This window comes from Nostoc sp. (assembly GCF_036917275.1).
Lineage (GTDB): Bacteria > Cyanobacteriota > Cyanobacteriia > Cyanobacteriales > Nostocaceae > Nostoc.
In genome coordinates this window covers 230,687-277,410 of record NZ_JBALDF010000006.1, presented here as the reverse complement: position 1 = coordinate 277,410, position 46,724 = coordinate 230,687, and the positions used below count along the sequence as shown (strand labels likewise).

Here is a 46,724-nt window from a genome sequence, read left to right as displayed (position 1 = left end):
ACGTGCCGATTCATTGAGGAGCCGTGTAATGGGAAACTATTAAGCACGGTTTTGAAGACCAACGGGGTTGGTGACAACCTCGTTGAGTTTACTAGGGAAGTGCCACTAAGGGCAAGCTCAGTGACCACTAATGCAGTGATAGATGCAGTCAGTCTGTGTTAAAATTAAATTGTGAGTAGAAATAAGTATTTACGTTTTGCAGTATCCTGGTACGGAGAAATCCCGGCTCCCATGAAACAACGGTTAGCAATAAGAGCTAATGGCAGTATGACTTGAAAGAGCAAATAATGGTGAGTCCAGTCCTGTTCGCGTAGCATCTCCCTTAGAAGAAGGGTTTTCCGTTAGGCAGGTTGTGTGTCTTACCACGTGTTGGCAAGCGGAATAAACTCTGAAAGCTTTAAGAAAAACAATAAATTAAGCGCAATTGCAATACCTCTAGTACTGCTAGTTTTTTTGAGCATCTAGGGTATACTTGACTATCCCTTCCATGCTTGGCTTGGAGAAATGAGCGTATCTTTAGACCTGAGGGTGTCAATGCTAGTCTACTTCTCTAGTCTTATAAAGAAGCTACAATCTAAAAGAAGAAATTGTTAAAAAAATTTACGTTGGTAGCTGGAAATCTTTCTGTGTCACAGCCTAATACTATCCAAGCTTTTAAATTTGATTCGATTGATGCCGCTTTAGCAGACCTAAAATCTGGTCGTGTCATTGTAGTGGTAGATGATGAAAATAGAGAAAATGAAGGCGACTTAATTTGTGCTGCCCAATTTGCCACACCCGACACGATTAATTTCATGGCGGTGGAAGCTAGAGGACTGATTTGTTTGGCAATGACAGGCGATCGCTTAGACGAACTAGACTTACCCTTGATGGTAAGCAACATTACAGATACTAACCAAACTGCCTTCACTGTTAGTATTGATGCCGGGCCAGAATTGGGTGTGACTACAGGCATCTCAGCGGAAGACCGCGCCCGCACTATCCAGGTTACTCTCAACCCAGTCACAAAACCTACTGATTTACGTCGTCCTGGACATATTTTTCCGATTCGGGCTAAGGCTGGAGGCGTACTAAAACGTGCTGGACATACGGAAGCTGCTGTGGACTTAGCTAGACTTGCAGGGCTATACCCAGCCGGGGTAATTTGTGAAATTCAAAACTCCGATGGTTCAATGGCGCGGTTGCAACAATTAGTTGAATACGCTAAACGTCACAATTTAAAAATTATTAGTATTGCGGATTTAATCAGTTATCGCCTACAGCACGATCGCCTCGTGTATCGTGAGGTGATAACCAAGCTGCCTAGTCAATTTGGCCAGTTTGAAATTTACGCCTACCGCCACACTCTGGATAATACAGAACACGTTGCAATTGTCAAGGGAGATCCCGCTAACTTCAAAGATGAGCCAGTGATGGTGCGGATGCACTCAGAATGCTTAACTGGCGACGCTTTGGGTTCTTTGCGCTGCGACTGTCGGATGCAGTTAGAAGCTGCACTGAAAATGATTGAGGCTGCTGGTCAAGGTGTCGTTGTATACCTGCGGCAAGAAGGACGGGGAATAGGCTTGATTAACAAGCTGAAAGCCTACTCTTTGCAGGATATGGGACTGGATACAGTAGAGGCTAATGAGCGTTTAGGATTTCCTGCTGACTTGCGAGACTACGGGATGGGGGCACAAATGCTTATGGACTTAGGCATCAAAAAGATACGCCTAATTACCAATAATCCCCGTAAAATTGCTGGAGTTAAGGGCTATGGGTTGGAAGTAGTCGATCGCTTGCCATTATTAATTGAGGCAACCGACTACAATTCTTATTACCTGGCCACAAAGGCGAAAAAGCTGGGTCACATGCTGTTACAGACTTATCTGGTAACAGTAGCAATTCATTGGCAAGATGACCCGGAAGCTGTGACAGAACGTTATGAACGCTTAGAGAAACTGCGACATTTAGCGAGAACTAATGATTTATTGTTGCAGGAAGAAGCGCGTCCGTTAGCGATCGCTATATTTGACGAGCCATCCTTAACAGTACACTTGGGTTTGGATCAAGCAAAAGTTGCTAGTTGCGATTGGTATGAGCAAAGTGGTCATCCTTATATCCAGGCTATCTTCCAAATTCTGGACAACCTAGCAACTTTGCCTTACATCCAGAAACTAGAATTTCTGATTTCCTCTGGTTGCGATCCTTTGAGTAATTTACAAGTTCAACTGGATCGAGAGACATTCCCGGATGGTACACTGCCTTCATCGATTAGCGATCGCCTGGAGACGCAGCAAATTTATAGCTTTAGCAAATAGCTTCGATAATTTTCTTTCAATATACAAGGGGGTGTGATTGCCGAAAGTACGGCACCACTTTTTATTTACTTACTCTATAGATTGGTCTTACCTGACGATAAGTATTAAGTAAGTCCAGAAATTTATTCCCATCAAAATTTATTGGGTCAACTTTTTTACCAGAACGGTCTACCAGATGGTGGGTAGTAATGCGATCGTCTGGAACTTGACTTTGAGCAATTAACCAAGCAAGAGAATCATATTGAGTTTTCGTATAGCCGCTATGAGTTTGTTGGCTGCTACTGTCATAACTATCTGGTGGTGTTTCTAAAGAAACGTGATAAGCAAAATTATTTACAGAAGCTGGCAAATTCGGATTAGTCTGCACAGTTTCCACTCCCCCTGGACTCTCAAATACTGAGTTAGCTGCACCAAAAGCTCGCTTTTCTGGCGGTACTAGATAAATCACGGTTCCGTCTAGCTTGATTAAGGCGTGATAACTTGCTTGCACACTTTCATCGGTATGGGCTACTTGAAAGAAATTAATGGCGCTGGAAGCAGAATAACCAGTTTCATGGAGGACGATAATCGGTTGGTTGTTAAGAGTTACACCGTTAACATCTTGGGCGTACCGTTCTCCATAGTTGCTTGGGTCAACCGAAGCGACTTGATAATTAGGTCTGTACTGTGCAAAAGTTTGAGTGGTTACGTACCTTGCTAGAGACTTGCTAATCTTGACTGGGGATTTGATTACACGTTGAAATTTCTTTTCTGGCTCTTTCGCTGATTGGAATTGTGCCTGGGGATATTGACTCCAGGCTGTAACCTGGGGATTGGATGTATGGTATGTTATCCGATTATTGTGTAATTGTGTCGCTCGTCCAATTAGCAGCACTGCAATTAGAGTGGCGAACATCAGCCAGATTAGTAGCACCCTAGTCGCCCAGTCTGTAAACCTCATTTTTTTTAATAGCCGTAAAACGGTAGATATTAATTTATAGCTAAACTGATGTATCTTTTGTAGGGGCGCACTTCTGTACGCCCCTAACGCCTATGGTATCTAAATAAGAATCGCTATAGATACTTTAATTCTAGTTAAATATACGTTTATAATCCCTGCAATAGTGCTGTTATGAGCAAACGATTAGCAGCTTAGAAAGATATTATTGTTTACCTTCTATCCTGGCTCGAAGATAGGTCAAAATTGCCTGCGTTCCCTGCTGAACAATTTCAGGCGGCGGTGAGCTTAATTGTGGATTGTTATCGAGGTATAGCTCAGTCAAATTGGAAAGTTGGCAGATTTCTGGCGGCAGGCTGCTCAGTTGGTTGTGATCGAGGTATAGCTCAGTCAAGTTGGAGAGCTGACTGATTTCTGGTGGCAGGCTACTGAGTTGATTGTTAGAGAGGTCTAGCTCAACCAAGTTGGAGAGTTGGCAGATTTCTGGCGGCAGGCTACTGAGTTGATTGTGATTCAGCGATAGCTCAGTCAAGTTAGAGAGTTGACAGATTTCTGGCGGCAGGCTAATGAATTGATTGTGATTCAGGGATAGCCATGTCAAGGTGGAAAATTGGCTGAATTCTGCTGGCAGACTGCTGAGTTGATTATTAGAGAGGTGTAGCGTTATCAAGTTGGAGAATTGGCTGAATTCTGGTGGTAAGCTACTGAGTTGATTGTTATAGAGGGATAGCCATGTCAAGTTAGAGAATTGGCTGAATTCTGGTGGTAAGCTACTGAGTTGATTGTGATTCAGGCATAGCGATCTCAAGTTAGAGAGTTGGCTGATTTCTGGCGGCAAGCTACTGAGTTGATTGTAATTGAGGTATAGCTCAGTCAAGTTGGAGAGTTCGCTAATTTCTGTTGGCAGGCTACTGAGTTGATTCTTAAAGAGGGATAGCCATCTCAAGTTAGAGAGTTGGCTGATTTCTGGCGGCAGTCTGCTTAGTTGATTGTTAGAGAGGTATAACTCAGTTAAGTTGAAGAGTTGGCAGATTTCTGGCGGCAGACTACTGAGTTGATTCTGATCGAGGCGTAACGATATCAAGTTGGAGAGTTGGCTAATTTCTGGCGGCAGCCTACTGAGTTGATTGTTAAAGAGGGATAGCCATTTCAAGTTAGAGAGTTGGCTGATTTCTGGCGGCAGGTTGCTGAGTTGATTATTAGAGAGGCATAACGATATCAAGTTGGAGAGTTGGCTGATTTCTGGCGGCAGTCTGCTTAGTTGATTGTGATCGAGGTGTAGGGTTATCAAGTTGGAGAGTTGGCTGATTTCTGGTGGCAGGCTGCTTAGTTGATTATTAGAGAGGGATAAATGCCTTGCCTTTTCCCTGGCAGCTTTTTCTATAATTTGCAACAGTTCTTCGTTTGTCACCTGCAAACCTCACCAACTCTGTAACGATATTTACCAGATTAATGTATCGCAGGTTATGGGGAGTGGGGCTAGATTAATCTGTTCTATCTACGTAGAAAGGGCTGTAATGTTTAAATTAGTAGGGTGCATAGGCGTAGCCCGTCGTAGACATGTCATCCCTTGCAATAACATTCACTCATCCACGAGTATCAAAGACTCATTCACGAGTATAAAAGACTCGCTCACGAATATAAAAGACTCGCTCACGAGTATCAAAGACTCATCGGCAAGTATAAAAGACTCGTCCACGAGTATCAAAGACTCATCGGCGAGTATCAAAGACTCGCTCACGAGTATCAAAGACTCGCTCACGAGTATCAAAGACTCGCTCACGAGTATCAAAGACTCGCTCACGAGTATCAAAGACTCGCTCACGAGTATAAAAGACTCGCTCACGAGTATAAAAGACTCGTCGGCGAGTATCAAAGACTCGCTCACGAGTATCAAAGATTCGCTCACGAGTATCAAAGACTCATTAACCGAGTTCAAAGGGTGCGTTACGCTTTCGCGCTAACACACCCGAAGACTGCAATCGCTTTATAATTGCAATGTCTACGACGGGCGTAGCTGCGGCACCACCAACCCTACAGGCGATCGCTTTATGGCATACATTGAATATAGTTAGCAGTCGGCAATTCCATAAATATTCGTCAAGAACCGAAGTATTTGCTGATGAACTTATAGCGCGGTGATGTTGGGTTTCGTTCCTCAACCCAGCCTACGATTCTCCTGAACTTTGGCACTAACATTAATAGCGATCGCTTTATAATTGCGATGTCTACGACGAGCTACACCTACGCAGTTATGACAATCCATAACTACTTATCCCAATTCTCTTGATGTAGAGACGGTTTCGTTAGTTTGGGAAGATGGTTTATTGAAGAAACTCCAGATTCTTTGAATAGCTATTATTAAAAAACCAATCACAATCACTCCTGCTAGCACTGGTAAAGCTAGCGCCAGCACAGACAGTCCGATGGCAATAACCAACTCAATGGTTGACACAAATGGATTGGTTAATCCACCTGAAACGCCAGTAGAACTTATCCGCAACGTATTCATTAATCCCTTAGTTAATCCTGCGGTTCCACCACCTGCAATTAAAGCTAACGTCCATTGCGCCAGTGGATTCATCTCTGGAGCAACAGATGCTGTTACGATTGTCCCAGTGATAAATGCCGCAGGTGTGGCAACAATATCCAGCAGATGATCTAACCAAGGAATGTAATAACCGGTAATTTCCAGCGAACAAGCGACTGCAAAGACAATTACAGCTTGAGGTGTTTCCAGCCAATCAAAGTTAGTTGGCAAATCAAAATGTCCAAAAACTGAAGCCACACTCAACGCTAGCAGGGGTACAAATACTCGAAAGCCAGCCGCCGCGCTCAAACTAATCCCTAGTAATAATTCAATAAATGTATTTAGATTGAACAAAGAATTTAAATCCATAATAGGACTCAAGTTATACTCCTAATGTTTTTTCCATCTTTAAGCTGAACGGAGTGACAACTCTCAGCTGTGATCCTAAGATAATAAACTTGGCGAAAATATTTCATCTGACTATATGTAGAATCAGTCAAACCCCACTTGTGTCAATACTGCGTAGGTTTTGCCTAAAAAATAACTTTAATGTAGGTTGCGTTGAAGAACGAAACCCAACCTAAAAATCTGGACTTTGTTTGTGAGACAGCGACCTCTAGAGCCATATCATGTCCGCATAATTTAGTTATGCTAACCACAGTCATTACACCTACCCCCAACCCCTTACGGTGTACACACAAGTCGAATTACCCCCCTTAATCCCCGCGATATATTGGGGGGAAACAAGAAATCCAGTTCCCTCCCCTTTATAAGGGGAGGGTTAGGGTGGGGTAAAACCTTGGGTTTTTCAGCTATTTCAGACTTGTGTGTAAACCGTAGGCTAGCGGGAAGGGAAGACAAAGCGCAACTTTGGCGAGGTGGGGTTACGAGTTTAATAAGCAATCAAGCGACATGATATAAGGACGCTTTTACATAATTCTGCCGTCGCCAACCTTGATAAATCAGGTCAAAATGAGCGAATGGTGAGTTTCAGCAAAACTGAATTTATTAAATAGTGCCCAAAATATCACAATTTGAGAAAATAATAAAGTAAGTGGAGTATCACAAGACTCACTTGATTTGCTCATTTATTCTCGGAAAATATGACTCATTCTTTCCTTGAACGCCTGCGTAGTCCAGATAGCCCAGTCCTCGTCTTCGACGGGGCGATGGGAACCAACCTGCAAACCCAAAACCTGACTGCTGAAGACTTCGGCGGCCCACAGTATGAAGGTTGTAACGAATACTTAGTCCACACTAAACCCGAAGCAGTCGCTAAGGTTCACCGTGACTTTCTCGCTGCTGGTGCTGATGTCATTGAAACCGATACTTTTGGCAGTACGTCCCTGGTGCTGGCAGAATATGACTTAGCAGACCAAGCTTACTACCTCAGCAAGACAGCCGCAGAATTAGCGAAGCGTGTGGCTGCGGAATTTTCCACGCCCGAAAAACCCCGGTTTGTGGCTGGTTCCATCGGCCCCACAACGAAACTCCCTACCTTGGGACATATTGACTTTGACACCATGAAAGCGACTTTTGCTGAACAAGCAGAGGCGCTGTGGGATGGTGGTGTCGATTTATTTTTGGTGGAAACTTGCCAAGATGTGCTGCAAATTAAGGCGGCGCTGAATGGAATTGAAGAAGTGTTTGCTAAGAAGGGCGATCGCAGACCGTTGATGGTATCTGTGACAATGGAAAGCATGGGTACAATGTTGGTTGGTTCAGAAATCAGTGCGGTGCTGACAATTCTGGAACATTACCCAATTGACATTCTCGGTCTAAACTGTGCCACTGGCCCAGACTTGATGAAACCACATATCAAGTATCTAGCAGAACATTCACCTTTCATCGTTTCCTGTATTCCCAACGCGGGTTTACCTGAGAACGTCGGCGGTCAAGCGCACTACCGCCTGACACCGTTAGAATTACGGATGTCGCTGATGCATTTTGTTGAAGATTTGGGTGTCCAAGTGATTGGGGGTTGCTGTGGGACGCGTCCAGAACACATTCAACAATTGGCAGAACTCGCTAAAGACCTAAAGCCAAAAGTTAGACACCCAAGTTTAGAACCAGCAGCAGCATCAATTTACACCACTCAACCCTACGACCAAGATAATTCCTTCTTGATTGTTGGCGAACGTCTCAACGCTAGTGGTTCCAAAAAGTGCCGCGATTTGCTAAACGCCGAAGATTGGGATGGACTCGTTTCAATGGCGAGGGCGCAAGTAAAAGAAGGCGCACACATCCTCGATATCAACGTCGATTATGTGGGACGCGACGGCGTGCGGGATATGCACGAATTAGTTTCGCGCATCGTCAATAATGTGACATTGCCTTTAATGCTTGACTCCACCGAATGGGAAAAGATGGAAGCGGGTTTAAAGGTTGCCGGTGGTAAGTGTTTGCTCAACTCCACCAACTACGAAGACGGAGAACCGCGCTTTTTGAAAGTGTTGGAGTTAGCGAAGAAGTACGGTGCTGGTGTAGTCATTGGGACTATCGATGAAGATGGGATGGCGCGGACAGCAGACAAAAAGTTTGCGATCGCACAGCGTGCATACCGTCAAGCTGTAGAATATGGTATCGCTCCTACCGAAATCTTCTTTGATACCCTAGCGTTACCAATTTCCACCGGGATTGAAGAAGACCGAGAAAACGGTAAAGCCACAATTGAATCTATCCGGCGGATTCGTGAAGGATTGCCTGGATGTCATGTAATTTTGGGTGTTTCCAATATTTCCTTTGGTTTGAATCCAGCGTCGCGGATGGTGCTGAACTCGGTGTTTTTACACGAAGCGACGACGGCGGGAATGGATGCAGCGATTGTTAGTGCCAACAAGATTTTACCGTTGTCCAAGATTGAAGAACGCCATCAAGAAATTTGTCGGCAGTTGATTTATGACGAACGGAAATTTGAGGGTAATGTTTGCGTATACGATCCCTTGGGAGAGCTTACCACAGTGTTTGCTGGGGTGACAACTAAGCGCGATCGCTCCTTAGATGAAAGTCTCCCCATCCCAGAACGTCTCAAGCGTCACATCATTGACGGCGAACGCATTGGTTTAGAAGAACATCTCACAAAAGCCTTAGAAGAATATCCCCCCTTAGAAATTATCAACACCTTCCTGCTAGATGGCATGAAAGTTGTCGGGGAATTGTTCGGTTCAGGACAAATGCAGTTACCCTTCGTCTTGCAATCTGCGGAAACCATGAAGGCGGCGGTAGCTTATCTAGAACCGTTCATGGAAAAGTCAGAATCAGGCAACAATGGCAAGGGAAGCTTTATTATTGCCACTGTCAAAGGTGATGTCCACGATATTGGTAAAAACTTGGTAGATATTATCTTGTCCAACAATGGCTACAAGGTAATTAACCTGGGAATTAAGCAGCCAGTGGAAAACATCATCAACGCTTACGAACAGCACAAAGCTGATTGTATTGCCATGAGTGGTTTGCTAGTAAAATCCACCGCCTTCATGAAAGAGAATTTGGAAATATTCAACGAAAAAGGAATTACCGTCCCCGTGATTTTAGGCGGTGCAGCGCTGACTCCCAAATTTGTGCATGAAGATTGCCAAAAAACCTACAAAGGTAAGGTTGTTTATGGCAAAGATGCCTTTTCTGACTTGCACTTCATGGATAAATTAATGCCAGCTAAAGCTACTGGTAACTGGGAAGATTTGCAGGGATTTTTGAACGAAGTTGAAATTGCTGAAGTTTCGACAAATGGTCACAAAGAATCAGTAACTACGACTGCTAAAGAAATAGCATCTGCTGAACCAAAAGAAGTGGATACGCGGCATTCAGAAGCAGTAGCGATAGATATTGAACGCCCGACACCACCTTTTTGGGGAACGCAGTTATTGCAGCCTAATGATATTCCCATTGAGGAAATATTCTGGCATTTAGATTTACAAGCTTTGATTGCTGGACAGTGGCAATTCCGCAAACCAAAGGAGCAATCTAAGGAAGAATATCAGGCTTTCTTAGCTGAGAAAGTGCACCCAGTTTTGGAAAATTGGAAACAGCGGATTATTGAAGAGAATCTGTTACATCCCCAGGTGATTTACGGGTATTTACCTTGTCAAGCTGAGGGGAATTCTCTACATATATATGACTCACAAAACCAATCACAACAAGTTGCAACTTTCGAGTTTCCCAGACAAAGGTCGTTAAGGCGGCTGTGTATAGCAGATTTCTTTGCACCGAAGGAGTCGGGAATTATTGATGTGTTCCCAATGCAGGCGGTAACTGTGGGGGATATTGCAACAGAGTTCGCCCAAAAGCTGTTTGCTGCTAATCAATACACAGATTACTTGTATTTCCACGGAATGGCGGTGCAGATGGCGGAGGCTGTAGCTGAGTGGACACACGCTAGAATTCGCCGGGAGTTAGGCTTTACTGCTGAAGAACCCGACAATATTCGTGATATATTAGCACAACGCTATCGTGGTTCACGATATAGCTTTGGGTATCCAGCTTGCCCCAATATTCAAGACCAGTACAAGCAGCTGGAGTTATTGGGGACTGACAGGATTAACTTGTATATGGATGAAAGTGAACAACTTTATCCAGAACAGTCTACCACTGCGATTATTGCTTACCACCCAATAGCAAAATACTTTAGCGCTTAATCTATATCCCTTCTCTTTAACAAAGAGAGGGGTTAAAGTCAGGATAGGGTGAAGTTACAACAGTATTGCACCGAAGTGAGAACCGCTATATCTGATTATTTTGCACCCAACTGATATCTTTCCTTTAACAGGTGGGTATTATAAGCTTATTCTGTTAACAACATCTTTATAAACTTGCCTTTAGATAAAATACATTTCCGCAATTTTACTGTAAAGTTATGCTCTTATTCTTTATCAGACTTGAATTAAATAATTCTGAAAAAATTCAGTGTTTCACGGATAAAATCAACCATTCATCAATGATATAACTTGAAGTAAATTATCTTTTCTTGTAGCCACTTTCTTTGGAAGTTAGCAATACCAGATCTAGTAGTTACATTAAATATAATCTCACATTTTGCCTGTAAAGTATTTTTACAGGCACAGATTAAGATGTCTAAAAAATAGTAAATCCGCTATAGATCACTTGACAGGAAAGCAGCTATGTCTCGAAAACGTCAGCTATTCAAGGCAATTCAAAAAAGTTTTAGACAAATTAGCAAGCAATTTTTATCTGCAATTAACAAGCAAATCATTTGGCTAGTGCGGAATATTTCTGGCACTCAAAGAAGACGCAGTTCGGTGAATGCTGGCTTTATTTTACCAACAGTGGCGATGGTAATTTTGGTCGTCGTGCTGTTAACAACTGCAATTTTATTTCGGTCTTTTGAGCGCTCTAAAAACGCTAGTAATGTCCGCGTGAATGAGGCTGTGCTTAACGCTGCTACCCCAGCGATTGATCGTGCTAGAGCAAAATTAGACAAGCTATTTGATGACCGCCGACTGCCACGAGCTACACCTTCAGATATAGTTTTAGAAAGTACCTTAAAAAATAATTTGAATGAATATACTTTTGGAGACGAAACTCAACTAAATATCAATTATACAGGTCAAACAGCACTACCAACTGCATGGATGTTCCCTGTTGATACAAATAACAATGGGAAATTTGACACCTATACTCTTTATGGAATTTACTTCAGAACTCCGCCCATAAGTAGTGGCACATACAGCCGTGCTAGAAATCCTCTAGAGGCCAGAACTCCGCCCATGACCTCTGGTAGTGTAAGCACTGGTTGTCAAGATACTTTAGGAACAAGTGCTAGTTTAGTTGGGAATACGGGCTGGGTTAATATTGCTAGTAAGCTGAAAAAAAGCTTTTTTGTCTACACTGCTAATGTTCCGATTACTAACCCACCAACGACTGGAAGTGATGCAGGTAAATACGAAGCTTTCCAAGGAAATAAAGGTTTTTCAGGTTTAGAATATCAACAAGACCGTATACAACTACCGTTAGTTAACAACGCGGTGGTTTATGACGATGATATAGAACTTACCCCTGGTCCTGCATTTAACCTAAATGGACGGATTTTAACTAATAGTAACTTCCTGACCGGTAGTAATTCTCAAATTGTCACACTTTATCAGGTTAGTAGTAAAAATTCCTGTTTTTACGATGATGACAATGCCAAAATTGTTGTAGGTGGCAATTTATCAGGAGGTGCTTTCACGGCTGATGTTGATTATAACAACACTACTGGAGTGCATTTATTCCAAGGGCAAGGAGTTGATCCTAATCAAAGCTTTGGTGTTAAAGAGAATAAATCAATTACTGAGACACCGAAGAATATTGCCTACAATAGCCTAGCTTATGTACAACGCATCAATCTTTTGGTGCAAGCACAGATGGCTAACACTGCATCTAGTGACCCACAGGAAGTCCAAGATGGTATTGCACAGCAATTAAAAGTATTAAATCTAACTACTTCCACTGCCACGACAGCGCAACAAACTACTATCCGTAATAACCAACTACAACTTTACTTTAAAAAACGTACCCGCCGTGTACCCTATGCTGAAGTTGCTTTTGGTGTAAATGGAATAGGAACTTATACGACTACTACAGTATTACAAGGAAGTGGTAATTCACTACGTCCACCAAATACTTGGGTTTTTCCCTTTGATCCTAGTGATGGTAAAACTAAAACTAATTATGCCAATTTAACACTTAACATTAGTAGTTCTAACCTGCTACCTAAAGCCACAGAAACAACTACGCAACAAAAACTAGGTAAAGAACAATACGTTGGCGATCGCGTTTTGCTTGGTAATAACCTACCTGCATTGTGGTGGAACGGAACGACATTTATTGGTTCAGATAGCACAGATACCCAAGATATTACAGGTATTAACTGGGATAATGGAACCGGAACTCGCAATCGCCGTAGTCGTGTACAGCAACTGGCTGATTTAGGAACTGTTGACCGAGATGGAGACTGGGAATCAGCAGCTGCTACAGTACCAAGTACTCCCCAAGATTCTGTAGGCGGCTTACGGGTAGTGACTGGTGCAGGGATTTATTTGCCTAGTAATTTAATTGTTAGTAGTCCAAGCTTTACCGCAGCTTCAAACCGAATCTGGTCAGATATGATGCCAGTTCCTTCGGGAACAGCTACCGTTGGAACAAGTGTTGATGTTAGAGGTATAATAGGCGGTTTTGACTACTCAAAAATCCAAGTATCAACTCAACCATATTTACGGATGCGGGCTACAGCAGTGTATCACTACCAAGCGAGTGGCTACAATGCGGCAACCCCTGCACCCATTGCTTGTATAAGTAGTTACTATGACCCAACTAATAGCACTACAGCTAAGAACCTCACAACTCTTCCATATAACAACAATACGGGTGGCAACTCCCACAATGGTATTGTCTACGCAGCTCCAACAAAGGCTGTTTCTGACTATTCAGCTTTACTAAACTACCAAGCTAGTTTAAGGTATCCCAATGGGCGGTTGGTAAATGAAGTGCTAAAAACCGCTCTGCCAAAAGCAGCTTCCTCTCGGACACTTTCAGAGCAGTCTGCTATTCATGCTGCCATTTGTGCCATCCAAATATTAGACGGTACTATAGGCACTCCAGATAATAGCATCATCCCTCACGGCGCAATTTACGAAACTGCCTTTTTAGATGCAAGGCAGATTAAGGCAATTCATAAAGATGTAGATGCAACAACTGGTAGTAATACCCCAGGTGTACAAACATTCACCAACGCCGATGGTGTAAATGGAGATGGAACTGGAACTGTAGCAAACCCGACTACAGACTATGAACTCGCCAAAGAAAGCCGCCAACCTCTGGAAATTCGCGCCACTGTATTAGACTATAATGCGCTGCGGCTGAAGACGTATGGTAGTGCAACACCACAGGAATACTTAATTCCCAATAGCGGTATTATTTACGCTACACGGGATGATGCCCTTTTAGATTTGAGTGCTAGTTCTGGCAATGGTACAGACGTACAAAAATCAAATAGCCCGGTAGACTTTAAACTTGATCCAACTCGCCGTCCCAATGCCATTATGTTGATAAACGGCGACCTTACTGGCAACCCTAACGGAAGCATCTGGCGTGTTCTGGGTTTCAGAGATGCAGAAAAAGGCTTGATTTTAGCCTCTAACTTGCCTGTATCTATTAAAGGTGACTTTAATAAACATACCGGAGAAGAGTTTAATACAGCTCTAGCTACTGATTTGGGCAATTTTTACTCTCGCGTTGCATCAGACCGTAATCCAAACTTTGCTTGTCGTACTGGTGACGCTAGACTACCAAACTGTACGACTGGGGACGCATGGCGACCTGCTAGTGTGTTGTCAGATGCAATCACACTTCTTTCTAATAACTTTCAGTTGGGCTACCGCAATGATGGAGACTATGACCTGAATAATAACCTGGGGGACGCTAATTCTATTTCCGGATTTCAGAACAATGGGTTTGCTACGAACAATACTAATGTCATCAATGCTGCCTGGTATGGGCCTGACGGCTTGCCCAAAGACCTTGATACTACAGCTAGTGGTACTCAAGGTAGTTCTTACTTAAATAACTTTGTTACACCCATCCAGCGAAGGAAAAATGCCCCACAGTATTTAATGGAGGTCTGCCCGAAACTACCTGTTTCAGCTTGCAATCCGGGTACTGATTGGTACGTAACAGTACCCGCTGATGGTGGTCTAAGAGCCTCTGATGCTACTGGAAATTTTCTTATTGCTACCCATAAAGCAGGTACAACAGCAATATTACCGACTGATTCTAAATATCTGGCCTATCCTCGACGTGTTGCCTTTCTCCGTGATTCATCTTCTGGAGTACTCACAGTTGATGGTAGTAATAAACCAACCATTATAGGTATCAAGGACGGCGCAATAACTCAATTTCCTCTGAGTAGTTTTGATTCTACCAATAGGCCAGATTCCAAAGATAATGCTCTATGGTTCCGAACAGCCAATCCTAATACTAATACTGATACTCCTAATGACGATACTAAACCGCCAAAGGTTACTCTAGGCTCAGGTACAAGCGATCAACCAATTTTATCGCCAGTTTTACAAATTCAAGTGGCTTTCGGTACTGATGAAACTACATCACCAACATCAACTAGCAGAATAGGTCCTAGCAATACACAAGGTAGTAACTGGCTACAACAAGCACAAAGTACCACCTTTAACTTAGTCGCAGCAGGGGGAGACACCCCAGCTCGTCCTACAGAAGATAATGGTGGCTTACACAACTTTGTCCGCTTCTTGGAAAATTGGAACCCAACTAGCGACTTAAACGCAGCTTATGCAGCTATATTTAACGGCTCTTTTATCCAAAGAACTCGTAGTGTCTATGCTACTGCACCATACGTAGCATTCTTAAATACCTCACCCACTATTACCAGCAGTCCTCCTACTGTATATCCGATCGCTAATTCTAGTGGTCAAGTACCTTTTTACCTGGCTCCTAAACGGCAGTGGGGTTATGATGTCGGCTTGCTATCGCAATCACCAGACGCATTTTCGCAAAAATTAGCGATAACGCCAGATGACAAACCCAATGAGTACTTCCGGGAAGTTGGTCGAGATGATGCATGGGTGCAAACGTTGTTATGTGCAAAAAAACCCCCATACGACAACACTACCGCTAGTAATGCCATCGATGCCGATCAGCGTCCTACTAGTTGTAGTTAATCTTTAATTCCTAGAAACGGTGAGCAACTATGATTAAGCGCAAACAACAGCAAGTAAGTCAATCATCTGGTGAGTCTGGTTTCACGATTATTGAGTCACTGATAGCACTACTTGTAGTTGCTATTTTGCTAACAGCGATCGCACCTGTAATAGTTCTGGCAACAGCAACGCGAGTTCAGTCTCGACGGGTGGAACTTTCAACCCAAGCGGCAAAAACATTCATTGATGGTATCAGAACTGGGGCTATTACAGCGCCAAGTACAGTTATTACACTTGCTGCTCCTACATCAGCCGCGCCCAGACGCGTTTCAGATGTAGCTGCTGTAGCTGCTGTAGCTGCTACAGGAACTACACCAGCTACACCAGCTATACCAGCCGTAACAGGTAGACCACAAGACTATTTAATTAACACTACAAATATGGCTGCTCCCACATCAGCAACTGGTCTGTATTGTTTTAACAAAAATGGTCAGCTAAATCCGCCCGATTGTACTAGCGATTTATTTTATATTCAGGCTGGTCGAATTGTCCAAAGTACTGGGGTAAACGATGGCTATCGTTTGGGAATTAGGGTTTATCGAGCAGATGCTGACTTTCCCTTAACAGCCAGCACTATTGATACTAAAAACACACAAACACCTTTCACTGGTGGATTAGGTAGCCGCAAAGCACCATTAATTGAAATGACAACCGACATCGGCAACAGTACCACTACATTTCAGGCTTTATGTCAACGACTGGGTACTGCAACAAATCAAACTTGCCAATAAAAAACTGGGCAAGTTCATATTATGCGAGCGATCGCTGTGCATCTATTAGCAAAGAGAATACCGCAGTATGATAAGGGCATTAAAATTTCTGCTCACTAAACAGCTGAACCGCTCCAAGGGTATTCAGCAAGTTGATGGTTTTACCCTAATTGAATTGTTGGTAGGCATGATCATGGCGTTCCTGATCATCACGCCGTTGCTAGGATTTATGATCAATATTCTGGACACCGACCGAAAGGAACAAGCCAAGGCAAGTTCTGAGCAAGAAATTCAAGCTGCACTAGATTACATTGCCCGTGATTTACAACAGGCAATCTATATTTATGATGCTACTGGAATTGGTTGTCTAACCGGTACTGCTGATACTAATACTCCTAATACTTGCCCAAACGCAAGTACAACTGGGAATCAACTACCTAGCCCAACTGCAACAGATAGAGTTCCTGTGCTTGTCTTTTGGAAACGAGAATTAGTTAGTAAAGCAATTACAATTACAGGCACTCAAAAAGATGATACTTTTGTGTACTCATTAGTTGCCTACTATTTAATTAAAGACACTAGTACTACTTGGTCTAACGCTGCTCGTATCGCCCGATGGCAAATTAAGGATGGTGTAGCAGATCCCGGTGGACAAGCTTGTACTGGATATACTGGAAAGTATGTCACTGACAGTGGTGATAAATATTGTCCTAACCCAGGTTTTGCTCTATTTAAACTTGATGGAGCAGGTACGATAACACAAAAGATGAATGCTTGGACAAAAGCTACAGCAAGTTACACTGCCGATACCACAGTACTTGTTGACTTTATTGATCAAACCAAAACTGACGACGCTTCAAATCCTGCGCCAACGGCAGTCTGCTCTCTCACCAGCGTACCAGCCTCTTTCAGCGTACCAGCCTCTTTCAATACTCGTGATACAGCTAAAATGACTAGCTTTTATGCCTGTGTTGATAGAGTTAATACAACAGCACAAGTATTTTTACGAGGCAATGCACTCGCACGCTTACAAAACGATAACCTTAATTATAAAGATAGCAGCAAAACTTATTTTCCAAATGCAAGTATACGAGTACAAGGACGCGGATACTTATTTACTAAATAGATGCTGAAGTTCAAAGAATTACTTAATGGCAGCCATTATGGAAAAGTTAAGTTTGAAGTTATTTAACCCAAACAGTAGAAATGAAACCAGTAAACACCAATATCTAATTAGCAGGCTGCGCTATGCTTCTGGATACAGCCAACAAGATGCTGGCTTTAGCTTGCTGGAATTACTCGTAGTAATTCTAATGATCGGAATTTTAGCAGCGATCGCAGCTCCTAGTTGGGTTGCCTTTGTAAATCGGCAACAGGTAAACAAACTTAACGACGCAGTTTTAGCTGCACTGCAAGAAGCACAGCGCCAAGCTAAAAACAAAAAACTTAGCTACAGTGTCAGCTTTCAGAAAAATAGCACAACCCAAAATGTAGAGGTTGCTATTTATCGTACCGATCCTGCAATCACAACATTGCCATGGAAACCTTTAGGGGCAGATGTAGGCGTTAGCTCTGATAAATTACTGCTAGGTGCAAATCTCAGTAGTGAAAACGCTGCCAATTCTACTACTAATTCTCCTGTATCCTACCCTCCTCCAAGTACGCCAACAAAAATTACCTTTGACTATATGGGGGCTTTACCAACTTTACCAACTCCAAACTTTGGAACAGTGGCAGCAGGTACAGAGCCACCTGGGTTAAAAATAGTGGTAGCTGTACCAAGCTCTGCAAATTCTACATTGGCTAGTAGCGTCAAGCGATGCGTCATTGTGAAAACTCTCTTAGGCTCAATACTCACAGCAAAAGACGATAAATGTAGTTAAGTAGTTTGGGTAGCAATATGTATTCAAAAATACGCAATAATACTGTACAGAAAACTGCACATTGATAGCAAAATTGAAACATCATGTGTAGTTTTAATATTTGATAGATTTATTTAAGAGCCACTGATAAATTAGCTATTGGCTAAATATATAAAAAGCTTCCCAATCAAAATATCAAAATGCAACTTTTATTAAATGACTGAGAACCTTGACTTTACTGTAGCTATCCCAACTTACAACGGTGAAAGTCGTCTGCCTGAACTACTAGAACGACTACAAAACCAACTTCACACCGAAAATTTATCTTGGGAAATTATAGTTGTAGACAACAACAGCACTGATAACACAGCCAAAGTTGTCCAAAGCTATCAACAAAATTGGCAGTGTCCTTATCCTTTAAAGTATTGCTTTGAAGCGCGACAAGGAGCAGCTTATGCTCGAAAAAGGGCCGTTGCAGAAGCTAAGGGTAGATTCATAGGTTTTCTAGATGATGACAACTACCCAGTATCCAATTGGGTATCCGCAGCTTATGCTTTTGGTGAAAAGTATCCCAAGGCAGGAGCTTATGGCAGTCAAATTCACCCTGACTGGGAAGTAGAACCACCAGAAAACTTTCAGCGAATTGCTCCATTCTTGGCAATTACAGAGCGAGGTAATTTACCACTATTATATGAAGCAGCCAAAAAATTACTACCCCCCTCTGCCGGACTTGTTGTCCGTAGACAAGCTTGGGCTAAAAGTGTACCAGAGAAGTCTATTTTAACTGGAAGAGTTAAAGGCAATATGCTTACCAGTGAAGACTTAGAAATTTTGTCTCACATCCAAAAATCAGGATGGGAAATTTGGTATAATCCAGAAATGGAAATTTTTCACAAAATTCCAACTTTTCGGTTACAAAAAGATTATTTAATTCCGTTTTTTAGAGGTATTGGACTTAGCCGTTATGTAACGAGAATGGTTAATATAAAACAGGTGTATAGACCAGTTGCTCTTTTAGCTTATATGATAAATGATCTGCGTAAAATCGCTTTACACTTACTAAAATATCGAACTAAACTAAAACATGATTTAGTAGTTGCTTGTGAAATGGAACTTTTTTTAAGTAGTTTGATGAGTCCTTTTTATCTTTGGAAAAATGGATATTTAAAAAAATAAATTATCAAAAAGTATTATGATTAAATTAGCATTTGAAAGTTTAGATATTAGCGTAGCTATTCCTACATATAATGGAGCAATCCGTTTACCTAAAATTTTGGATAAGTTATTAACCCAGACAGGAGTAGAAAAACTTAACTGGGAAATTATTATTGTGGATAACAATAGTTCTGATAATACATCTGAAATAATCCAGAATTACCAAAAAATATATGATGGAAACTGTCATTTAAGATATTTTTTAGAAACCGAACAGGGAGCCGCTTTTGCACGACTGCGGGCAGTACGTGAAGCTAGAGGGCAGCTAATTGCATTTTTAGATGATGATAACTTACCTGCACCTGATTGGTTATCAGAAGCATATACCTTTGGATTACAGCATCCTCAAGCAGGTGCTTGGAGCGGACAGATTCATGGAGATTTTGAAGTGAAACCGCCAGAAAATTTTGAAAGAATTCAAGCTTTTTTAGCGATTAGAGAATATGGCTCAAATCCACATTTATTTGATGCTAATAATTTAAGACTTCCTCCTGGGGCGGCGCTTGTTGTTCGGAAAAAAGTATGGTGTAAAAATGTACCAGAACGGCCTAATTTAAGCGGTAAGTTGCCTGGTATTTTGGTGCAGGGAGATGACTATGAACCATTGCTTTACATACATTATGCAGGTTGGCAAATTTGGTATAACCCTACCATGCATACTTATCATCAAATACCGCATTGGCGACTTGAGAAAGATTACCTCTTAACTCTGGCACGCGGCTGTGGCTTGTGTATTTTCCAGTTACAGTTGATAAATACTAAAAATTGGCAAAAACCAATAGTGTTTGTGAAAACTATTTTAGGAAATTTACGCCGAGCATTACAGCACCTCATTCAGTATAGAGGGCAATTTGAAAATAATCTAATTGCACTTTTTGAGGTGGAGTTTTACTTGGCTAGTATGATGAGTCCTCTTTACTACTTAAAATGTAATTTAGGCAGAGCATTAAAAAATAAATTAGCTCTATAAAATGATGAGAACCAGCAAAAATTTACCAAAAATTTCTGTAATCATCCCCGCTTACAATAGTGAAAAGACTATTAAGCACACAATTCAGTCTGCTTTAAATCAAACTTTTACTAACTTTGAGTTAATTATAATAAATGATGGTTCACAAGACTCAACTTTAGAAGTTGTTACACAAATTCAAGACTCACGAATAAAAGTGTTTTCCTATTCCAATGCTGGCGGAAACGTTAGTCGTAACCGAGGGCTACACCGTGCAGTGGGAGAATTTGTTAGTTTTTTAGATGCAGATGATCTTTGGACACCTGATAAACTTCAGTCTCAGTTAAAAGCTCTGCAAGAAAATGTTACTACGAAAGTTGCTTACAGTTGGACTGATTATATTGATGCAAATGGTGAATTTATACTTTCAGGTAAGCGCATTAATGTTAAGGGAAATGTATATGAAAATTTGTTAATAAATAACTTTTTAGAGAATGGTTCCAATCCCTTAATTTGTAGAAAAGCTTTAATTACATTAGGTGGCTTTGACGAATCTCTAAGTGCGGCTCAGGATTGGGATATGTGGCTGCGATTAGCCTCTAAATTTGATTTTATATGTGTACCATCTGTACAAATCTTATATCGCATAAGTTATAATTCAGTTTCTTCCAATCTTGTCAGGCAGGAAAAAGCCTGCTTACAAGTGCTTGAGAGAGCGTACAAGGTAAGACCATTTCTAAGAGACGCTACGCGAACGACACTTAAGCATAGTTGGAATATAAGCCTAGCAAATTTATATAAATACTTGACCTGCAAAGCCCTACAAGAGCCGTTTAATCAACAAAAAGCTTTAGCAGCTGCTAGATTTCTATGGAAGTATTTTCTTAATGACCCTTCAAGACTTCAGAATATAAATTTCACCTTAAAATTATTCTTAAAAATTATCATAATTTTCATCTTACCTACCTTACTCTACAGTATTACTAATCGGCGCGAAGTAAGAAGCCAAGAAACTGAAACATTGCTCAACATCTGGGTAAGCTAAAAACCGACCAGAAAACAAAAATGGATACCCAGATGCATTTAGGATCTCTAGTTAACGCAAAAAATCTCTCGAATAAGCACTATAACAGTGGTTTTACCTTACCAGAGATGTTAGTAGTTATTGTATTAATTGGTATACTAGCTACGCTGGAAATACCCAACTGGCTAACTTTTGTGGACACTCAAAGCCTCAACACTGCCCAAAACAAAGTTCACCTTGCTATGCACCAAGCCCAAAGGCAAGCTACCAAGGAAAAATTGAATTGGCAAGCCAGCTTTCGTGAACAAAACAGTATCGTTCAATGGGCGGTTCATCCTGCTACAGTAAACCCATCTGCTGCTAACTGGAATAACCTAGATTCCAATGTACACTTAGATGATGAGGAAACAACCCTACCACAGTCAAATGGCATCAAGCAAATCCAATTTGATTACAAAGGTAATGTCAGTAAGCCACCGCTAGGACAGATAACACTATCCAGTAAGCATGGTGGTAAAGTTAAGCGTTGTGTGATTGTTTCTACGATTTTAGGAGCAAAGCGAATGGGCAAAGATCATGCTACAACTAAAGACAACAAGTATTGCTATTAAGATATTTTTAGTTTATTCAAATAAATATTGTGTGTTGAACTTTCCAGCAAACCCAAAACAGCACTTGATTATTTTCACCCGCTATCCAGAACCAGGTAAGACAAAAATATGATTGATACCTGCTTTGGCATATATTTAGTGCTGCCAATCTTCAACGCCAGATGACTGAATATACAATATTTCAGGTTATAAGAATTGCAAAAAGCCATTGCCATATCTGTAAAAGTGTGGTTTGCAGGTGGCGATTCGCAACTCATGCAAGACTGACTGCGGTTAGATTTGGTTTAACAGTCTCAAGGTGAAGGGGATCGACAGTTTGCGAATGGCGCCATCGCTTAGAAATGCTTTTCTATCTAAAGCAGAAAAAGTAATTATCATCGGCACAGATTCTCCTGGAGTCAATGCCCAGATTCTAATAACAGCGCTTGATAAGTTACACGCCTTTGACCTCGTATTTAGTCCTGCGTTCAATGGTAGATATTACTTAATTTGTTTGTGCCAACCCATCTCGGAGTTATTCGTTAACATCAAGTGGGGAACTGCTCAAGCATTACAGAAAACTGCCGACATTGCCCAGAAACTCAATTTATCACATGTGAACTTGTCGCTTTTAGCTGATGTTGAGGGATCTGAGGATCTGCCGATTTGGGAACAAGCCCTTGCACGAGAGATGAGGGTGATGAGGAAGATAAGGTAATAAATGAGTCGGACTTTAGAACTGAATAGTACTTACTTAAGTAAAAGTTGCCGCCTAGATCCCCGGCTTCTTAAAGAAGTAGGGGATCTAAATTTAGCTCCAGTGAGATTCTACTCCCCAGTGCCGCATTAATTTAGTATCTTAAAACACCAGGGATTTCCTGAAGACACAGTACATAACAAATGTTACTCTGGCCTAGTTGAAAACCAAGAGGCAGATAGCCTTGACCAGTATTAAATCTGCTTTATATTTCTACACAATAGTCACAGTCATGGGCACAATATTTAAGTAGCTTGAAATATGAAAATCACTCGTATTCACCACAAGTTTGAAAAATTATGGTTAACCGTTTTGCTTCCGTGAGCACTGCTCTCACAGTTAAGGTAGTTGGAATAATCTGCATTTTGTCCTTTTTCGTTGACTTTTTGATTCTATTGTTACCTTTTCAACCTACTGATCGGGTATGGCAAATCAACTTGGCAACAGCGCTAGTTGATCGCGGAATTGTTCCTTTAGTAGGTTTGGGGCTTCTGTTTGCTGCCTATTGGATTGATAGTGCTGATACCACAAGCGATCGCCCCCAAGGTATCGATTTAAGATTTCCCGCCCTAATCCTATCAAGTATTTTGGGGTTGATGTTCTTGCTGATTTTTCCCCTGCACCTCAATAACGTCAATCAAGCTAAGACTCAAACACTCAACCGCATCACCCAAGAAGCAGAGCAGGCAGAAACTCAACTGAACAATCGATTATCGCAATTGCAAGCACAACTGAATACTGACCAAGGAAAAGCTCAACTAGAGCAGTTGCGAAACCAAACCAAAGCTCAGTTTAGTGAAATCCTCAAAGATGATCAAAAATATAAGCAAGCACTTGAAAGCTCTCAAATTCCCGCAAATATAAAAGAGTTACTCAAGAAGGCTAAAACAGATCCTCAAGTACTTGACAAAGCTATCGAACAACAAACAGATCTTCAGACGCTGCGAAATCAACAACTGAGCCAAGTTCGCCAGCGCAGAGACGAAGCAGAGCAACAAGCTAAAGATGCTGCTTGGAAGTCTGGACTGCGAATTGGGATTAGCAGTTTGCTGTTGTCCATTGGTTACATTATCATCGGCTGGACAGGCTTAAGAGGTAGAGGTGCTTTACAAGGTGCTAAACCTAGAGCTACCGCCCGCTAATCCACTATCAGTATGGCAGTAGGATCTATCGAATAATTGTTGACAGCCCATACTGCCATGCGCCTAATAGCTAATAACAATAAAAAGGCAATTATCAGTTAGTAAAATCGCCATAAAACCTGGGTAATGTTCTCAATCTACATACTGACATATAACGAAGAGCTAGATATTGCTGCTTGTATCGAATCGGCGATGCTATCGGATGACATCATTGTTGTGGATTCATGCAGTAGCGATCGCACTGTGGAAATCGCCAGTTCCTATCCCATCCGCGTCGTCCAACACGCTTTTGAAAGCCACGGACGCCAACGCACCTGGATGTTAGAGTCTATCCCCCCAAAGCACGAATGGGTTTACATTCTCGAAGCTGATGAGCGCATGACACCAGAGCTTTTCGCGGAATGCGAAAAGGTAAGTCAGAATCCAGACTACATCGGTTACTACGTAGCTGAACGTGTCATGTTCATGAATCGTTGGATTCGCTACAGTACACAGTATCCCCGTTACCAAATGCGCCTCTTCCGCTACGGTAAAGTGTGGTTTACAGACTATGGTCATACTGAACGAGAAGTTTGTGAGGGTGCAACTAGCTTTTTAAAAGAAACATACCCTCATTACACTTGTAGCAAAGGCTTGAGCCGTTGGATTGAAAAACATAACCGTTATTCTACAGACGAAGCTCAAGAAACATTGTATCAACTAGAACAAGGGGAGGTGAACTGGCAAGATTTATTTTTTGGCAAATCGGAAATCGAAAAACGCCGCGCCCTAAAAGATTTGTCTTTGCGTTTACCCGCCAGACCGTTGCTACGCTTTGTATATATGTATTTTATCTTAGGCGGATGTTTAGATGGAGGCGCTGGACTAGCTTGGTGTACATTGCAGGCATTCTACGAATACCTGATTTTGCTCAAAGTTTGGGAAATGAAGTATTTACCAAAACCTAATTTAGAGGCAACAGCAATTCTGGCACAAGAGAGTACACAACAAGTGCAGTGCGCGGATTCTGAAACTACACAGGCTGATGCGGTGTAAAGGGGATTGGAGATTACAAGGCAGGACTTAGGCATTGAAAACCTGAAACCTAGATCCCTCATAACGCACGCCACTTGACGCGAGTCTGCTCCAGTCGAGCCAGCCGCGGCGGTTCCTCCGCTAAAGGACTAGCGTGGGATCGCCGCCCACGCAGCTGGCTCCCCTTAAAAAAAGGGAAACCTTAAGAGCTAACTTTTATCAGGGGGCTGGGGGATCTCCTCTGCGTAAATTTTAGAAGGATTACGCACTGCAATTTAAAGCAGCGATCGCAAAATCAGAATTTAGAAGTAGGAGCCTATCTGTGCGCTCCTATCGCGTGTTCCACCTAAACGAGAACCACCATAATAAATTAATATTTTTAACAGAATATTTTTATAAAAGCCACTCCGGCTCAAATGTGACTGACCAGATAAAATAATTCCTCAGCTTACCTAGTGATCCTTTCACAATCATCAGCAGCTTTTGATTGAGCGCGGTAGATTAGTAATACTTAAGGACTAAAAATAGATTATCTAAAATTATTTGTACATTTGTAGAGGCGCAAGGCCTTGTGCCCCTATGTTCGCGGAGCGTCCCGCAGGGATGGGATGTTTTTTTAATTGGAAGTCCCTAATATGCTGGTATGGATACCAATAAAAAAAGTTCCTCTAGCTTAAAACAGGAGAATCGGGGCTTGGTAATTGATCGCCTAAAACAGGACTTAAAAAACGACCTGATTGCTGGTTTGTTGGTAGTAATTCCACTAGCAACCACTATCTGGCTGACAATTACCATTGCTACTTGGGTAATCAACTTCCTCACCCAAATTCCTAAACAGCTGAATCCCTTTGATGGCTTAAACCCAATTTTAGTAAATTTACTGAATTTCTTAGTAGGATTGGCTGTCCCCCTACTGAGTATCTTATTGATGGGCTTGATGGCTCGCAATATTGCTGGACGGTGGTTGCTAGATTTTGGTGAGCGGTTATTACAGGCAATTCCTTTAGCGGGACAGGTATATAAAACCCTGAAGCAGCTTTTAGAAACAATACTCAAAGATTCCAATGGCAAGTTTCGCCGGGTAATTTTGGTAGAGTATCCCCGCCGAGGAATTTGGGCGATCGCCTTTGTTACTGGTGCAATCAGCAGTGATATCCAAGCCCAGATGTCTCGCCCCGTGCTAAGTGTTTTTATCCCCACCACCCCGAATCCGACTACCGGATGGTACGCAGTCGTTCCTGAAGACGAGGTGGTGAACCTCTCCATGTCGATTGAAGACGCCTTTAAAATAGTTATATCAGGTGGCATTGTCGCCCCCAATACGTCCTTGGTTTTCCCCAAAGAGTCCACACTGGAAGTGAAACACGACCAAATCAAGCAGCAGGTTATTCCTGTTGAAGAAACTTAATATCAATCTGGCAAAGTTACAAGCAAATGCCTAATGTTGTTGGACTGTGCCAAAATTGATAGGCTTGTAAGTTTGTCCTGCCTAGTTCATCAGTTCTCGCACAATCACCTCTCATTTTTATGCAACCTCGTAAACCCCAGCAAATTGCTCGTGAATTAGCGCTTTTAAGCCTTAGCCAATTGCCAGTTAACCCAAAGAAATTAGATAAATTGGCAGACGATCAACTAGTATCCAAGTTGGTGCTAGGAGCAGTACGCACCCTGACTTCAGAAGTGCAAGATACCCTTGATAATGCCGCAGGTGAACTGCAACGCAGTAACGATCGCATCTTAAGTAGCCAAACTCGGGCTTCCGACCTCAATAGTGCTAGAACAATGCTTCAAGAGGCGATCGCCTGTACCCAGACAGCAATCAATCAGTTGGGTACAGCAGTTGATTTCCCAGAATTGATTCAATTAGCTAATCAGGATAAGGGAGTCCGGAATTACGCTAAAGAGCTTGTGATTACCGTCAACGAAAATCGACACATTATAGATGAACTCCTTTCTAGTGCCTTAGTAGATTGGCAAGTAACTCGCCTCGCTCAAATTGACCGTGATATCCTACAAATCGCTGTGGCAGAAATGAAGTTCTTAGGAGTTCCAGATAGTATTGCCATCAACGAAGCTGTGGAACTAGCCAAACGCTACAGTGGAGACGACGGTCATAGGTTTATTAACGGTGTTTTGCGCCGAGTTACTGAGCAGAAAAAAACAGCATAGTACCGCTACGTAATTCGTAATTCCTATACTGCTGTGGAGAAAAGTTTATAGCCGCAGAAGCGGCTTCCTCCGAGGTTCTCCCTACAGCCCTTCTCAAGACAGGAGACGCTCTTGCGTTCGGGCATCCTACGGCAGGCGCTAGCCTCTGGCAATGTGAGAAGGGGAGCCACTGCGGTCTTCTCCTAATGGGAGACGCCGAGGGCGATGGGGTTTCCCCAAGTAGAGCAAGTAGGGTCAGACGCTGCACGAACGGAAGCAACCCTCTGTTGTACCGATTCTCCTCAAACTGGCGTTGAAAGGTGAGGATAACCCGGAAGTTTTCACCCCAAGAAAAAGTGCAAAGTTAAATTAAACTCATAACTTATAACTTATAACTCATATAACTAATACTGCTGCAATGGTTTTTAATTGGTTCCGTCGTCAATATAACGATTCCTCTAACACTCCCTCTGATCAGAAACAGGAAGAAACTCCTGCCGTACAAGAATCCCAACCAGAGCCAGCCGAAACGTCAACACCAACTGCTGAAACTGTACCAGACACTACGGCAGATTTATTGGCGTTTGCGAAAGCTGCCTACAAAAATATTCAGCAAAAACAACAAACTGAGGTAGTAGAAACCCCACGTGATTCAGCACAACCTGAAACCGCAGAAACGGCAATTGCGGAAATCACTGAAGCAGAAGCAACTGAGGAACCTGTTAGTACAATTGTAGAAACTGCACAGCCAGAAGTTATCCAAGCAGTTACTGAGGAAGAAAGTACAGAAGATTCTTCAGTAGTAGCAATTGCTGAAGAGCCAGATGTCGAAAGCCCAGAAATAAAGGCAAGTGAAGTTGAACCAACGCCCATCGAACCACTAGCTACGCCAGAGGCAACACAGCCAACAGCACCACCTACCTTATCCTTCTTAGAACGGGCGGCGGCAGAACGGCAAGCCAAGCTGGAACAACTAATAGCCACCGCCATTGTAGTTCCAGAACCGGAGGTAGTACAGCCAGTAGCTGCAACCTCAGAGACAGGAGAGGAAATTCCTGGACTGATATTTGATGATGGGTTTGTTTGGTCAGCGAAAGTCCTAGCAGCTCAAGGTAGAAGTCCAGAGGACGTTTCTATTGAAGAAATTACCTGGCTGAAAAAGCTCCGGCAAGGCTTAGACAAAACTCGTCGTAGCATCCTCAACCAACTAAAGGCGATCGTTGGTCAAGGGCCGCTAAACCTTGCTGCCGTGACAGAAATTGAGGCATTGCTCCTGCAAGCTGATGTGGGTGTCGAGGCGACAGATTTTATTATCAATGCCCTACAGAAAAAACTTCGAGAAGAAGTTACCGCACCAGAAGAAGCGATCGCTTACCTGAAAAAAATCCTCCGGGATATGCTGGATGCACCGAGCAAGATATCTCAGAAAACTACCTTTACCCTAGAAAAAGAAACCTTAAATATTTGGTTAATCACTGGGGTGAATGGTGCCGGTAAAACCACTACCATCGGCAAAATTGCCCACCTGGGACAAAAATCTGGTTATAAATGCTTGATTGGGGCAGCAGACACCTTCCGCGCCGCCGCCGTGGAACAGGTCAAGGTTTGGGGTAGTAGAAGTGGTGTAGAAGTAATTGCCAATCCTGGAAAAAATACAGATCCGGCAGCAGTTGTATTTGATGCGATCGCTGCCGCCCAAGCGCGTCAAACAGAATTACTTTTGGTAGATACAGCTGGGCGATTGCAAAACAAGAAAAATTTAATGGACGAACTCAGCAAAATCCGCCGAATTATCGACAAAAAAGCCCCAAATGCCAAAGTAGAATCTCTATTGGTTTTAGATGCCACTTTAGGTCAAAATGGACTGCGGCAAGCCGAAGTTTTTTCCCAAGCTGCCCAACTAAGTGGCGTTGTCTTAACCAAACTGGACGGCACCGCCAAAGGCGGTGTTGCCCTTGCCGTTGTGCAGCAGCTAGGTTTACCCATTCGCTTTATTGGTGCTGGCGAGGGAATTGAAGACCTGCGCCCCTTTTCTAGCTATGAGTTTGTCGAAGCTCTCTTGAGTGGCTAGTCGAAAAATTTATAGTTAAAAATTTTTCTTGACAAACTGATAAATTTAGGGATGACTGATCTGGTATTATCACTTGAACTAATTAGAAACAAAATACTGGAAACAGATCAAGTCCTAAAATCATGAGTTTGCCACAATAGATGGGTAACTTTTGCTAAAATTTCAAGCTAATGCCCTTTTTTTATGCCCTGAATGGGCTTTTTAAATGTAGCAGCGGGCATTTATTTGCTACACATAAAAGCCCGTAAACTCGCATCTTGCAGCAATTTAAAGGGTAGTCGAGACGCTTACCCCCACAAATACAACTATTGTGGGATCGACAGCAGTGTAAGCGATGAGTAATGCGTTGGGGAGCCAGCGCAGGTGAGTCCAGCACTGCGGGAGGGTTTTCCTCCACAAGTGACTGGTATACTGCGTTAGCGAGTCAAAAGAGGTACACGCTGCACGTAACTTACTTAAGAGTAGGAGTACGAGCGTCAGATGTTTGCCCAGCACTGACCTGAGGAAAAGGACGGCTTCCGACCATCAGAACTTCGGAGAATCGTCCACTGTGGACTCAAAAAGCGAATTGGTGTAAGTAAGCTGGTTCAACACTCTCAGGTGCATTCTCAGATATTACTTGCAAAATCACAAATATTTTTCGTAGTAAATCGAGAGGTTTAAACTCTGATAGTTAAATGGCAACACTCTTTCTGGCTTTTGACTTAAAGTTCTTGGAAGAGATTTTTCTAGATTTAGTGTCATCTCTTGTATTCATATCTTACACTTACCAAATGACTCCCACCTAAAATCAATTACAGGCTAATGCTTTAAGTCTGTTACCACTGGCTCGAAGGATTAAGTTATCTCACTTTTATCCCGTTTCATTGGGTTGAATTTTTGTATATTGAGCAAATCAAAATTTGCAAAACGATAAATTCAAAATAAAAAAGCTCAATATTGGCGATTATTCCGGCAATTATGGGATACAAATTAAGTATTTGAAGACTTATTTACATATTCTCAGGTTTGGGAATGAATGTAAGTCTGTTTTTTCCCAAACCAAGCTCGATTTTAACGCTTATAGAGATTTTCACTAAAAAGACTTCTAGTCTCCTAGTTGTCTCTGCCCAAATAGTGACTCTGAAAACGTTATAAATTATTCTTTGAATAAAGTATTTTTATTACTTTAGAGATATATTTTGGGAATTAAGTTATGAAAAAATGAAAAACTTTCTTAATTATCACCGAAACTAGTAATTTTTACGGGTTGGGTTTTGACTAAAAATACATGATTTTCAATTACTAATTTTCCATCAAAAATATGATGAGCAAATAAAATACTCATAAAAGTTGCCTGTTACGTCTTTATACTCTTGCTAAAGTGACAAGTCTTGTCTAAATATGGTTTAGCAATGCCAAAGCCAAAAGATTTATAAGTAATCTAAAATCTGCCAATATAAAGTGCGATAGTACCTGTGCCTGTGTCTCAACTGCCCTCTCAACCCACTGACAACAATAGTAGTACCGCGACGGATGTCACACCAGTCGTGGCACTCAAAGAACTCGTGGCAAGGTTACACCGGGAACAGAACAAAATTCAAGATTTGCTAAGTTCTTTAGGATTTGCCCTTAGAAGTTTCAATAATTTGAATCAGTTTTTGGAACTGATCCCCCTGATGGCAACAAGAGTAACAGATGCAGACGGTAGCGCCCTGTTCCTTTACAAACCTAATGGTCAAGTCAGGTTAGAGCAGTTACATTGGCAAGATAGTCGTCAGCGAAAAAATATCCGCAAAGCGCTAGAAATAGCCAGCAGTCAGATCACACTTGTGCCCAATACTGCCCCTCTAACGAATGCCACGAGGATAATGGAAGACCAGATGCATCGCTATTTGGGGCCAGATGTGCAAATCTTTGGTACGGCGATTCTGGTGAAGCATACAGAACGGGGATGGCTCTATGTCTTGAGCCGCGATCCAGAATATAGTTGGACAGAAACTAGGCAAAAGTTAGTTAGGTTAGTGGCAGACCAAACAGCAGTAGCGATCGAAAACGATGAACTAGCTGTAGAATTAAGAAAAAAAGAACGCCTAGACCAAGAACTAGAAATTGGCGCAGAAATTCAACGGCGACTTCTGCCACGTCAATGCCCCGTAATCCCTGGTGCTGTCCTGGCGGCACGTTGTAAACCTGCCAATCGCGTTGGCGGAGACTACTACGACTTTATTGCTACCAATCACGATAAGAAGATTCAGCCCAAGACCAAAGGCAGCACGGAAACTAGTCGCTGGGGTTTGGTTATAGGAGATGTCATGGGCAAAGGTGTCCCCGCTGGGCTGATTATGACGATGATGCGGGGAATGCTACGGGGAGAAGTGCTACATGGTAATTCCCCAGCAAGAATTCTGCAAAACTTAAATAGAGTTATGTATGCAGATTTGGACAATTCCCAGCGTTTTGTAACGCTATTTTATTCAGAATATAACCCCCATAGCCGAATTTTGTCTTATAGTAATGCGGCACACAATCCTCCCTTGTGGTGGCACGCAGCCACGAGAACTGTCAGCCGTTTAGATACTTTAGGAATGTTAATCGGTTTGGATGCTAACAGCCAATATGAAGATGCTCAGGCACAGTTAGAGCCAGGGGATACAATTATTTACTATACAGATGGCTTGACCGATGCCGCTGCCGCTGGTGGCGATCGCTTCGATGAAGAGAACTTTGTCACTGGCTTCAATACGGCTTGCAAGTACTGCAATGGACCACAGGAGATTGTAGATTACCTATTTGATCAAGTTGAGCAATTCATTGGTGCTGATAAGCAAAACACTGATGATATGACACTAGTTGTTCTGCAAATTTTATAGTCATTTACCCATAATAAAACTATCCCACCCGCACTGGGGCGCACCCTTACGCCACTTGCTTCTCTCTACAGCCTGAGACGGACTCGCGTTCGGGCATCCTACGGCAGGCGATAGCTTCTGGCATTGCCCCGCCCAACGCAGTAGCTACTCTTGCCACCCCCACCAAATCTATGATTTACTAGCCAACTTTCGTAGTTGCGCGTCTGAATCCCCCACTAATAGCCAGCGGTAGCGAGTCCCTTAGCGTCTTGATTCTGATTCCTAAATTTTGAATAGGTAAATTCTTCTTCAATTATTTTTTCTTTGACTTTCTGTAGCGATCGCCCAAATGGCCGCACATCAACCTTTTTTAGTAAATCCTTTGTGTTTAGCCTTTAGGATTATATATAAAAAATGATCCTTAGAATACTTTTCTGTTCAAGTAAAAACTATATATTTTGCACATCTAGCACAGTAGGAAACGCCGAGGGGGAGACCAGGTAAAAGGTAAAATGCACAAGGTAAAAAGTAAAAGGTAAATTTACTTCTTCATTTTTGCTTTCTTTCTATCCTTGTGACGCAAGCATTTGGCCTGCTCCGTTTTGGCGTTTTTATTTTTTCTTTCTCCGCCGTAGCAAGTTCACAACAGCAACGACGGAGTTTTGCTTTGTTTATTTCTCAGGTCTAGACTTGTTTGTTTTCAAATTCCTTGGTATTTAAGTTAATAACCTTCATTTAATGATTTGTCAAGATATTTATAAAAATATTTTAAATTCAGAATTCAGATAGTTATTCTTGCGCCCCAGCTTTTTGTAGACTCCGCACCACATTCTTATAACCATTAAATTCTGCAATCATCAAAGCAGTATAACCACCACGGTTTTTCAAATTCACATCTGCCCCAGCTTGGAGTAATACCTGCACGATTTCGTCATAACCTGCTGAGGCAGCCCACATCAAAGATGTTGCCCTGGCTGAGTCTTGAAAATTCACATCTGCCCCCTTTGCCAGCAGCAAATGTATAATCTCTGTGTGCTTGCGTTCGGTTGCCTTGATCAAAGCAGTTTTGCCATCATCACCCGGTGTCTTGACATCAGCACCATAGTCTAGCAACACTTTCACTGTTTGGGTGTGTCCTTGTGATGCAGCCAATGTCAAAGGTAGTTCACCGAGATTTTTACCATTAATATCTCCCCCAGAACGCAGCAGTGCCTCGACAATTTGGCTATGTCCCTGTAATGCTGCTACAAGCAGTGGCGTATCACCCAGGTGGTTCCTAATTTGGGCATCTGCACCCCTGTTAAGTAACACTTGTACGACATCAATGTAGCCTTCCACAACGGCAAGGTGTAGGGCAGTTTCACCATCTTGATCTTGAAGATTAATCTCGGCACCTCGATCTAGTAAAGCTGCTGCTACCGCACTGTGTCCCGCTGCTGCTGCTGCCGATAGGGCAATTCCACCATTAGCGTTTTTCATATTCACATCAGCCCCTGCTGCTAGCAGTGCTTTCACAATCTCCAGATGTCCCAAGTCTGCCGCTAATGTTAAGAGTGTCTCACCCTCCTCATCTCGGATATTGACATCGGCACCAGTTTGGAGAATTGCTTCTATAACTTCTATTTGTCCCTGCTTAACGGCGAGTTTCAAGGCAGTATCATCATCTTTATCTGCGATATTCACCTTCGCACCAGCAGCCAATAAGACTCGCACTATATCTACATGGCCTTTGAGTACTGCTGCCATTAAAGCTGTGCTGCCATCTTCATTAGTGGCATTTACATCAGCACCCTTGGATAGTAAAAGCTGCACAATGTCAAACTGTTTGGCACTAGCTGCCAACATCAAAACTGTCAAACCATAGAGTTTTCTTTTTAAGTTGATATTTGCCCCAGCATCGAGCAGCGATCGCACAATTTCGGTATAGCCTAAATTGGCAGCAAACATTAACGCCGTCGTGCCTTGGCGATCGCACGTGTCCACCAAGGCACCAGCACCTAGTAGCGCACATAGCCCCTTAATATCACCACTTTTAGCAGCTTTCAGCAGCAAAGTATCGTTGTTTTCAGTCATGGATGAGATCCCACACAGGGGGTTTTGTTCGTCTACTCTTAAAATTCAGTCTGAGATTGTTTATCCACTTTGGCAAGAGGGCGAAGCAAAATTGTAGGGGAGATGGGAGAACAGAATTTTCTTTATTCTCTTTTACTCTGTGCAGCTTTAACCACAGAAACTAGAGTTATGCTAATTTTTATGAAGATTTAATAATTAGGTGAGAACACGATGAGTCTGGAACTTACTCCATCAATTAAATATTGGCTGAACTTCATTCATCCGGTGCTCATGTGGGCACTATTAGCACTCTCAATTTATGCTGCTTACTTGGGGCTGCAAGTACAGCGTACCAGAAACGCTAATGGGGAAGAAAAGAAAGAACTGATTAAAGGTAGATATAACGTCAGACACTACCAAATGGGGTCTATACTCCTAGCTTTGATGGTGGCAGGTGCGATCGCTGCAATGGCTGTCACTTACATCAATAATGGTAAGTTATTTTTCGGATCTCACTTACTAGCAGGGCTGGGTATGATGAGTTTGATTGCATTTTCTGCTGCTTTGTCTCCTTATATGCAAAAAGGGGCAAATTGGGCGCGTGCAACTCACATTTTGTTGAATTCTATCCTTTTGGGACTTTTTGCTTGGCAGGCTGTTACTGGCGTGCAAATTGTCCAAAAAATTCTGACTCAAGCATAGATTAAGTAGTAGTTTGTCATTTGTCACTAATTAGTGACAAATGACAAAAAATAACTGTTGAATCACTGCTTTTGCTTAGAATTAGCAGCAAAGGGTATTTCCAAAGATTTCTGAAAATCTTCTTGAACTTTGCGAGTTAAGCGGCGGGAGACTTGGCGGACGATTTGGTTAAGTAAGCGATCACCTGTAGATTGAACTATAGACTTGGGTAATCGCTCAATAAACCTGGGAAAGTGCAAAGAAACCATTAAATCCAATTCCCATTCAACTCTGGTAACCTCGCCAATGCTACTGCAAGCATTGTTTTCTATTAACTGTAGAGATGCCCGATAGTCTACGTCGTAACCAGGCGGATGGTAATCAGGGATGGGGATTGTACGGATGCGGTAAATACCCTCCTCTGGGGGCAACAATTCCAAACCAATTTTCGGTTCTACTTCATAACCGAAAGCACCAAAACGACCAATTCCTAAAGCATAGCCATTTTCCCCAAGTGATTCCACCTTCATGGGTTCAGCGCAACGACAAAACCATGAGGCGTGAGCATTGAGATACTCAGCAACCTTCGCAGCTGAGGCAGGCATTTCCATAAAATCTTGATAATGACCAGAAAATTTTGTAAGCGTCGCTACATTTGCTTCTGTTAATGTGTCTTCGGTTTCTTGTTGGCTGGACGCTACAGGTAAAACTGCTTCTGTTATTTCCCAGGATTTATATTCGCCTTTTGTTGAAAGCATAAATGCATTACTGTATATTTTGGCGTTGATCTATATTAATAATTCCCCATGCGCCTGGGTCATTTCGCATTTAGATCCCATTTTGACCGAAACCTCATTAATCTGCCATTACCTCCATAGAATTACTAAAATAAAGAACTGAACAAGCACACAATAGTTTCCCAGGATAGCATTTCTCATGAAAGCATTTGTAGCAGGGGCAACGGGTGAAACAGGTCGCCGGATTGTGCAAGAATTAATAGCGCGGAATATTCCCGTCCGAGCCTTGGTACGGGATGTAGAGAAAGCCAGGGCTATTCTGTCTCCTGAAGTCGAATTGGTGGTAGGCGACGTTTTACAACCAGAAAGTCTGACTACTGGGTTGGGAAATAGCACAGTTCTGTTGGTTGCTACTGGGGCAAAACCTAGCTTTGACCCCACTGGCCCCTATAAGGTAGATTTTGAAGGGAGTAAAAATTTAGTAGATGCTGCTAAGGTAAAGGGAATTGAGCATTTTGTCTTCGTTTCTTCATTGTGTACTTCCCAGCTTTTCCATCCGCTAAACTTGTTTTGGCTGATTTTGGTGTGGAAAAAACAAGCTGAAGAGTATATCCAGAAAAGTGGTCTTACTTATACGATTGTGCGACCTGGTGGGTTAAAGAATGAAGATAACCTCGACGCGATCGTGATGCAGAGCGCTGATACACTGTTCGACGGTAGCATCCCCAGGCAAAAAGTTGCCCAAGTTGCAGTTGAGGCACTGTTTGAAGCAGATGCACGCAATAAAATTGTCGAAATTGTTGCCAAACCTGAAGCAGCCTCAAAAAGCTTTAAGGAGCTATTTCAACAGTGCTGATATTCGATTGGATTCTATTTCCCAAAATGATCGGCTTACATCTTCATGAAAAAGCGATGTCTACGATAGGCTATGACGCTCTCTTACGAGACGCTGCGCGTAGCTTGCTTCCCCGTAGGAGTACGCTATCGGCGTCGCACTTTGTCCATTAGCTTACCTCATCTAAATTGACCGCCCCTTGATTCCACTCCCGAAAGCGATCGCTCCATTCCACAGCCAAAATATAGGGTTAAAGCGCATTGCTCATCCGGCGCTTTAACCCTATATTCATTCAGGATAGACAAAGCGATCACTCTATTATTACCTTCATCTTCACAAAAGTGATATAAAATCACTTTTATTGTGGGAAGTACTCACTGTTAAAAATATCTTCCGGAGTAAAAGGGCATTGTTCTGGGAAAATCTCAGGCGTTAAACCTGTTTTTTGAATTGCTTGTCTTCTGGCTTTAATATAAACTGCACCTAAGCAGTTAAGACAATAGTTATAAAGTGTTTTGGAACGAAAAGAAAATTCTAGCTCATCACGGAAATTAGTTATTTCTATTTGCCAACCTCGTTGACAATCTTCTTTCTGCGTCTCCCAATAACGATAAAGTAAAAGATGAATTAATAATTGTTTTAAGTAACTTTCTACTTTTCGTCTTTGTTCAATTCCCAAAGCTTCAATTTCTTCTGATAAATGTTGCCAATCAATATTTTCAATATCTTTATTTTCTAATTGTTTAAGTGTTGTTTCTACCCATAAATAATAATCTTCCTCATAAAGGGTAGGTTCAACAGATTTTAATATTTCTGTTGTCATAGCTAATGGCTGGGAAAATTAACTATCTAATTATAACATAAGTAAGCGTAGCTCTTTCTCCTTCATCAACAAAAAGCGATCGCCTTAAGTTTTAGCCCGATCGTCAATAAAAACTAATACGATTTTGAGGATGATGATTTTATTGGATGAGTTTTTTGCCAAAAGTGAAAAAATCGTTATATAATCGTCAAATTTATAAATAACTCGGTAATTTCAAGCTATTTATAATTATAAGTTATATTTTCGATATATCTCTTTTTCAAGCTCTAACTTTTCTTCATCTATTCGTATTACCATATCATCATCTTCTCCATATTTATCTGGTATAAATTGATATAAACCCAACTCACAACATTCTGCAATTACAGATATCATACTCGTAAGATTTTTATAGACTCTTACCGAATCATCAAGGCAAGCAACATCCCAAAGATAAACCGGAGATGGATTCAGATCGCCAACTATATAAAGGCTTCTTTTGGACTCATATTGACCAATAGGAAACCATTTTTGATTCCAATATGCATCATCATAGTTAGTAGCTTCTCCGATAGTTGTGTAAATATAAACTGAATCCTGTAAAGAACAGAATGGTATAGGGATGCCACTATACAACTGTTCGGGAAAAAGAAATTCCGTCAAAGGTAAATTATAGTCATAAGCACAACCATTTCGCCATTGATAAAGCTCGTATATTTCCTCAGATAGATTGAAGGGCAATTCCTTGATGATTTCGTCAATTTTTTGTCTAGTTAAACCTGGATTATAGCCATTCAAATAATCAGGATTTAGAGATACTAACCAATCGAAAATATATTCCAGTTCATCTGTAAGTTCAGACATATAACCCACCTAATTTAATCGTTATAGAATCGTTGATTTACTAAACAACATTTGATATATCTATTTTTACAGTTCAACTTTTTCTTCATCTATCCATATTATAATTACATCTTCTGCTCCATACTTATAGGGCATGAATTGATATAGTTCTGATTTACAGCACTCAGGAATAACGGATACCATGTAACTAACAATCAGGTGTGAACTTTACTAGAATAAGTTCGTCGATGATTTTTGTTAGTAAAGAGAGCGAATTTGAAGGAGTTGGACTCTGAAAGGCTTTGAATTCAAAGGTGTTGAAAAACTTATTGGGCCAATAGCCGCGCTTCTTGGCTTTGTGTATTTGTTGCAATGGTATATTGGAGACTTGCGATCGCCTTCTGATCCCATCTTTGCAGTTAAACAGCCGCCTTTGGTCATGAAACAGGGCGACCCCTATATCCGCGCTTTAATGCGAACCATCTCAGCGAGTGAAGCAAGTGGCAATCGTCCCTATTCGCTGTTGTATGGTGGACAACAAGTCAACGACCTTAGCCGACATCCTGAAATATGCGTCACAATTGTCACAGGCCCCAACACAGGTAATTGTTCTACGGCTGCTGGCAGATATCAAATTATTAACATTACTTGGTATCGTTTAGCCCCCCGTTATCACCCAAAGCCGATGCAGATGATGTTTTGGACTACTTATAGTTTTGAAGCAGAATATCAAGATATAGTGGTTTACCGTTGGTTAAGTGATTCTAAAGTTTGGGGAACTGATATTTCTCAACTGTTGCATCAGGGAAAGTTAAATGATGTTTTGCGGCGACTTTCTCCCACTTGGACAAGTCTAGGATATGGTATAGAAACTAATTTTGTTAGTAGCTCTTTGCCTAAGATTTATCAGAAAATGTTGCAAGAGGAATTAACCGCAGCTAATCAACGAACAGCCCCGAAATTGACACCATCTCCAACTCCTTCTAACAAGGCAGTAAAGAAGCAGTGAAGTTATCCTAATTTTTAACTTGCTGCGGACAAAAAATATTTGATATTTTCTACAAATGCCAAGGTATTTTCAAAGTGAATATTATGTCCAGCATTACTAATTATTTTTAGCTGGGCAATTTCACATATTTTAGCCATTTTTGTATTAATTGATATAAATTTTTCATCATATTCACCGACTAGTAAAAGCATAGATATTTTATTATCTTGTAGCTTTTCCCATAAAGATGGTTGGCAGCCAGTCCCCATAAAGCGCAGTGATTTATCTAATTCATGGAGATTGTTCTGCAACCGACTTTCCACCATGCGATTGTATTCTGGATGATTTTTTAGACTACCAAAAATTGGTTGATTGTACCAATTTGATAGAAAAGTAATAAAATCAGTTCTAGTAACACTTCTTACTAATTTTCTACCTATTTGCCTATCAAGTTTAATGCGTTCTAATCGTTCTGCTTCTGCTGATAAACCTGGGGAAGCTGACTCTAGTACAACTTTTAAGAAACGTTCGGGAAAATGTAGGGTGAGGTATAAAGCTAATCTTCCACCCATTGAATAACCAACTAAGAAGCATTTGGCAATTTTTAACTCATCCAGCAAGTTGATTAAGGCATGGGCAGTGTTTGTCATTGTATAGTAATCATCCCCACCCAAAACTTGAGTTTTTCCGTGTCCAGGAAGGTCAATTGTTAAATAGGAAAATTCATCTAATAGTAATTTTATAGCTTCATCAAATTCATCAATGTTACCCATGAAGCCATGTAAAAAAAGAATAAGTGGTTTATCTAAAGTGCCAATTAAAGAATAATGAAATTGATAATTATTGAAAATCATATTTTAGGAAGTTCGCGCATAAATTATGTTAGCGATCGCTCGTCTACAGTAGAAATTAAGTGCGATCGCACACCGGATTATTTTATGGCTTATGCACAAAGTTCCTAGTAAGCGTTTACTACAACTTTGAGGGTCTATTTACTGCCCTGTAACTGCCTTGGAACCGCCCAAACTATCATTTTAAAACGTACTTTACCAGGATGATAACCCCTATAATTTTTTATTTTTCTAATTTTTAAGGTAAAAATCGATCCAAAGCAGCTTTTAACTGTTTAATTTCAACGTCAATATTACCCTCTTGTGCGGCTCTACCAATACACTCAGTTAAATGTTCATCCAAAACAATTCGCGCCACCCGATCCAATGCACCGCGCACTGCGGCAATTTGCAGTAGAACATCAGGACAAGGGCTACTCTGCTGCACCATTGTCTTAATACCGCGAACATGTCCTTCTATCCGCGATAATCGATTGACAATTCGCCGTAAAGACTCTTCGCTATGGACATGAGAATGAGCCGACTTTCCAGCCCCATGAGTATGATCTGTATGTTCGTGGTCTGTATTGTGATCGTGAGAATGTTCTGCTTGCTGGGATGTTGGCAAGGATTCCTTACCTAATCGGTTTGATCCATTCATGAGTTATTAAAAGACTTGTAGTACTTAGATCCTAGCCTAGTACTCGACCAACCCAAAATTTATGGGTCAGGGTAGGCCCCATTCCCCCTAACTTTACTACTAACGATTGGCTCTTTCTTGGGGAATAATCTCCGTTACTACTCTACCGCTAGAACTGCCACCTTTGACAACAATATTTTCTGTTTGCAGATTACCAACGGCTGTTTCACCCGCAAAATTTAACGGGGGGTCAACTTGCCGATAAATCACATTTCCCTGAGCTTCAACTAACTTATTGTCTAGATACCAAGTTAGTGTATTGGATCTCAGAGATTGGCGACGCTGACCAACGGCGTTGACGTTACCTGTTAAATAAACGGTTTTTTGTGGTATTTTCATTTCACCTCGATTGGCTGTCACTGTAACATTTTCGGCACGCTGGAACATTCGCGTGGGCGAGTTTGTGGTGACAGTTTCTGCATTCATGTTCCAGGTCATAGAGTTACTAGCTATTTGCATTGGTGGGTCTAGTAATTCTAATTGAGCATTCTGTTGAATAGTGGCAATTTTTGTTTTTAAGTTGACTTCGGCAGAATTTCCCTTGCCGCGATCGCTAATTTTATTATCTTTATAGCGGTCAATTTGTAACGGGCGATCGCCAATCAGTTTTTCTTCTTTAATATTCCAGATCAAATGCTCGGTTCTTACTTGCATCTGGGGATCAGTGGAATTTGCCACTACTCCTCCAGAAAATTCCATGCGCTGTTCGCGGGTTTTAACTCGCGCTTCCTGCGCCACTGCTTGTAGTTGTTTATGATTACCAATAATCTGCTTGCGGACAATCAACAAATCTTCTTTGGGACGCCATTCTAATTCATTACCTTGCAACACAATCCCATTACTAGGATCTATGGCAAATATCTTACCTTTAAGAAACAACTGCTTCCCATCTTGTTCAATATCTGCTACATCTGCCTTAATTTTGTAAACTACTTTGCCATCTTGATATAGTTCACCATAAGGACTTTCAGCTTGCCCAATTTGTTTTTCTTTGGTGTATTTTGCGGTTTTAGCCTTAACTTTCCAAATCGGTCTTCCCACTTCATCTGCTTGTTCTAATGTGACATCAAAGAAGGTTAAATTGCTATCTTGGTTAGATGAAGCAGCAGTATTTTGTTGAGAAGCTAGGGGGGATTTACCCCCGCAGGCAACTAAACCAAATACCAAGAAAAAAGTCAAAGGAAAAAGCAGGAAGCAGGGAGTCGAGGAGTAATTTTGAATTTTTCTTACCCCCTCTCTCCCCCTTTTACGAAATTGATGCGCCATTATTCTTGGATTTCTAGGTGTCCTTCACTAGTTCTAGAGTCTTCCAAAAAACCAATACCAGATAACGGCCGGTATGGATAGCTTTGGCGAGGGGTTTTTTGAATATCCTCTTTGATGGCTTCTAAATCAATGTAGCGATCGCTTACATTAATTAAGCTGTCACTGGTCATTGAACGCAAGCTTACCACTTCTACCCGCACGCCGCGATAGCTGACTGAATTTACCGCATATGCTAAATCCCCATCACCGCTGACTAAAACTGCGGTATCATAAGAATCTACTAACGCCATCATGTCTACTGCTATTTCTACATCCAGGTTAGCTTTTTTAGAGCCATCTGGTAGCTGTACCAAATCCTTAGCAATGACTCGATAGCCGTTGCGACGCATCCACAGCAGAAACCCCTGTTGCTTCTCGTTTGTTCGGTCTACACCAGTGTAGAAAAAAGAACGTAGGAGTCTAGAACCTCCTGTTAATCGACACAATAGCTTCGTATAATCGATTTCAATCCCTAGTTGCAGTGCAGCGTAAAATAGATTTGAGCCATCAATAAATATGGCGACCCTGCCCCGATTCTCCAAAACTTGTTCTGGGGTAAATATTGAATCGTTTTCCAAATTATTCAACATCGTTCTCATACCTCGATTTTTATCCTTGTTATTTTTGATACTTACGAACTTTTAGATGCTAGTCACAGTGGCTTATGATAATGTTCCGGGGCTAATTTAAGTTAAGCCCCGATAAATTTTTACAAGAGAATAAGAAATTGAACAAAATCAGAGTTTGATAAAGGCTAATCGTTTTTCAGAGGTTCTATTCGTTTAAAAACTGGTTGGTGTGTACCCAACTGTTGTTTACTCGATAGTATTCCCCATGTCGCATGAGTGGCAAAAGGAGCGGTAACTGAACTTTGTATTTGATCGTTAAAGTTTATTCCAAAGCCCAGTTGCTGATAAATATCGCTACTGATGTTCGGAATAATTGGGGATAGGAGATAAGCTACGAGTCTAACTGATTCTAGAACTGCGTACAGAACTTTTTCCACAGACTCCTGCTGTCCCTGTTTATATAATGTCCAAGGAGCTTGTTCATCAATAAACTTATTACTAGCTTGCGCCAGTGAAAGGATGGCCTCGCAGGCTTGACTGAAAGTTAGCTCTTTATATGCATGTTTTACATGTTCCCCTAGACGTAAACCAATTTTTTTCAAAGGATTTTCGTCAGGAATTCCTTCATTGCCGATTGATGGGACATTATTCTCAGCGCAGTATTTCTTCACCATGCTCAAGGTGCGATTGAGCAAATTACCTAAATCATTCGCCAAATCTGCATTCAGAACATTAATGAACCTTACTTCATTAAAATCTCCATCCTTGCCAAATTCGATTTCCTTAAGGAAGTAATAACGAACGGCATCACTACCATAGCGCTGAACTAACGCCACAGGATCAAGGGTGTTACCCAGACTTTTGCCCATTTTTTGACCATCTTTAGTCAAAAAGCCATGCCCAAATACTCGCTCCGGCAAGGGTAAGCCGGCCGACAACAACATTGCGGGCCAATAAATTGCATGGAAGCGCAGAATATCCTTACCAATTAGGTGCAGGTTGATTGGCCACCATGTTTCCAAAGCATTTGCTAAAGTCGGTTCTGCATCTGGTTCTAGTAATGCTGTGACATAACCTAGCAGCGCGTCAAACCAGACATAAAGGGTGTGCTTAGGATTAACTGGTACAGGAAAACCCCAATCTAGATTCACCCGTGAAATGGAAAAGTCTTGCAGCCCCTGATTTACAAAGCTGAGGACTTCATTCCGCCGACTTTCTGGTTGAATAAAATCCGGTCTAGATTGATAAAATTCTGTCAGCTTAGTTTGATATTTGGATAAGCGAAAAAAATAGTTTTGCTCGTCTCGCCACTCGACTTCTTTGTTAGTATGAATCGCGCAACGGTGTCCTTCTAACAGATCCCGTTCTTCTTTAAATTCTTCGCAGGATACGCAGTACCAGCCTTTTTGTTGTCCCTGGTAGATATCACCAGATTCCCATACTCGCTCAAAAAATTCTTTAACGATCGCTTCATGACGAGGCGCAGTAGTCCGACTAAAGCGATCGTATTGAATGTCTAGTAACTGCCATAAAGTAATAAAACTAGGGACAATTTCATCGCAAAACTCTTGTGGTGCTTTGCCTAAACTTTCTGCCGATCGCTGGATTTTTTGCCCATGTTCATCTGTACCTGTAATCAGTAATACCTTATACCCCAGCAGCCTCTGAAATCGCGCGGCTACATCTGCTGCGATCGTTGTATAAGCACTGCCTATATGGGGAATATCGTTTACATAATATAGCGGTGTTGTCAGTGCAAATGTCTTTTCTGTTTTATTCACTAGATTCATGCAAAAAAAATCAACTTATTAAAACGTTTTTATCGGTAAAAAAATTAAATTATACAATATTATTTTTATTTCTCCCATACTTTTTTTTATAGTAGCAAATTTCTCAAGTCAATAATTGTTTTGTAATATCCATCAATTCAGCTAATTTGTGCCTAAAATCTGGAAATCAACTAATCATAATTTTTTTAAATACTTTCTATTAGATATTATTGTGTTCAGGAATACAGAATCCCAAGCAGAGAAAATCTAGCTGGGTTTATGGATTAGACATTTCTATCTTAAGACAGTCATGGCAATAGTAAAGAAATGTAAAAATTAAATTAAGATAAACTGCCATCTTTACCGGAAAAATATATCGATTAGGTATGAGTCTAAATAGCCCCCTGGAAATTTCTCACGCTTTGATGGCAGCACTCTCAACGCAAATGTTTCGTTATTACGAGGATCGGATTCCCCGGGATGCCAGCGTATTGGTAGTCAGCAATCACCGCAGCTTTATGGACGCACCGATTTTAATGGCGGCGTTATCGAGTCCGATTCGCTTTGCTTGCCATCACTACATGGGACAAGTGCCAGTAATGCGGGAGATTGTCATCGAACAATTCGGGTGTTTTCCTTTGGAGGAAACTCAAAACCGCCAGCAAAGCTTTTTTTCGCAATCACAGATGCTGTTGCAGTCCAGGCAGATGGTGGGAGTATTTCCAGAAGGAACTGAACCAATGGTGAAATTTACTGTGCCAAACCAAATGGGTGAATTTCAGCGCGGATTTGCCCATTTGGCATTGCGAGCGGATGTGCAGGATCTAGCTATTTTACCGATCGCGATCGCCTCCTTAGAAGAGGTAAACACGAATGGCTTCCCCTTAAGGCTTTTAAGTGTATTTGACCCTTCAGAACCTTTATTTAAGCAAGCTGGTTGGCATCCTCTGGTAATTTATCGTCGGGTTGCTGTGTTAATCGGTCGCCCTTATTGGATTACGCCCCAACAGCAGAAAAAATATCACGGGAAACAAGCCAGAACTGTTGTGGCTGAATTGACAGAACACTGTCACGGCGAAATTAGCAATTTACTGCGTCAAGGTTGCTATTAAAATCAAAAGTACCGAAACTTTTATAACTAACAATTACCAGTCCAAAATTTATCTACCAATGACTATCACAGAAGTTGAGCTAAATCCTTGTTTCCTGACTCCTAAACGAGTACAGCCAGAGTATCCGCTGTTAGTATATTTGCCAGGAATGGATGGAACTGGTCAATTATTGCGATCGCAAACCGCTGGATTAGAAACTGGCTTTGATGTCCGTTGTTTGGCGCTCCCACGCAAAGACTTGAACACTTGGGATGTGCTAACTAAAAGTGTATTGGACTTGATCGATGCGGAATTAGAAAAAAGCTCCGAGAGGCCAGTTTACTTGTGTGGTGAGTCCTTTGGTGGTTGCTTGGCAATGAAAGTTGCAATCCAAGCACCAGAGTTATTTAAGCGAATTATCCTAATTAACCCAGCTTCGTCTTTTCATCTTCGCCCTTGGTTAAGTTGGGCATCCCAACTAACTTCCCTAGTGCCATCAGGATTGTATGATGTTGGGGCACTGGCGTTATTGCCGTTTTTATCATCTTTGCCACGCATTTCCCGAAGCGATCGCCATGAGTTGCTGAAAACTATGCGTTCTATCCCCTTAGAAACCGTTCTTTGGCGGTTGTCTTTACTGCGAGAGTTTCATATTGATGATGAGCAGTTAAGTCGCTTAACTCAACCAGTTTTGTTGATTGCTGGTGCTAGCGATCGCCTTTTGCCTTCTGTAACAGAAGTGAAGCGGATAGCGAATATCTTACCAAATACCAAAATTGTGGTGTTGCCCAATTGCGGACACGCTTGTTTGTTAGAGGAAGATATTAATCTCTATGACATTCTCAAGGCTAACAACTTTTTAGAAACTAATGCTGATATAGGTATTAAAAGGTAAAAAGTTTGCTACACATAAATTCAAGCAGTTCACAACCTTTGTTTCTTTTATCTTGTTCGGGAAGAAGATAGGGTAAAAAAAATATCATATATCGTCACCTTCAAATAATGTTTGTATCCTCAAAAACCTTAACCACATATTTCTGGAGACTCTCAAATGGTTGCTCTTAAAGAGTTCCTCAGCTTAGAATTAGACAAGTTGAATGAAGAACAACTCAAACAAGTTAGTGATTTTATTGCCTTTCTCAAATTCCGCAGCAGAAATATTAGTTGGCAAATAGATAAAAATAAAATGGCTGCTCTTTACAGTGAATTTGCCCAGGAAGATCGTCAACTGGCTGAAGCAGGATTAGATGAATATGCAAAACTTCTTACACAAGAAGATTTTAAATGAGGGTTCAACGAGGTGAAGTATGGCTAGCCAATTTAGACCCTACTAAGGGTTCTGAACAAGCAGGCACAAGACCAGTTATTATCTTTCAAGATGATATCGTCGCCGAATTTTCCACCACTGTCATCACCATTCCTCTAACAACAAATTTACGTCGTGTGTCTTTGCCAACCTGTTTATTAATTCCAAGTGGTGAAGGTGGATTAGAACGAGATTCAGTTGCTCTTTGCCACCAATTGCGGGTAATTGACAAAACCAGATTGCAAAGAAAACTGGGCGTTCTGACTCCATAAATACTCACTATTTTAGAAGGTAAAGTGTTGTTGACATTAGGTTATCAGTTGTAAAATCAGAACCTCTGTCACTCTTAGCACATCTATAGTTAAGTCTCAGAATAATTCCTATTGGTGGCAACTTGTACTTGTCGGGAGA

General features: G+C 41.6%; 38 protein-coding genes and 1 pseudogene. 26 read left to right on the top strand and 13 right to left on the bottom strand.

Annotated elements, in window-relative coordinates; all coding sequences use genetic code 11:
* Window positions 1-626 precede the first annotated feature (626 nt).
* Window positions 627-2,300 (top strand): bifunctional 3,4-dihydroxy-2-butanone-4-phosphate synthase/GTP cyclohydrolase II, encoded by a 1,674-nt coding sequence (ribBA, locus tag V7K35_RS02790; protein WP_335076183.1) that lies wholly within the window; start codon window positions 627-629, stop codon window positions 2,298-2,300.
* Between the two features lie 61 nt (window positions 2,301-2,361).
* Here the strand turns inward: ribBA and V7K35_RS02785 are convergent, their stop codons facing one another.
* The 3 genes from V7K35_RS02785 to V7K35_RS02775 all read right to left on the bottom strand — a co-directional run bounded on the left by V7K35_RS02785 (window position 2,362) and on the right by V7K35_RS02775 (window position 5,176).
* Window positions 2,362-3,240 carry a peptidoglycan recognition protein family protein gene (locus tag V7K35_RS02785; RefSeq protein WP_335076181.1) on the bottom strand — a complete coding sequence of 293 codons (879 nt, stop codon included), beginning with the start codon at window positions 3,238-3,240 and terminating at the stop codon, window positions 2,362-2,364.
* A 202-nt stretch (window positions 3,241-3,442) separates the two neighbouring features.
* Window positions 3,443-4,648: a leucine-rich repeat domain-containing protein gene (locus V7K35_RS02780; RefSeq protein ID WP_335076179.1), complete on the bottom strand. Its 1,206-nt coding sequence runs from the start codon at window positions 4,646-4,648 to the stop codon at window positions 3,443-3,445.
* A 171-nt stretch (window positions 4,649-4,819) separates the two neighbouring features.
* Window positions 4,820-5,176, bottom strand: a complete 357-nt coding sequence (locus tag V7K35_RS02775; protein WP_335076177.1) for a hypothetical protein — start codon at window positions 5,174-5,176, stop codon at window positions 4,820-4,822.
* A 59-nt stretch (window positions 5,177-5,235) separates the two neighbouring features.
* Here V7K35_RS02775 and V7K35_RS02770 point away from each other — a divergent pair, with 59 nt between their 5' ends.
* Window positions 5,236-5,379: a hypothetical protein gene (locus V7K35_RS02770; protein ID WP_335076175.1), complete on the top strand. Its 144-nt coding sequence runs from the start codon at window positions 5,236-5,238 to the stop codon at window positions 5,377-5,379.
* 130 nt (window positions 5,380-5,509) lie between these two features.
* Here the strand turns inward: V7K35_RS02770 and V7K35_RS02765 are convergent, their stop codons facing one another.
* Window positions 5,510-6,136, bottom strand: coding sequence for a DUF4126 domain-containing protein (locus tag V7K35_RS02765; RefSeq protein ID WP_335076173.1), 627 nt, complete (start codon window positions 6,134-6,136; stop codon window positions 5,510-5,512).
* Window positions 6,137-6,870: 734 nt separating this feature from the next.
* Here V7K35_RS02765 and metH point away from each other — a divergent pair.
* The 16 genes and pseudogenes from metH (at window position 6,871) to V7K35_RS02685 (ending at window position 31,826) form a co-directional block, all read left to right on the top strand.
* Window positions 6,871-10,401: a methionine synthase gene (gene metH / locus V7K35_RS02760; protein ID WP_335076171.1), complete on the top strand. Its 3,531-nt coding sequence runs from the start codon at window positions 6,871-6,873 to the stop codon at window positions 10,399-10,401.
* A gap of 483 nt (window positions 10,402-10,884) precedes the next feature.
* Window positions 10,885-15,453, top strand: a complete 4,569-nt coding sequence (hpsA, locus tag V7K35_RS02755) for a hormogonium polysaccharide biosynthesis protein HpsA (protein WP_335076169.1) — start codon at window positions 10,885-10,887, stop codon at window positions 15,451-15,453.
* Window positions 15,454-15,482: 29 nt separating this feature from the next.
* The gene (gene hpsB / locus V7K35_RS02750) at window positions 15,483-16,223 is read left to right on the top strand and encodes a hormogonium polysaccharide secretion pseudopilin HpsB (RefSeq protein ID WP_335076167.1); all 741 of its coding nucleotides are present in this window, start codon (window positions 15,483-15,485) and stop codon (window positions 16,221-16,223) included.
* A 67-nt stretch (window positions 16,224-16,290) separates the two neighbouring features.
* The gene (gene hpsC / locus V7K35_RS02745; protein WP_335076165.1) at window positions 16,291-17,328 is read left to right on the top strand and encodes a hormogonium polysaccharide secretion pseudopilin HpsC; all 1,038 of its coding nucleotides are present in this window, start codon (window positions 16,291-16,293) and stop codon (window positions 17,326-17,328) included.
* 25 nt (window positions 17,329-17,353) lie between these two features.
* Entirely contained in the window at window positions 17,354-18,085 is a 732-nt protein-coding gene (locus V7K35_RS02740; RefSeq protein WP_335076163.1) for a prepilin-type N-terminal cleavage/methylation domain-containing protein, read from the top strand.
* Window positions 18,086-18,280: 195 nt separating this feature from the next.
* Window positions 18,281-19,240: a hormogonium polysaccharide biosynthesis glycosyltransferase HpsE gene (hpsE, locus tag V7K35_RS02735; RefSeq protein WP_335076162.1), complete on the top strand. Its 960-nt coding sequence runs from the start codon at window positions 18,281-18,283 to the stop codon at window positions 19,238-19,240.
* Between the two features lie 16 nt (window positions 19,241-19,256).
* A complete protein-coding gene (gene hpsE, locus V7K35_RS02730) occupies window positions 19,257-20,249 on the top strand; it encodes a hormogonium polysaccharide biosynthesis glycosyltransferase HpsE (protein WP_335076160.1) in 993 nt (330 codons plus the stop codon).
* A 1-nt stretch (window position 20,250) separates the two neighbouring features.
* Window positions 20,251-21,273 carry a glycosyltransferase gene (locus tag V7K35_RS02725; RefSeq protein WP_335076158.1) on the top strand — a complete coding sequence of 341 codons (1,023 nt, stop codon included), beginning with the start codon at window positions 20,251-20,253 and terminating at the stop codon, window positions 21,271-21,273.
* A gap of 32 nt (window positions 21,274-21,305) precedes the next feature.
* A complete protein-coding gene (locus tag V7K35_RS02720; protein ID WP_442939674.1) occupies window positions 21,306-21,863 on the top strand; it encodes a pilus assembly FimT family protein in 558 nt (185 codons plus the stop codon).
* A 31-nt stretch (window positions 21,864-21,894) separates the two neighbouring features.
* A pseudogene (locus tag V7K35_RS02715) lies at window positions 21,895-22,560 on the top strand (TIGR04282 family arsenosugar biosynthesis glycosyltransferase).
* A 338-nt stretch (window positions 22,561-22,898) separates the two neighbouring features.
* Window positions 22,899-23,741: a hormogonium polysaccharide biosynthesis protein HpsJ gene (gene hpsJ-B, locus V7K35_RS02710; protein WP_334794139.1), complete on the top strand. Its 843-nt coding sequence runs from the start codon at window positions 22,899-22,901 to the stop codon at window positions 23,739-23,741.
* 126 nt (window positions 23,742-23,867) lie between these two features.
* Window positions 23,868-24,776, top strand: coding sequence for a glycosyltransferase family 2 protein (locus V7K35_RS02705; protein WP_335076154.1), 909 nt, complete (start codon window positions 23,868-23,870; stop codon window positions 24,774-24,776).
* Between the two features lie 622 nt (window positions 24,777-25,398).
* Window positions 25,399-26,163 (top strand): DUF502 domain-containing protein, encoded by a 765-nt coding sequence (locus tag V7K35_RS02700; RefSeq protein WP_334794137.1) that lies wholly within the window; start codon window positions 25,399-25,401, stop codon window positions 26,161-26,163.
* 119 nt (window positions 26,164-26,282) lie between these two features.
* Window positions 26,283-26,924 carry a transcription antitermination factor NusB gene (nusB, locus tag V7K35_RS02695; RefSeq protein WP_334724298.1) on the top strand — a complete coding sequence of 214 codons (642 nt, stop codon included), beginning with the start codon at window positions 26,283-26,285 and terminating at the stop codon, window positions 26,922-26,924.
* 397 nt (window positions 26,925-27,321) lie between these two features.
* Window positions 27,322-28,974, top strand: coding sequence for a signal recognition particle-docking protein FtsY (gene ftsY, locus V7K35_RS02690; protein WP_335076152.1), 1,653 nt, complete (start codon window positions 27,322-27,324; stop codon window positions 28,972-28,974).
* 1,457 nt (window positions 28,975-30,431) lie between these two features.
* The gene (locus tag V7K35_RS02685; RefSeq protein WP_335076150.1) at window positions 30,432-31,826 is read left to right on the top strand and encodes a PP2C family protein-serine/threonine phosphatase; all 1,395 of its coding nucleotides are present in this window, start codon (window positions 30,432-30,434) and stop codon (window positions 31,824-31,826) included.
* A 768-nt stretch (window positions 31,827-32,594) separates the two neighbouring features.
* Here V7K35_RS02685 and V7K35_RS02680 read toward each other — a convergent pair.
* Window positions 32,595-33,878: an ankyrin repeat domain-containing protein gene (locus tag V7K35_RS02680; RefSeq protein ID WP_335076148.1), complete on the bottom strand. Its 1,284-nt coding sequence runs from the start codon at window positions 33,876-33,878 to the stop codon at window positions 32,595-32,597.
* A 210-nt stretch (window positions 33,879-34,088) separates the two neighbouring features.
* Between V7K35_RS02680 and V7K35_RS02675 the strand changes: the two genes are divergently transcribed.
* Entirely contained in the window at window positions 34,089-34,559 is a 471-nt protein-coding gene (locus tag V7K35_RS02675) for a DUF4079 domain-containing protein (protein WP_335076146.1), read from the top strand.
* Between the two features lie 62 nt (window positions 34,560-34,621).
* On the opposite strand, the gene V7K35_RS02670 is transcribed toward V7K35_RS02675, so the two are convergent.
* The gene (locus tag V7K35_RS02670) at window positions 34,622-35,296 is read right to left on the bottom strand and encodes a DUF1997 domain-containing protein (RefSeq protein ID WP_335076144.1); all 675 of its coding nucleotides are present in this window, start codon (window positions 35,294-35,296) and stop codon (window positions 34,622-34,624) included.
* A 178-nt stretch (window positions 35,297-35,474) separates the two neighbouring features.
* Between V7K35_RS02670 and V7K35_RS02665 the strand changes: the two genes are divergently transcribed.
* The gene (locus V7K35_RS02665; protein ID WP_335076142.1) at window positions 35,475-36,131 is read left to right on the top strand and encodes an NAD(P)H-binding protein; all 657 of its coding nucleotides are present in this window, start codon (window positions 35,475-35,477) and stop codon (window positions 36,129-36,131) included.
* Window positions 36,132-36,468: 337 nt separating this feature from the next.
* On the opposite strand, the gene V7K35_RS02660 is transcribed toward V7K35_RS02665, so the two are convergent.
* Together V7K35_RS02660 and V7K35_RS02655 are read right to left on the bottom strand one after the other, a co-directional pair.
* The gene (locus V7K35_RS02660; RefSeq protein ID WP_335076140.1) at window positions 36,469-36,933 is read right to left on the bottom strand and encodes a DUF29 domain-containing protein; all 465 of its coding nucleotides are present in this window, start codon (window positions 36,931-36,933) and stop codon (window positions 36,469-36,471) included.
* A 228-nt stretch (window positions 36,934-37,161) separates the two neighbouring features.
* Window positions 37,162-37,776 carry an SMI1/KNR4 family protein gene (locus V7K35_RS02655; RefSeq protein ID WP_335076138.1) on the bottom strand — a complete coding sequence of 205 codons (615 nt, stop codon included), beginning with the start codon at window positions 37,774-37,776 and terminating at the stop codon, window positions 37,162-37,164.
* Between the two features lie 337 nt (window positions 37,777-38,113).
* On the opposite strand from V7K35_RS02655, the gene V7K35_RS02650 reads away from it, so the two are divergent.
* Window positions 38,114-38,764, top strand: a complete 651-nt coding sequence (locus V7K35_RS02650; RefSeq protein ID WP_335076137.1) for a glycoside hydrolase family 24 protein — start codon at window positions 38,114-38,116, stop codon at window positions 38,762-38,764.
* 14 nt (window positions 38,765-38,778) lie between these two features.
* Here V7K35_RS02650 and menH read toward each other — a convergent pair whose 3' ends face one another.
* Window positions 38,779-39,597, bottom strand: a complete 819-nt coding sequence (menH, locus tag V7K35_RS02645; protein WP_335076135.1) for a 2-succinyl-6-hydroxy-2,4-cyclohexadiene-1-carboxylate synthase — start codon at window positions 39,595-39,597, stop codon at window positions 38,779-38,781.
* Here menH and V7K35_RS02640 point away from each other — a divergent pair.
* Window positions 39,571-39,705, top strand: a complete 135-nt coding sequence (locus V7K35_RS02640; RefSeq protein ID WP_335076133.1) for a hypothetical protein — start codon at window positions 39,571-39,573, stop codon at window positions 39,703-39,705. The genes menH and V7K35_RS02640 overlap by 27 nt on opposite strands.
* 127 nt (window positions 39,706-39,832) lie before the next feature.
* Here the strand turns inward: V7K35_RS02640 and V7K35_RS02635 are convergent, their stop codons facing one another.
* The 4 genes from V7K35_RS02635 to metG all read right to left on the bottom strand — a co-directional run bounded on the left by V7K35_RS02635 (window position 39,833) and on the right by metG (window position 43,937).
* The gene (locus V7K35_RS02635) at window positions 39,833-40,234 is read right to left on the bottom strand and encodes a metal-sensing transcriptional repressor (RefSeq protein WP_335076131.1); all 402 of its coding nucleotides are present in this window, start codon (window positions 40,232-40,234) and stop codon (window positions 39,833-39,835) included.
* Between the two features lie 99 nt (window positions 40,235-40,333).
* The gene (gene lptC / locus V7K35_RS02630; RefSeq protein ID WP_335076129.1) at window positions 40,334-41,539 is read right to left on the bottom strand and encodes an LPS export ABC transporter periplasmic protein LptC; all 1,206 of its coding nucleotides are present in this window, start codon (window positions 41,537-41,539) and stop codon (window positions 40,334-40,336) included.
* The gene (locus V7K35_RS02625; RefSeq protein ID WP_334794088.1) at window positions 41,539-42,168 is read right to left on the bottom strand and encodes a LabA-like NYN domain-containing protein; all 630 of its coding nucleotides are present in this window, start codon (window positions 42,166-42,168) and stop codon (window positions 41,539-41,541) included. Before V7K35_RS02625 ends, lptC begins: the two co-directional genes overlap by 1 nt.
* A 164-nt stretch (window positions 42,169-42,332) precedes the next feature.
* Entirely contained in the window at window positions 42,333-43,937 is a 1,605-nt protein-coding gene (gene metG / locus V7K35_RS02620) for a methionine--tRNA ligase (RefSeq protein ID WP_335076127.1), read from the bottom strand.
* A 365-nt stretch (window positions 43,938-44,302) separates the two neighbouring features.
* Between metG and V7K35_RS02615 the strand changes: the two genes are divergently transcribed.
* From V7K35_RS02615 to V7K35_RS02600, 4 genes are all read left to right on the top strand, one after another.
* Entirely contained in the window at window positions 44,303-45,028 is a 726-nt protein-coding gene (locus V7K35_RS02615; protein WP_335076125.1) for a lysophospholipid acyltransferase family protein, read from the top strand.
* A gap of 58 nt (window positions 45,029-45,086) precedes the next feature.
* A complete protein-coding gene (locus V7K35_RS02610) occupies window positions 45,087-45,902 on the top strand; it encodes an alpha/beta fold hydrolase (protein WP_335076123.1) in 816 nt (271 codons plus the stop codon).
* 156 nt (window positions 45,903-46,058) lie between these two features.
* Window positions 46,059-46,295 (top strand): hypothetical protein, encoded by a 237-nt coding sequence (locus V7K35_RS02605; RefSeq protein ID WP_335076121.1) that lies wholly within the window; start codon window positions 46,059-46,061, stop codon window positions 46,293-46,295.
* A complete protein-coding gene (locus tag V7K35_RS02600; protein ID WP_335076119.1) occupies window positions 46,292-46,585 on the top strand; it encodes a type II toxin-antitoxin system PemK/MazF family toxin in 294 nt (97 codons plus the stop codon). The genes V7K35_RS02605 and V7K35_RS02600 overlap by 4 nt, the downstream gene beginning before the upstream one ends.
* Window positions 46,586-46,724: the final 139 nt, after the last annotated feature.

Coding starts and splice junctions, on each gene's coding strand:
- V7K35_RS02725 (WP_335076158.1), top strand. CDS start 20,251: ATGATGAGAACCAGCAAAAATTTACCAAAAATTTCTGTAATCATCCCC.
- V7K35_RS02600 (WP_335076119.1), top strand. CDS start 46,292: ATGAGGGTTCAACGAGGTGAAGTATGGCTAGCCAATTTAGACCCTACT.
- metH (WP_335076171.1), top strand. CDS start 6,871: ATGACTCATTCTTTCCTTGAACGCCTGCGTAGTCCAGATAGCCCAGTC.
- V7K35_RS02615 (WP_335076125.1), top strand. CDS start 44,303: ATGAGTCTAAATAGCCCCCTGGAAATTTCTCACGCTTTGATGGCAGCA.
- V7K35_RS02610 (WP_335076123.1), top strand. CDS start 45,087: ATGACTATCACAGAAGTTGAGCTAAATCCTTGTTTCCTGACTCCTAAA.
- V7K35_RS02625 (WP_334794088.1), bottom strand. CDS start 42,168: ATGTTGAATAATTTGGAAAACGATTCAATATTTACCCCAGAACAAGTT.
- hpsE (WP_335076162.1), top strand. CDS start 18,281: ATGACTGAGAACCTTGACTTTACTGTAGCTATCCCAACTTACAACGGT.
- V7K35_RS02635 (WP_335076131.1), bottom strand. CDS start 40,234: ATGAATGGATCAAACCGATTAGGTAAGGAATCCTTGCCAACATCCCAG.
- V7K35_RS02700 (WP_334794137.1), top strand. CDS start 25,399: ATGGATACCAATAAAAAAAGTTCCTCTAGCTTAAAACAGGAGAATCGG.
- hpsJ-B (WP_334794139.1), top strand. CDS start 22,899: ATGGTTAACCGTTTTGCTTCCGTGAGCACTGCTCTCACAGTTAAGGTA.
- menH (WP_335076135.1), bottom strand. CDS start 39,597: ATGATTTTCAATAATTATCAATTTCATTATTCTTTAATTGGCACTTTA.
- V7K35_RS02670 (WP_335076144.1), bottom strand. CDS start 35,296: ATGCTTTCAACAAAAGGCGAATATAAATCCTGGGAAATAACAGAAGCA.
- V7K35_RS02765 (WP_335076173.1), bottom strand. CDS start 6,136: ATGGATTTAAATTCTTTGTTCAATCTAAATACATTTATTGAATTATTA.
- nusB (WP_334724298.1), top strand. CDS start 26,283: ATGCAACCTCGTAAACCCCAGCAAATTGCTCGTGAATTAGCGCTTTTA.
- V7K35_RS02660 (WP_335076140.1), bottom strand. CDS start 36,933: ATGACAACAGAAATATTAAAATCTGTTGAACCTACCCTTTATGAGGAA.
- V7K35_RS02640 (WP_335076133.1), top strand. CDS start 39,571: ATGAAATTGATAATTATTGAAAATCATATTTTAGGAAGTTCGCGCATA.
- hpsC (WP_335076165.1), top strand. CDS start 16,291: ATGATAAGGGCATTAAAATTTCTGCTCACTAAACAGCTGAACCGCTCC.
- V7K35_RS02655 (WP_335076138.1), bottom strand. CDS start 37,776: ATGTCTGAACTTACAGATGAACTGGAATATATTTTCGATTGGTTAGTA.
- V7K35_RS02705 (WP_335076154.1), top strand. CDS start 23,868: ATGTTCTCAATCTACATACTGACATATAACGAAGAGCTAGATATTGCT.
- V7K35_RS02680 (WP_335076148.1), bottom strand. CDS start 33,878: ATGACTGAAAACAACGATACTTTGCTGCTGAAAGCTGCTAAAAGTGGT.
- V7K35_RS02605 (WP_335076121.1), top strand. CDS start 46,059: ATGGTTGCTCTTAAAGAGTTCCTCAGCTTAGAATTAGACAAGTTGAAT.
- V7K35_RS02785 (WP_335076181.1), bottom strand. CDS start 3,240: ATGAGGTTTACAGACTGGGCGACTAGGGTGCTACTAATCTGGCTGATG.
- V7K35_RS02770 (WP_335076175.1), top strand. CDS start 5,236: ATGTCTACGACGGGCGTAGCTGCGGCACCACCAACCCTACAGGCGATC.
- V7K35_RS02665 (WP_335076142.1), top strand. CDS start 35,475: ATGAAAGCATTTGTAGCAGGGGCAACGGGTGAAACAGGTCGCCGGATT.
- hpsA (WP_335076169.1), top strand. CDS start 10,885: ATGTCTCGAAAACGTCAGCTATTCAAGGCAATTCAAAAAAGTTTTAGA.
- V7K35_RS02720 (WP_442939674.1), top strand. CDS start 21,306: ATGCATTTAGGATCTCTAGTTAACGCAAAAAATCTCTCGAATAAGCAC.
- lptC (WP_335076129.1), bottom strand. CDS start 41,539: ATGGCGCATCAATTTCGTAAAAGGGGGAGAGAGGGGGTAAGAAAAATT.
- V7K35_RS02740 (WP_335076163.1), top strand. CDS start 17,354: ATGGCAGCCATTATGGAAAAGTTAAGTTTGAAGTTATTTAACCCAAAC.
- V7K35_RS02675 (WP_335076146.1), top strand. CDS start 34,089: ATGAGTCTGGAACTTACTCCATCAATTAAATATTGGCTGAACTTCATT.
- hpsB (WP_335076167.1), top strand. CDS start 15,483: ATGATTAAGCGCAAACAACAGCAAGTAAGTCAATCATCTGGTGAGTCT.
- hpsE (WP_335076160.1), top strand. CDS start 19,257: ATGATTAAATTAGCATTTGAAAGTTTAGATATTAGCGTAGCTATTCCT.
- ftsY (WP_335076152.1), top strand. CDS start 27,322: ATGGTTTTTAATTGGTTCCGTCGTCAATATAACGATTCCTCTAACACT.
- metG (WP_335076127.1), bottom strand. CDS start 43,937: ATGAATCTAGTGAATAAAACAGAAAAGACATTTGCACTGACAACACCG.